The sequence below is a fragment of the Echinicola arenosa genome (assembly GCF_014841125.1).
Lineage (GTDB): Bacteria > Bacteroidota > Bacteroidia > Cytophagales > Cyclobacteriaceae > Echinicola > Echinicola arenosa.
Map to the genome: position 1 here is coordinate 692,058 of NZ_JACYTQ010000002.1, position 57,540 is coordinate 749,597.

Annotated in this window: 57 protein-coding genes and 1 tRNA gene (2 of these 58 running past the window's edge); 29 read left to right on the plus strand and 29 right to left on the minus strand. The window is 39.9% G+C overall.

Going from position 1 to position 57,540, the window contains the following annotated elements; translation table 11 throughout:
- The 3 genes in view from IFO69_RS07605 to IFO69_RS07615 are tightly spaced (at most 15 nt apart) and all read right to left on the minus strand, a layout consistent with a single transcriptional unit that may run on beyond the window.
- Nucleotides 1-857: the 5' end (the start) of an OmpA family protein gene (locus tag IFO69_RS07605; protein WP_192009464.1), read on the minus strand. It extends 1,840 nt beyond the left edge of the window; only the first 857 of its 2,697 coding nucleotides appear in the window; the start codon lies at nt 855-857; its stop codon lies beyond the left edge, outside the window.
- A gap of 2 nt (nt 858-859) precedes the next feature.
- Nucleotides 860-1,834 (minus strand): PorP/SprF family type IX secretion system membrane protein, encoded by a 975-nt coding sequence (locus IFO69_RS07610; protein ID WP_192009465.1) that lies wholly within the window; start codon nt 1,832-1,834, stop codon nt 860-862.
- 15 nt (nt 1,835-1,849) lie between these two features.
- On the minus strand, nt 1,850-4,987 hold the full coding sequence (locus IFO69_RS07615) for a DUF7507 domain-containing protein (protein ID WP_192009466.1): 3,138 nt from the start codon (nt 4,985-4,987) through the stop codon (nt 1,850-1,852).
- Nucleotides 4,988-5,521: 534 nt separating this feature from the next.
- On the opposite strand from IFO69_RS07615, the gene IFO69_RS07620 reads away from it, so the two are divergent.
- Entirely contained in the window at nt 5,522-6,961 is a 1,440-nt protein-coding gene (locus tag IFO69_RS07620; protein ID WP_192009467.1) for an aldehyde dehydrogenase family protein, read from the plus strand.
- Here the strand turns inward: IFO69_RS07620 and IFO69_RS07625 are convergent.
- Nucleotides 6,947-7,438 (minus strand): DUF6702 family protein, encoded by a 492-nt coding sequence (locus IFO69_RS07625; RefSeq protein WP_192009468.1) that lies wholly within the window; start codon nt 7,436-7,438, stop codon nt 6,947-6,949. The two genes, IFO69_RS07620 and IFO69_RS07625, sit on opposite strands and share 15 nt — an antisense overlap.
- Nucleotides 7,439-7,616: 178 nt before the next feature.
- On the opposite strand from IFO69_RS07625, the gene IFO69_RS07630 reads away from it, so the two are divergent.
- A complete protein-coding gene (locus IFO69_RS07630) occupies nt 7,617-8,198 on the plus strand; it encodes a HupE/UreJ family protein (protein WP_192009469.1) in 582 nt (193 codons plus the stop codon).
- A gap of 90 nt (nt 8,199-8,288) precedes the next feature.
- The gene (locus IFO69_RS07635; RefSeq protein ID WP_192009470.1) at nt 8,289-10,619 is read left to right on the plus strand and encodes a M1 family metallopeptidase; all 2,331 of its coding nucleotides are present in this window, start codon (nt 8,289-8,291) and stop codon (nt 10,617-10,619) included.
- A gap of 67 nt (nt 10,620-10,686) precedes the next feature.
- Here IFO69_RS07635 and IFO69_RS07640 read toward each other — a convergent pair whose 3' ends face one another.
- The 3 genes from IFO69_RS07640 to IFO69_RS07650 form a co-directional block, all read right to left on the minus strand.
- Nucleotides 10,687-11,589: an endonuclease/exonuclease/phosphatase family protein gene (locus IFO69_RS07640; RefSeq protein WP_192009471.1), complete on the minus strand. Its 903-nt coding sequence runs from the start codon at nt 11,587-11,589 to the stop codon at nt 10,687-10,689.
- A gap of 196 nt (nt 11,590-11,785) precedes the next feature.
- Nucleotides 11,786-13,018 carry an ammonium transporter gene (locus IFO69_RS07645; RefSeq protein WP_192009472.1) on the minus strand — a complete coding sequence of 411 codons (1,233 nt, stop codon included), beginning with the start codon at nt 13,016-13,018 and terminating at the stop codon, nt 11,786-11,788.
- Between the two features lie 53 nt (nt 13,019-13,071).
- Nucleotides 13,072-13,410: a P-II family nitrogen regulator gene (locus tag IFO69_RS07650; protein ID WP_192009473.1), complete on the minus strand. Its 339-nt coding sequence runs from the start codon at nt 13,408-13,410 to the stop codon at nt 13,072-13,074.
- 303 nt (nt 13,411-13,713) lie between these two features.
- On the opposite strand from IFO69_RS07650, the gene IFO69_RS07655 reads away from it, so the two are divergent.
- Nucleotides 13,714-14,616 carry a nucleotidyltransferase family protein gene (locus IFO69_RS07655; protein WP_192009474.1) on the plus strand — a complete coding sequence of 301 codons (903 nt, stop codon included), beginning with the start codon at nt 13,714-13,716 and terminating at the stop codon, nt 14,614-14,616.
- Nucleotides 14,617-14,753: 137 nt separating this feature from the next.
- A complete protein-coding gene (locus tag IFO69_RS07660) occupies nt 14,754-15,173 on the plus strand; it encodes a DoxX family protein (RefSeq protein WP_192009475.1) in 420 nt (139 codons plus the stop codon).
- Between the two features lie 32 nt (nt 15,174-15,205).
- Here IFO69_RS07660 and IFO69_RS07665 read toward each other — a convergent pair whose 3' ends face one another.
- The 3 genes from IFO69_RS07665 to IFO69_RS07675 form a co-directional block, all read right to left on the minus strand.
- The gene (locus IFO69_RS07665; protein ID WP_192009842.1) at nt 15,206-16,561 is read right to left on the minus strand and encodes an FAD-dependent oxidoreductase; all 1,356 of its coding nucleotides are present in this window, start codon (nt 16,559-16,561) and stop codon (nt 15,206-15,208) included.
- A 42-nt stretch (nt 16,562-16,603) separates the two neighbouring features.
- Nucleotides 16,604-17,884 carry a kynureninase gene (gene kynU / locus IFO69_RS07670; RefSeq protein ID WP_192009476.1) on the minus strand — a complete coding sequence of 427 codons (1,281 nt, stop codon included), beginning with the start codon at nt 17,882-17,884 and terminating at the stop codon, nt 16,604-16,606.
- A gap of 64 nt (nt 17,885-17,948) precedes the next feature.
- Nucleotides 17,949-18,461, minus strand: coding sequence for a 3-hydroxyanthranilate 3,4-dioxygenase (locus IFO69_RS07675; RefSeq protein WP_192009477.1), 513 nt, complete (start codon nt 18,459-18,461; stop codon nt 17,949-17,951).
- A gap of 235 nt (nt 18,462-18,696) precedes the next feature.
- On the opposite strand from IFO69_RS07675, the gene IFO69_RS07680 reads away from it, so the two are divergent.
- Nucleotides 18,697-19,305 carry a thiamine pyrophosphokinase gene (locus tag IFO69_RS07680; protein WP_192009478.1) on the plus strand — a complete coding sequence of 203 codons (609 nt, stop codon included), beginning with the start codon at nt 18,697-18,699 and terminating at the stop codon, nt 19,303-19,305.
- A gap of 9 nt (nt 19,306-19,314) precedes the next feature.
- Here the strand turns inward: IFO69_RS07680 and IFO69_RS07685 are convergent, their stop codons facing one another.
- The gene (locus IFO69_RS07685; RefSeq protein WP_192009479.1) at nt 19,315-19,968 is read right to left on the minus strand and encodes a Tll0287-like domain-containing protein; all 654 of its coding nucleotides are present in this window, start codon (nt 19,966-19,968) and stop codon (nt 19,315-19,317) included.
- A gap of 134 nt (nt 19,969-20,102) precedes the next feature.
- On the opposite strand from IFO69_RS07685, the gene prfA reads away from it, so the two are divergent.
- The 3 genes from prfA (at nt 20,103) to prmC (ending at nt 23,094) form a co-directional block, all read left to right on the plus strand.
- Complete coding sequence (prfA, locus tag IFO69_RS07690) at nt 20,103-21,179, plus strand: peptide chain release factor 1 (protein WP_192009480.1); 1,077 nt, start codon at nt 20,103-20,105, stop codon at nt 21,177-21,179.
- A gap of 110 nt (nt 21,180-21,289) precedes the next feature.
- On the plus strand, nt 21,290-21,826 hold the full coding sequence (locus IFO69_RS07695) for a GNAT family N-acetyltransferase (RefSeq protein WP_192009481.1): 537 nt from the start codon (nt 21,290-21,292) through the stop codon (nt 21,824-21,826).
- Between the two features lie 422 nt (nt 21,827-22,248).
- On the plus strand, nt 22,249-23,094 hold the full coding sequence (prmC, locus tag IFO69_RS07700; RefSeq protein WP_192009482.1) for a peptide chain release factor N(5)-glutamine methyltransferase: 846 nt from the start codon (nt 22,249-22,251) through the stop codon (nt 23,092-23,094).
- 4 nt (nt 23,095-23,098) lie between these two features.
- Here prmC and IFO69_RS07705 read toward each other — a convergent pair whose 3' ends face one another.
- The 10 genes from IFO69_RS07705 to IFO69_RS07750 all read right to left on the minus strand — a co-directional run bounded on the left by IFO69_RS07705 (nt 23,099) and on the right by IFO69_RS07750 (nt 33,029).
- Nucleotides 23,099-24,136 (minus strand): hypothetical protein, encoded by a 1,038-nt coding sequence (locus tag IFO69_RS07705; protein WP_192009483.1) that lies wholly within the window; start codon nt 24,134-24,136, stop codon nt 23,099-23,101.
- Nucleotides 24,137-24,667: 531 nt separating this feature from the next.
- The gene (locus IFO69_RS07710) at nt 24,668-25,591 is read right to left on the minus strand and encodes a hypothetical protein (protein ID WP_192009484.1); all 924 of its coding nucleotides are present in this window, start codon (nt 25,589-25,591) and stop codon (nt 24,668-24,670) included.
- A gap of 62 nt (nt 25,592-25,653) precedes the next feature.
- Complete coding sequence (locus IFO69_RS07715; protein ID WP_192009485.1) at nt 25,654-27,354, minus strand: GMC oxidoreductase; 1,701 nt, start codon at nt 27,352-27,354, stop codon at nt 25,654-25,656.
- A gap of 15 nt (nt 27,355-27,369) precedes the next feature.
- Complete coding sequence (locus IFO69_RS07720; protein WP_192009486.1) at nt 27,370-27,921, minus strand: gluconate 2-dehydrogenase subunit 3 family protein; 552 nt, start codon at nt 27,919-27,921, stop codon at nt 27,370-27,372.
- A 167-nt stretch (nt 27,922-28,088) separates the two neighbouring features.
- Complete coding sequence (gene creD, locus IFO69_RS07725; protein ID WP_192009487.1) at nt 28,089-29,432, minus strand: cell envelope integrity protein CreD; 1,344 nt, start codon at nt 29,430-29,432, stop codon at nt 28,089-28,091.
- Nucleotides 29,433-29,483: 51 nt separating this feature from the next.
- Nucleotides 29,484-29,774, minus strand: a complete 291-nt coding sequence (locus IFO69_RS07730) for a winged helix-turn-helix domain-containing protein (protein ID WP_192009488.1) — start codon at nt 29,772-29,774, stop codon at nt 29,484-29,486.
- The gene (locus IFO69_RS07735; protein WP_192009489.1) at nt 29,771-30,388 is read right to left on the minus strand and encodes a hypothetical protein; all 618 of its coding nucleotides are present in this window, start codon (nt 30,386-30,388) and stop codon (nt 29,771-29,773) included. The genes IFO69_RS07730 and IFO69_RS07735 overlap by 4 nt, the downstream gene beginning before the upstream one ends.
- Before the next feature lie 117 nt (nt 30,389-30,505).
- Nucleotides 30,506-31,633: a P1 family peptidase gene (locus IFO69_RS07740; RefSeq protein ID WP_192009490.1), complete on the minus strand. Its 1,128-nt coding sequence runs from the start codon at nt 31,631-31,633 to the stop codon at nt 30,506-30,508.
- A 43-nt stretch (nt 31,634-31,676) separates the two neighbouring features.
- Entirely contained in the window at nt 31,677-32,144 is a 468-nt protein-coding gene (locus tag IFO69_RS07745; RefSeq protein WP_192009491.1) for a pyrophosphohydrolase domain-containing protein, read from the minus strand.
- A gap of 111 nt (nt 32,145-32,255) precedes the next feature.
- Nucleotides 32,256-33,029: a superoxide dismutase gene (locus IFO69_RS07750; RefSeq protein ID WP_192009843.1), complete on the minus strand. Its 774-nt coding sequence runs from the start codon at nt 33,027-33,029 to the stop codon at nt 32,256-32,258.
- 220 nt (nt 33,030-33,249) lie between these two features.
- Between IFO69_RS07750 and dapF the strand changes: the two genes are divergently transcribed.
- The 5 genes from dapF to IFO69_RS07775 all read left to right on the plus strand — a co-directional run bounded on the left by dapF (nt 33,250) and on the right by IFO69_RS07775 (nt 40,093).
- Complete coding sequence (gene dapF / locus IFO69_RS07755) at nt 33,250-34,023, plus strand: diaminopimelate epimerase (RefSeq protein WP_192009492.1); 774 nt, start codon at nt 33,250-33,252, stop codon at nt 34,021-34,023.
- Between the two features lie 111 nt (nt 34,024-34,134).
- On the plus strand, nt 34,135-37,518 hold the full coding sequence (gene secA / locus IFO69_RS07760; RefSeq protein WP_192009493.1) for a preprotein translocase subunit SecA: 3,384 nt from the start codon (nt 34,135-34,137) through the stop codon (nt 37,516-37,518).
- 9 nt (nt 37,519-37,527) lie between these two features.
- Nucleotides 37,528-38,085 carry a hypothetical protein gene (locus tag IFO69_RS07765; RefSeq protein ID WP_225444043.1) on the plus strand — a complete coding sequence of 186 codons (558 nt, stop codon included), beginning with the start codon at nt 37,528-37,530 and terminating at the stop codon, nt 38,083-38,085.
- Between the two features lies 1 nt (nt 38,086).
- A complete protein-coding gene (locus tag IFO69_RS07770) occupies nt 38,087-39,277 on the plus strand; it encodes a M20 metallopeptidase family protein (protein WP_192009494.1) in 1,191 nt (396 codons plus the stop codon).
- 45 nt (nt 39,278-39,322) lie between these two features.
- Entirely contained in the window at nt 39,323-40,093 is a 771-nt protein-coding gene (locus tag IFO69_RS07775; protein ID WP_192009495.1) for a S1/P1 nuclease, read from the plus strand.
- 27 nt (nt 40,094-40,120) lie between these two features.
- Here IFO69_RS07775 and IFO69_RS07780 read toward each other — a convergent pair whose 3' ends face one another.
- On the minus strand, nt 40,121-41,122 hold the full coding sequence (locus tag IFO69_RS07780; RefSeq protein WP_192009496.1) for a GlxA family transcriptional regulator: 1,002 nt from the start codon (nt 41,120-41,122) through the stop codon (nt 40,121-40,123).
- Nucleotides 41,123-41,237: 115 nt separating this feature from the next.
- On the opposite strand from IFO69_RS07780, the gene IFO69_RS07785 reads away from it, so the two are divergent.
- The 7 genes from IFO69_RS07785 to IFO69_RS07815 all read left to right on the plus strand — a co-directional run bounded on the left by IFO69_RS07785 (nt 41,238) and on the right by IFO69_RS07815 (nt 44,738).
- Nucleotides 41,238-41,648 (plus strand): VOC family protein, encoded by a 411-nt coding sequence (locus tag IFO69_RS07785; protein WP_192009497.1) that lies wholly within the window; start codon nt 41,238-41,240, stop codon nt 41,646-41,648.
- 5 nt (nt 41,649-41,653) lie between these two features.
- Complete coding sequence (locus IFO69_RS07790) at nt 41,654-42,076, plus strand: VOC family protein (RefSeq protein WP_192009498.1); 423 nt, start codon at nt 41,654-41,656, stop codon at nt 42,074-42,076.
- The gene (locus tag IFO69_RS07795) at nt 42,073-42,468 is read left to right on the plus strand and encodes a DoxX family protein (RefSeq protein WP_192009499.1); all 396 of its coding nucleotides are present in this window, start codon (nt 42,073-42,075) and stop codon (nt 42,466-42,468) included. Before IFO69_RS07790 ends, IFO69_RS07795 begins: the two co-directional genes overlap by 4 nt.
- A 21-nt stretch (nt 42,469-42,489) precedes the next feature.
- Complete coding sequence (locus tag IFO69_RS07800; protein ID WP_192009500.1) at nt 42,490-43,014, plus strand: DinB family protein; 525 nt, start codon at nt 42,490-42,492, stop codon at nt 43,012-43,014.
- Nucleotides 43,015-43,074: 60 nt separating this feature from the next.
- The gene (locus IFO69_RS07805) at nt 43,075-43,431 is read left to right on the plus strand and encodes a nuclear transport factor 2 family protein (RefSeq protein WP_192009501.1); all 357 of its coding nucleotides are present in this window, start codon (nt 43,075-43,077) and stop codon (nt 43,429-43,431) included.
- 3 nt (nt 43,432-43,434) lie between these two features.
- Nucleotides 43,435-43,815, plus strand: coding sequence for a VOC family protein (locus tag IFO69_RS07810; protein ID WP_192009502.1), 381 nt, complete (start codon nt 43,435-43,437; stop codon nt 43,813-43,815).
- A 200-nt stretch (nt 43,816-44,015) separates the two neighbouring features.
- Nucleotides 44,016-44,738 carry a hypothetical protein gene (locus IFO69_RS07815; protein ID WP_192009503.1) on the plus strand — a complete coding sequence of 241 codons (723 nt, stop codon included), beginning with the start codon at nt 44,016-44,018 and terminating at the stop codon, nt 44,736-44,738.
- Nucleotides 44,739-44,809: 71 nt separating this feature from the next.
- Here the strand turns inward: IFO69_RS07815 and IFO69_RS07820 are convergent.
- A tRNA-Arg gene (locus IFO69_RS07820) sits at nt 44,810-44,881 on the minus strand.
- Nucleotides 44,882-45,097: 216 nt separating this feature from the next.
- Here IFO69_RS07820 and IFO69_RS07825 point away from each other — a divergent pair.
- The 4 genes from IFO69_RS07825 (at nt 45,098) to rplS (ending at nt 47,355) form a co-directional block, all read left to right on the plus strand.
- Complete coding sequence (locus IFO69_RS07825) at nt 45,098-45,655, plus strand: 30S ribosomal protein S16 (RefSeq protein WP_192009504.1); 558 nt, start codon at nt 45,098-45,100, stop codon at nt 45,653-45,655.
- Between the two features lie 14 nt (nt 45,656-45,669).
- Nucleotides 45,670-46,200 carry a ribosome maturation factor RimM gene (gene rimM / locus IFO69_RS07830; RefSeq protein ID WP_192009505.1) on the plus strand — a complete coding sequence of 177 codons (531 nt, stop codon included), beginning with the start codon at nt 45,670-45,672 and terminating at the stop codon, nt 46,198-46,200.
- Nucleotides 46,201-46,203: 3 nt separating this feature from the next.
- Nucleotides 46,204-46,890: a tRNA (guanosine(37)-N1)-methyltransferase TrmD gene (gene trmD, locus IFO69_RS07835; RefSeq protein WP_192009506.1), complete on the plus strand. Its 687-nt coding sequence runs from the start codon at nt 46,204-46,206 to the stop codon at nt 46,888-46,890.
- A gap of 99 nt (nt 46,891-46,989) precedes the next feature.
- Entirely contained in the window at nt 46,990-47,355 is a 366-nt protein-coding gene (rplS, locus tag IFO69_RS07840; RefSeq protein ID WP_192009507.1) for a 50S ribosomal protein L19, read from the plus strand.
- 43 nt (nt 47,356-47,398) lie between these two features.
- Here the strand turns inward: rplS and IFO69_RS07845 are convergent, their stop codons facing one another.
- Nucleotides 47,399-47,941 carry a 2'-5' RNA ligase family protein gene (locus tag IFO69_RS07845; protein ID WP_225444044.1) on the minus strand — a complete coding sequence of 181 codons (543 nt, stop codon included), beginning with the start codon at nt 47,939-47,941 and terminating at the stop codon, nt 47,399-47,401.
- Nucleotides 47,942-48,127: 186 nt separating this feature from the next.
- On the opposite strand from IFO69_RS07845, the gene IFO69_RS07850 reads away from it, so the two are divergent.
- Complete coding sequence (locus IFO69_RS07850; RefSeq protein WP_192009508.1) at nt 48,128-49,042, plus strand: universal stress protein; 915 nt, start codon at nt 48,128-48,130, stop codon at nt 49,040-49,042.
- On the opposite strand, the gene IFO69_RS07855 is transcribed toward IFO69_RS07850, so the two are convergent.
- Complete coding sequence (locus tag IFO69_RS07855) at nt 49,039-49,971, minus strand: class I SAM-dependent methyltransferase (protein ID WP_192009509.1); 933 nt, start codon at nt 49,969-49,971, stop codon at nt 49,039-49,041. The genes IFO69_RS07850 and IFO69_RS07855 overlap by 4 nt on opposite strands.
- Nucleotide 49,972: 1 nt before the next feature.
- Nucleotides 49,973-51,343 carry an exopolysaccharide biosynthesis polyprenyl glycosylphosphotransferase gene (locus IFO69_RS07860; RefSeq protein WP_192009510.1) on the minus strand — a complete coding sequence of 457 codons (1,371 nt, stop codon included), beginning with the start codon at nt 51,341-51,343 and terminating at the stop codon, nt 49,973-49,975.
- A 579-nt stretch (nt 51,344-51,922) separates the two neighbouring features.
- Between IFO69_RS07860 and IFO69_RS07865 the strand changes: the two genes are divergently transcribed.
- Genes IFO69_RS07865 through IFO69_RS21855 form a run of 3 tightly spaced genes read left to right on the plus strand, consistent with a single transcriptional unit; the run spans nt 51,923 to nt 54,446 of the window.
- A complete protein-coding gene (locus IFO69_RS07865) occupies nt 51,923-52,150 on the plus strand; it encodes a FeoA family protein (RefSeq protein WP_192009511.1) in 228 nt (75 codons plus the stop codon).
- Nucleotides 52,151-52,157: 7 nt separating this feature from the next.
- Entirely contained in the window at nt 52,158-54,290 is a 2,133-nt protein-coding gene (gene feoB / locus IFO69_RS07870) for a ferrous iron transport protein B (RefSeq protein WP_192009512.1), read from the plus strand.
- Nucleotides 54,291-54,305: 15 nt separating this feature from the next.
- Nucleotides 54,306-54,446, plus strand: a complete 141-nt coding sequence (locus IFO69_RS21855) for a FeoB-associated Cys-rich membrane protein (protein ID WP_225444045.1) — start codon at nt 54,306-54,308, stop codon at nt 54,444-54,446.
- Nucleotides 54,447-54,457: 11 nt separating this feature from the next.
- On the opposite strand, the gene IFO69_RS07875 is transcribed toward IFO69_RS21855, so the two are convergent.
- From IFO69_RS07875 to IFO69_RS07885, 3 genes are all read right to left on the minus strand, one after another.
- Nucleotides 54,458-55,591 (minus strand): glycosyltransferase, encoded by a 1,134-nt coding sequence (locus IFO69_RS07875; protein WP_192009513.1) that lies wholly within the window; start codon nt 55,589-55,591, stop codon nt 54,458-54,460.
- Nucleotides 55,584-56,768: a glycosyltransferase family 4 protein gene (locus tag IFO69_RS07880; RefSeq protein ID WP_192009514.1), complete on the minus strand. Its 1,185-nt coding sequence runs from the start codon at nt 56,766-56,768 to the stop codon at nt 55,584-55,586. The genes IFO69_RS07875 and IFO69_RS07880 overlap by 8 nt, the downstream gene beginning before the upstream one ends.
- Before the next feature lie 120 nt (nt 56,769-56,888).
- Nucleotides 56,889-57,540: the 3' portion of an acyltransferase gene (locus tag IFO69_RS07885; protein WP_192009515.1), read on the minus strand. Its footprint extends 41 nt past the window's final position; only the last 652 of its 693 coding nucleotides appear in the window; the start codon falls outside the window, past its right edge — the gene reads right to left on this strand; it ends in the stop codon at nt 56,889-56,891.

The following is a 57,540-nucleotide window of genomic DNA, read 5'->3' on the forward strand; positions in this document are numbered from 1 at the left end:
ATCTTGCTGTAATAAATCTCTGGGTGATAATCTATAAATTCATCTTGCGACTGTCCATAGTCCATTTCTGGATTGACCTTTCTGGTTTTTACTTTTTTGCCATCTACCCTCTTTACTTCTCTGGTAACCGTATAAAAAGCCACAGCCTGTTGTTCCAAAAAGAAGGGGTCAGCAAAATGATAACTATCAGGAACAGGTGAAGTCACTGTTGCTACTTCTCCCTCTTTGTTCATTTTGTATACCGTAAGAAAATCCCTGCCTGTCCATTCATAGGTATCTTCATTGATTTTGTTGCTTACATCAAAACGAATGGCTGCTTTCTTACTGTGCCCGGCATCTCCCCGATCAGAGGCAAAATACTTATTTCCCTGTCCATCCACTACCATTCCAAAATCCGCTGATGCCGAATTCAATGAATCCAGCCCCACTGCTTCGACAGAGGAGGGCTTATCATACCAGCTCATCAAAGAATCCAAGTTGATTTTGTCCAATTTCCCTTCACTGGTGATCGTATCCATAGCCAGAACTACCTCATCCATTTTGCCTAATTGATTGGCTGAAGCAATAAAATTTACAAAATCATTGGTGCTGGCCTCTTCAAATCCAACAGTGGTCTTCCACCACTCATAGGATTGATCATAATCATTTAGCTTTTGAAAGCTCATCGCCGCGCGCTGAGCTGCCTTGTACTTTCCCTTTTTCTCAAAAGCCTTGACATAAACTTCTGCAGCTTCTTCATAATTAAAAAGCTCATATTGTTTGTCAGCATACCGAAACAATGCATTTTGCGCCATGGCATTGTGGTGAATCATGGTCACCACTACCCCGGCAAATAGAAGTCTAAAAATTGTTTTCATAACTAAAACCATCTTGGGTTGTTCATTCTTACATTCTTAGGAGTAATATAGTACCCTACCGATATTTCGTGGGAGTTATTCCTTAAATTACTCAAAACATTTGTATTATGATCATAAGCATACCCAATTCTTAAGTTATTGGTGGCAAAAATCTCTACGATAGCTGCAATAGAGTTCCGCTTGCTTAAGTCCTCCTGTAAGGCTTCATTACCGTTCCCCATATTGGAGCGATACGATCCTCCTACCCATAATGTCTGCATAAAAAGGAACATTCCATTGATATCATAATTGGTGGCTGCTCCTTGTTCTTCTTTTATCAATATAGATGGTTTGAACTGAATATTCTCTGATATAGGCAACATGACCCCTGCGGTCAAATAATAATGGAAGTTATGGTATGCCAAAGCTATGTCCTCTCTCTCCAAAGCTTTTTGACCGACCAAGTTGTAAACACTTACTCCAGCATAAAAACGTTGAGTATTGAAGAAAATACCAGCATTTAAATTAGGTGTAAACATATTGGTCTTTCCTTCTGGGATATTGTTATCCCCAAAGTCATTTGGGTTCAGTAGGTCACCATCCATGACATACTCAGATACACCTGCACTTACACCCAAGCCTAAAAAAGACTCATATCCAGTTTGGATTCTATAGGCATAAGTCAACATTCCTGAGTTTGTTTGTGTAGGCCCGATCTTATCTGACATGATAGAAGCTCCAAAACCCATCAGCCCTTCATTGGCACTCAAATCTGCCGTAACGGTAAAGGTTGTAGGGGCTCCTGGAAAATTCACCCACTGACTTCTATAAGTCGATTGAATATAAGGCACTCCTTTGTATCCTGCATAACCAGGATTTACATGCAGCCCATTGAAAATATACTGGCTGAATTGTGGCAGCTGCTGGGCAAAAGTACCCTGAGTAGTATTAAAGAATACTGTCAGGGAAATTACGAGAATTTTAAAAATATTTTTCATCTCTATATCAGCTTATTAATTATCGAATTTACTTCCGTTCTTAATCACTTGGATCCACCCTTTGAAGGTATGTACTTCCCCTAGGCTATCTGTCACTGTCAACACATAGAAGTATGCTCCTGCATTTAGGCCTTTCGCCGCCCAATCTTGTTGGTATCCTTTGGTTTCAAATACATGGTCTCCCCATCTATTGAGAATTACTATTTCATTTTGCTCAAATTTACCAAGCCCTTTGATCACAAATTGATCGTTCTTGTTATCCATGTCACCCGGTGTGATTACATTAGGGATAAAGAAGGTTTCTATTCCATTCTGATCACTGGCAGTATTGTCTTCGGGGTTCTTGTCCTCCTCTGCTGATCCTACCACCGCTTGATTTATAATCACCCCTGGCTCCATAGCCTTAACCTTAAGGGTAATGGTTATCTGCCCACCAGCAGGAAAGAAAGGTACTGACCATGTAATTTGTTGACCCTTAGCAGTCATTTCAGCAACTATTTCACTACTATTGGCTGTATAGCTCGCGCCTACCATGGCAACGTTGGAAGGAAGATTGTCTGTAATTATTACATCAGTAGCATCGTTCCCTCCGATATTATTTACTACAATCTCATAGTTAAATTCATCTCCTTCGTATACTTCAACTCCAAATGAGGTCTTGGTAATGCTCAAGTCCACTTCTTCATTTTCAACAAGGACAGTGGAAGCCTCTTCTCTGAGTTCGTAATTTCCAGCCTGTAGTGTGACAATATTAGTTGCTTCGCCTTCTGTAGTGGCCATCACTTGAATTTCGAAGAATATGGTTTCTCCAGCTTCGATTCGATCAATTACCCATGTCAATTCTTCTGTGGCCTCCAAAGTAGTGGAGATAAAAATCATTTGGGCTGGTAATAGATCTTTCAAAATCACATTTTCCACTGCAAACTCACTGTTATTGGTTAAAGTGATGGTGTAAGTAGCCATTTCTCCAAGGTCTAAACTGGCCACGTCAACTGTTTTACTTAAGGACATCGAAATCGGTCTTACCATGATATTGACCTCTGCCGTTCCACAAATCACTTCTGGAAGGCTATTGTCACATACTTGGTAGGTAAATGTGTCTGTACCGCTAAAGTCAGTATCAGGAACATAAGTGACCGTTCCGTCAGCATTTATGGTCAGGCTGCCATGGGAAGTTTCACTAATGATGGTCAGGCTGTTTGGATCCAATGGATGGATGGTTGTCACATCGTTGGCAAGAATGTCAAAAGTGATCTCTTGGTTCATATTTGTAATCACCTGATCATCCATCGGCATTACTTCATTCGCCTGAATTCTAAATGTTACCAAGGCCTGATCTTTATTACTCGGATTGAGTTTTTCCCTTAGCTCATAGCGCAAAGTATATGCTCTTGACGCAATGTCTGGAGGTAAAGTCAATATACCTTCTTCATCAACTTGAAGCCCAATGATACCATCTAGGTCAATGAACTCAAAGTCCACATCCTCTGGGTTGATTTCACTGTTATTAAATAAATCATTTAATAGTATGTTTCCGAAAACCCTACCCGTGGAACTGTTAAAAACGCCAAAATCATCGTCATTTGCTTCAATCGGTGTAAAGGAAGCTATAGATTCTTCAGAAGCACTGTCACTTACATCTTCTCCATTTGGATCCTCAGCATTTACATGTGCTGTATTGACTACTTTTCCTTCCTCCAAGTCTGTTTGTGTCACCTTATGCACGGTAGTGAAAGCAGTGCTGCCTCCTGGCGCAAGACTGGCCAATACGCTTTCAAGCCCAGTCATTGGATCGGTAACTTTTATATTGCTCAAGGTCACATTTCCTGTATTGGTCACGGTCAAGGTATAAGTGATTTCTTCACCCAAAACACTATAGCTTTCTTTGTCCGCCACTTTTGTAAGCTCTACAGCTGAAACACCCTCCTCCAAGGAGATAGTCTCTTCATCAACTGACTTTAATTTGTGGTTTTTCGCGCAGGTAGCATGCCCTGTTGCTATGTTGGTAATTTCCCCACCGGCATCAATATCCTCTTGCACTATTTCATAGCTTGCTATAAAATCAATGCTTTTACCTGGCTCTAGACTTGGCACCATTGTCGGCATTATTTCACTTATTGCCCCTTTGCCGGGATGATCATCTGTCACATAGACATCCGTAACTGTTGTGTTTCCTGTATTAGTTATTCGATAGGTATAAGTAACAATTTCTCCTACTTTAAGAGCTTCAGTTTTGTCCGCGGATTTAACCATCTTTATGCCAATGACTTGCTCCACTTTTGTTACGGCATCATCACATTTTTTTTCTGCCTCATTACTGCTCACAACTGCTTTATTGACCAACTTCCCTCCTCTATCAATATCGGATTGGGTCAAATCATAAGAAGTTTTATAAACCCATGATTCATTAGTATCCAATTCTCCATCTTGATCTTCATCACCACTCACTAGGCTTAATGGTACATCTCCGTTGGTCATTTCATCCATCACATTTACACCTGTCAAGCTTATTTTTCCAGGATTAGTGACTGTAATAACATAATTCAATGTTGTAGGCAATGAAACGGAGGTTTGGTCAACCTCTTTTTTAATTTTAATATTTGCTGGATTGTCGGCTAAAATATAATCACCCAAAGATTCCACTTGAATAAAAGGATAATCATTGCAATCATAAGAAGAGGACAAATCAATATCACTAGAATTTGTCCATACCATTAATGGCTTGCTCAATTTGAGTTCATGACCACATACCCATGTAAAAGAATAGGGTAAGGTCATGATTTTAGAACCACTATCAGCAGCAGGGACTTTCCCCAAAAATAAATTCAAGAACTCGACATTGCCTCCATTCTTAAAATCCAAAAAGACTCTCGTATTTTCAGTAGGTAGATTGGATTTAGTCTTATACCGCACTGATATAAATACGTTGTGCTTTTCGCCTGACAAACAGTCTTTTTCCTCTTGGGTAAAAGGTACCCCTGATTCATTACTAAGGTAAATGTCTTTAATTATGTAATTATCTGATGTACCTTCCAGTCCACACGACCTGAGATCAAGAAGTGTATTTTGATTCTGGGCTTGTGAATCAATTCTTGTCAATAAACCAATTAGACAGAAAAAGATTAAACCGAAACATGTAGTATATGATTTCATAACTGTCTTTTTAATTCAGAGAGGATATATGATTATCGACCCCGTTATTGTTCTTTAGATCAAAAACCCTAATATGATTACACACCGGTTGACTCAAAAAAAATACTTTCTTAGTATTCCCGGCACCTGATGACTGCACCTGCCCACCCTTGTTCAGCTTTTCGTAGAAAAATTGACTGAAATCAATACTTATCGAATGGATAAAGATGTGTTGGCTTTGGTAAAAATTTCTTTCCATATTCGTGTTTGTTTCTATTCAAACCAGCACTCAGAAGCCATTAAAACAACTTTGAAGACTTATTTTTGCTGTTCAAATACATTATTTTGCTATAAAAATACTTTTTTAGTACTTTCCTACCAAGAAAAACGTGGTTTATTTTTTTATGAAATACATTTATTAATTTTCCAATTTCATTTTTTAGTATTTAAAATAACAATTAAACAATAACCCCTTTTAACACCTAACTAACTGATAATAAGCATACTTAACACGAAAGATTAATTTTTCCTATCTTGATAAAAATCAAAAAAATCATGAAATCTGAATTTTTAACTGATAATCAGCGCCTTACGGATATTTTCAATTCGCAAAAGCAAAAAGCTATCCAACTACGGCATTCTTCTTTTACAGAAAGAGCAGAAAGACTCAAGGTACTGAAAGAGTGGATCAAAGAGAATCATGAAGAAATCGAAAAGGCTTTATACGCCGACCTTAAAAAACCAAGTGCAGAAACAATGGTCACCGAAACAGGATATGCTCTGGTCGAAATTAACTTGGCCATTAAGAAGCTGAAAAAATGGATGTCACCTAAAAAGGTAAAAACACCCATTCACATGCTGGGAACCAATTCATATATTCGGACAGAACCACTCGGAACAGCCTTGATCATTTCCCCATGGAACTACCCATTTAATCTCTCTATTGGTCCGGTGGTGTCCGCCATTGCGGCTGGATGTACTATATCATTGAAACCATCTGAATTGACCCCACATACTTCTGCGCTTTTAAGAAGAATGATGACAGAACTGTTTGATGCTGATCTAGTAGCTGTTTTTGAAGGAGGAAAAGAAACTGCCCAGGCTTTATTGCAGCTTCCATTTGACCATATCTTCTTTACAGGAAGTACTTCCGTGGGAAAAACGGTTATGAATGCCGCTTCCCGAAATCTCTCAAGTGTCACCTTGGAACTTGGAGGTAAATCACCGGTAATCATAGAAAAGGACTATGATCTCAAAGATGCGGCTAAAAAGATCGCTATTGGTAAGTTCCTCAACTGTGGTCAAACATGCATTTCACCAGATTACTTATTGATACATGAATCCCAAAAAGAAACATTTCTTAAGGACCTACAAAGTCAAATCAATAAAATGTACAATCCTAAAAACAAAGGGTTTATAACTAATAAAGATTATGGAAGGATAATCGAACAAAAGCACCTCAACAGACTGCAAAATCTCCTTGCTGATGCTCAAACGAAGGGAGGTCATATTGAATTTGGTGGTGACATTGTGAAGGAAGAAAACTATATGGCACCTACCATTATCAGTAATATGTCCGAAAACATGCTCCTAATGCAGGAAGAAATATTCGGCCCCATTTTACCAATACTTACCTATCACAACATTGAAGAGGTAAGCCATTTATTACAATTAAAACCCAAACCCCTTGCGCTTTATCTTTTTACCAAAGATGAATTTGTAAAAGATCATTTCCTTAAAAACACCAGCTCAGGCACAGTGGTGATTAACGACTGTTCCATCCAATACATGCAAAATGAGTTGCCTTTTGGAGGTGTCAATCATAGTGGAATTGGAAAATCCCACGGATATGCTGGTTTTTTGGCTTTTAGCAATCAAAAATCAGTTGTAGAGCAAAGAAAGGGAAAAACACTTCCGCAACTGCTCTACCCCCCTTATGACCTCAAGACAACCGGTCTGATCAATACCTTCAAAAAGTGGTTACTCAAAGGCTAAGGTTCCACTCTCGTGATCCTTATACAGTATCAGCGTTTTAGGGGATTTATCTACGTAAAAATTAACCATATTCCTTTGATCCGGGAAATAATGGATCAGAATGTCATTTTTGACCATGACAGTATGCGGCCTAGAAACCTTTTTGGCCTCCATATAAAACCAAGCGGCATCTTCTTCTATTTCATAGCCGATATAGGAAAGCTGAGCGGTATCTCCATTGACCAAGATATGATTCTTATCAATCAGGTATTTCTCCACAAGTTTTTCTAACTTCTGAGGATTTTCTGGATTCAAAAAATCCACCCTATTGCCTTCTTGTTCACTGAGAACATCTTCAAAATCATCCCAGAAAATCTTCTGTGCGACCTCAAGACTCGCTGATTTTTCATTGTAGTTGATATCGGTCACGCTAATGTAAAAAGGGTGGAAAAAAACCATCCATCCTAGTATCGAGATAACTATATAATTATATAACATTTAGTTACTGTTTTCTACTTTTTGTCCAAATTTAGCATTAATATTACAACGCTGTTTTTCTAACCCAAATAAAACTAAGCCCAAGCCCTTCTTGATTGACCTATAGGGTGGTTAGTTTTCACACCGAAACCTGACTTCTCTGGGGATGTATCATGCTAAAGGACAAACGAATGTATTCATGAATCAGTTTCAAGCGTATTTTAATTTAGGGATAAAACATATTCTAGACCTAAATGGATTTGACCACATTTTATTCATCATTGCGCTTTGCGCTATTTATCTATTAAGGGATTGGAAAAAGATCCTTGTTTTGGTTACAGCCTTCACAATTGGGCATTCCATCACACTCGCGTTGGCAACCCTTAAGATCTTCAGTGTAAACTCCAACTTAATTGAATTTCTCATTCCGGTGACCATTGCGGTGACCGCTTTCTTCAATATACTTAAACCACGACCTTCAAGTGGTAATGGCATTCAGGCAAACTATGTATTTGCCCTTTTCTTCGGCCTGATCCACGGACTTGGTTTCTCCAATTATTTAAGGTCTCTTTTAGGTAGGGAAAACTCTATTTGGGAACCTTTGTTGGCTTTCAACCTTGGTATTGAAGTAGGACAGTTGGCCATAGTTGCCATATTTATCATTGTATCTTCTATCGCCATTGGCATCCTTGGTGCCAATAGGAAAGAGTGGGCATTGGTCATCTCCTCTGTTGTACTCGGTATGGCCATTATGATGATCTTGGACGCGATATACTGGTAAGAAAATAACCCAAATAGCCATTTCTAATTGCTGACCTGATCGGCTTAGAAAAAGTTCTTAAACATATTCATAAAAACTCTAGAGGGATATATGAAAAGGATAATCCATTTATTAGCTATTAATTTGCTCCTGTTAGGCAATGTATTTGCCCAGCACAGCGAACAAAACCATGCAGAGCGATTTGAACAATTAGGCAGCATGCTTCGCTCACCCAATGTCTACAGAGCAGCTTCTGGAGCACCAGGGCATTTATATTGGCAACAACAAGCCAATTATGAAATCTCAGTAGAACTAGATGACCAAAACCAAAGCATCAAAGGCACTGAAAAAGTCACCTACATTAACAATTCTCCAGATGACCTAAGCTACCTTTGGATCCAGTTAGATCAAAATCAAAGGGCAAAAGATGCTGATAGCCAAAAGGCTAGTACAAGCAAAATCTATGAAAGGATGTCCTTGAGGCAATTGGAATCTATCCTTTGGCATGACCAAGACTTGGGATATAAAATCCACAGCGTAAAGGACATGAACGGCACAGACATTCCTGTTGCGATTAATAAAACCATGATGCGAGTAGATCTTCCAGAACCTCTTAAGGCTGGTGAAGAAGTGGAATTCGTCGTTGACTGGAGCTTTAACATTCATGATAGAACCAGCTTTATAGGTGGAAGACCAGGGTATGAATATTTTGAGGAAGATGGCAACTACCTCTATACCATGGCCGAATGGTTCCCTAGAATGGCCGTTTACTCTGACTTCCAAGGCTGGCAAAACAAACAGTTCTATGGAAGTGGAGAATTTGCCCTTACCTTTGGAAACTACAAAGTAAGTATCACTGTCCCTGCAGATCATATGGTGGGCGCAACTGGTGTCCTAACCAATGCTGAAGAGGTTTTGAATGACACTGAACTGGACAGGTGGAACCAAGCTAAAGAAACTTTTGATGAGCCAGTGGTAATCCGTACCCAAAAGGAAGCTGAGAAACTTGAAAAAGGAAAAGCTTCTGATATGAAAACCTGGGTTTTTGAAGCAGAAAACGTAAGGGATTTTGCTTGGACTTCCTCTAGAAAGTTCATCTGGGACGCCATGGCTGTCAATGTGGGCAACAAAACGGCTATGGCCATGTCTTACTATGGTAAAGAAGCCAACCCACTTTGGGGGCAATACTCTACCAAGGTAGTGGCCCATACGCTGAAATCTTATTCTTCCAGAACTTTTGACTACCCATATCCTACAGCAATTTCTGTAGAGGCTGCCAATGGAATGGAATATCCAATGATCTGCTTCAACTACGGTAGACCTGATGCGGACGGCACCTATTCTGAAGCCATCAAAAACGGTATGATCTCCGTGATCATTCACGAAGTTGGGCATAACTTCTTCCCCATGATTGTCAATTCTGACGAGCGTCAGTGGACTTGGATGGATGAAGGTTTGAACACCTTTATGCAATTCCTTGCAGAACAAGAGTGGGACAGAAACTATCCTTCCAGAAGAGGACCTGCCCATAAAATTGTGGATTACATGAAAGGCGAAAAACAGTACTTGGAGCCCATCATGACCAATTCTGAGAACATTATTCAATTTGGATCAAATGCTTATGCCAAGCCAGCAACCGCATTGAACATTTTGAGAGAAACTGTAATGGGAAGAGAGTTATTCGACTTTGCATTCAAACAATATGCACAAAGATGGAAATTCAAACACCCTACCCCAGCAGATTTTTTCAGAACTATGGAAGACGCTTCTGCTGTTGATTTGGACTGGTTCTGGAGAGGCTGGTTCTTTGGAACTGAACCAGTAGATATCGCTCTTGAAGAAGTGAAGTGGTACCAATTGGACAACAGAACTCCAGCGGAAAAGAAAAAGGACGAAGCCTCAGCACATGAAAAGTATGAATCTTACGTTTCAAGAACCAAAAATGAAAAAGACATTACTGAGACAGTCATAGAGAAAGATCCGGGAACGAGAGACTTCTATAATAGCTATAACCAATTTTCAGTTACTCCAAGTGACGAAAAAGCGTATAAAAGCTTCGTATCCAATTTGAATGAAAAAGAAAAAGAGCTTTTTAACAGTGGATTGAACTACTATGAAATCACCTTCAAAAATGTTGGTGGATTGGTAATGCCTTTAATCGTTCAGTTCAACTATGTTGACGGAACTTCAGAAGTGGAAAGAATTCCAGCCTATATCTGGAGAAAGAATGAAACAGAGGTCACTAAAGTATTCCCTAAGGAGAAAGAAATTGAATCCATCATTCTTGACCCTTATCGGGAAACAGCGGACATTGACGAGGAAAACAATTATTTCCCAAGAAAAGCACTTCCTTCTAGATTTGAACTGTTCCAAAGAGGAAACTCCCCAAGAGGCGCCTCTAGTGGCAGCAACCCTATGAAAGAAGCCAAAAAGAAAAACTAACCTTTGAAAGGTTCACAATAAAATGGCCAGTCCTCCTAAGCACTGGCCATTTTTATACCCCAACTATTTAATATTCATTCATGTCAAAATCCGCAACAACTGGATAGTGATCAGATAAATACCAATTTTCTTCTCCGTTCGCTACATAGGCTTTGGTCAATTTACCCTGAAGATTCTCAGAGATCATGAGATAATCTATTCTTTCATTAGCAGGTATTTCAATGCCCTTTCTTTCCTTATCTGTCAGCACCATTGCAGGAAAGCTCTCCATCCCCTTCCCCGTTCGTTCTGACTGCCATACACTATCAAACAAGGGAAGACTCATAAAACCTGCCATCACTGCATAATCCAACTGCATCTTCACAGCCATATTCCCATCTAGTCCTTTGTCTTTATTATTGTCCCAATCCTTTTGAAGCCAATCAGATTTTTCTTCATATAATGAAGCATCCAAGGGACTGTGTGTATTAAAATCCCCTAAAACCATCAAATCTTCATCTCTATCAATATAGCCTTGGATGTAGGCTTTTAAGATGTCCACCTCTTCCCTACGCCTTTTGATGCTACCAGGATGAAGGTGCACAACCAAATAATTAATTTCATTTATCTTCACATGTAAAGCCCCATGATGTAGATTGCCAAACAGTCTTGAAATTACGGTAATAGGACTTGAAGAGGTAATCCCGACAGAATATCCTGTGGTTTTCAAAAGTTCTGAATAAGGATGTCCCCAAGACTCAGCATCCTCTTGCAGTTTTTCAGGAGTATAACCGCACAATTCCTGAAGTGCTACCACCTCTGGATTTTGTTCATCGACCCAATTACAAAGTTGCTTTCGTCTTAAAGTGTCCTTACCCCAGTCATAACCATTCCAAATATTATAACTGATCACTTTTAGTTTCTCATCGCTTTGACCAAAGGATTGAAAGCATGCAAAAACAATAAGTATTAGTAAGATTTTTCTTTTCATAATACTACTAATGTATTATTTTTTACTTTAAGACCAGTTTCTTGATATTATCTTTTTATGATGTTTAACCTGGTAAAGAGTATTTTGAGAAAATTATACCAAGATGGTTTTCTCCACAAAAAAAGCCTCACCCTTAGAAGGATGAGGCATGGTTTACTAGTGGTAAAAACTTTATTTAAAATTTTTGAATCATGTACTAGTCTTTAGTAGCGAAGTCGGGATAAGCCCTCATGCTGTGCTCATTGATATCCAAACCTTCCACTTCTTCTTGTTCATGGACACGAATACCCACCGTTTTTTTCATGGAATAGAATATGACAAAGCTAAACACCAAGCAGAAAGCACCAACAGCACCTATACCGATCAGCTGTGACATCAACTGAGAAAATCCAGCTAAATCTCCGAAGATCCCTACAGCCAAAGTCCCCCAAATACCACCTACTAGGTGAACTGAGATCGCACCTACCGGATCATCCACTTTCACTTTATCAAAGAATACTACAGCAAAAACAACCAAAGCACCTCCCACAAATCCAATAATGGCTGCTTCTCCCACTCCCATCAAATCTGCACCGGCAGTGATTCCCACTAAGCCTGCCAAAACACCATTTAATACCATGGTTATATCATACGACTTGAACTTCCAGTAAGAAAAGATGAGTGCACCAAAAGCACCAGCTGCTCCTGCAATGGAAGTGGTCACAAAGACCTTGGACACCAATCCAGGGTCTGCAGACAATACAGAACCTCCGTTGAAGCCAAACCAGCCAAACCATAACAAGAAAACGCCTATTACGGCCATTGGAATATTATGTCCCGGAATGGCATTCATTCCTTTATCCGTATATTTACCGATTCTTGGCCCTAACAAGTAAGCTCCGACCAATGCACCCCAGCCACCTACAGAGTGGACAATAGTTGAACCAGCAAAATCATAAAATGGAGTACTTAATGTATCCAAAAATCCTCCACCCCATTTCCACATCCCTACGATTGGATAACAAATGGCTACATATAATGTAGAGAAAATAATAAACGGACCTAGTTTGATTCTTTCAGCTACTGCACCAGAAACGATGGTTGCAGCAGTAGCGGCGAACATTGCCTGAAAAATAAAATCAGTAAAAAAAGTATAGCCTTCATTATAAGCAAAGCTATCCCAGCCTTCTGGTAAGCTTAGGCCAATCCCACTGATTCCAAAGAAACCTCCTGCAAAAGATTCTCCTGGGTACATTAAGTTAAAACCTACAAAAGCGTAAGTCAGTAATCCCATAGCTGGAATAATGGTATTTTTAAATAGAATGTTAACGGTATTTTTTGCTCTGGTAAGGCCAGCTTCCAAGGCTGCAAAGCCTAGGTGCATGATAAATACCAGAATTGTGGCTACCATCATCCACACATTATTGATGGTAAATAATTCTTGAGTCATTTGAATGGGTAATTTTATAATTAATTTAGATTATCCTGTTTGGGATGATAATATTAAAGGGCTGAAGCACCTGTATCTTCGTTTCTGACCCTATAAGCCTTCAAAACATCAGTGACAAAGATTTTTCCATCACCTATTTCACCAGTACGGCCTTCTTTAAGGATACAGTTAACTACATCATCTACGAGATCCTCGGTAACCACAATTTCCAATTTGGTTCTTGGAATATAGGCCGGCTCATAAGCTACGCCCCTGTATTTTTCCATCTTTGCATGCTCCAGCCCCATACCCTTCACTTCATAAAAAGTAAGGAATTTTACGCCTAAAGCAGCAATACATTTGTGAATCACCTCAAATCGAGAAGTTCTAATAATTGCTTCAACTTTTTTCATTTTATTTAATCGACAAACTGATTGGTTGTATTTTACACCGGTTTTTCCGGATTCGGATGCAAATCTAGCAAATCAGATTATTTTTCACACCATAGAATATTACTTTTTTAACAAAAACTCAGAATTTTGATCTTAAATCACACCAAACAATGCTCGAAAAGCTGCCTTTTTTTAGAATTCGGCATAAATACCACCCCTTTTTCCTGTTTTTCTATTTTTCCCCCACCTTTATGGCCTCTTAAAAAGATTATCTTAATTTTAGGCACCGAAACGAACTAGATTCAAAAGTCAACATTCAACTTCATGACAAAACCTACACTTTTAATACTGGCTGCCGGCATTGGCAGTAGATACGGAGGCAATAAACAAATAGACGGCTTTGGCCCCAAAGGAGAAACTATCATTGAATATTCCATCTTTGATGCTATCCGAGCTGGTTTTGGAAAAGTTATTTTTATCGTTCGCCAAGAAATCTTGGAACTCGTGAAAGAAATATTCCTGCCGAAACTTGAAGGAAAAATTGAAGTAGATTTTGTGGTTCAGTCATTGGACAGCATGGTGCCTGAAGAGTACCGTCATCCTGAACGCAAAAAACCGTACGGCACTGGGCACGCGGTTTTATGTGCCAAAGATGCCATCAAAGAGCCTTTTGCAGTCATTAATGCTGACGATTTCTATGGCAAAGAGGCTTTTCAGGAGCTTGGAAACTTTCTTATTGAGGATGTAAAATCGGACCTTCATTGCATGGTTGGCTATGCTCTGAAAAACGTACTTTCAGAGCACGGTACCGTGAGTCGCGGCGTTTGTGAAACAAACGAAAACTTTCAGCTAATCGGAATGACAGAGCGTACTTCCATTGCAAGAGAAGGAGAAAAGATATTCAGTAGAGGAGAAGAAGAACCTTTAGAAATTGCCCCTGACACGCCTGTTTCAATGAATTGTTGGGGATTCCACCCGTCTTTCTTTGAGGAAGCCGAAAGAATTTGGAATGCTTTCTTGCCCGAGCATAAAGACAACATTAAATCCGAATTCTATATTCCCTCGATAGCCAATACACTTATTGAAGAACACAAGGCCAATATTGTCATACTCGAAGGAGGTAAAACTTGGTTTGGAGTAACTTACCCAGAAGACAAACCAATAGTCGTAAAAGCGTTGCAGAAACTCCATGATAATGGAGATTATCCAGAAAACCTTTGGGAATAATGCCACAAAATAAGGTAACGAACTCCAAAGGCCTTTTTCAGATTTAAGGCGATTATAATTGGGGACTAGTTTTTGTTTAATCCAACAGATTCACAAAATCAGCGTTTAGATTATAGATTAAGACAATTCCTTATAAAATGAAGAAAATTCTTTTTTCCAATAACCCCATAGCCAGTAGCCTAGCACTCTTAATCCTTCGCGTCGGCACTGCAGCCATGATGATGACTCATGGATGGACCAAAATCATTAATTTCAGCGAATACCTCACCAAGTTTCCTGATCCATTGGGACTGGGAACTGCTGTTTCCCTTCAATTGGTCGTTTTCGCAGAATTCTTTTGTGCTATACTTTTGGGGCTGGGCTTTATGACAAGAATTGTATTGATCCCATTAATCATTACCATGCTGGTAGCTGCCTTTGTGATCCATGCGGGTGATCCATTTGGCAGTAAGGAATTATCCCTGCTTTATGTTACGGCTTTTGTTACCCTGTTTTTGGCAGGTCCAGGAAGCATCTCGATGGATGCACAGATTTTAAAGAAAAATAGATATAGATAGAAAAAAATCCCAGATCTCCCCGGGATTTTTTTCTATACCATTTTAGCCGTTTCTATCTGACTGATAATATCCTCATAATTCACTTCGTGCCAATTCTGCATAATAAGGGGATCAGACATTACCTTGTCCATCACTTCATTTTGAAGTTGACCTTGCGCATAAGCATCAGAATATTTCATATCAGAAAAAGTCACCATTGTATAAAGCGGAATCCATTCTTTAGGATGCAGTTCGTGAAGCTTAGCTTCTATCCTTTTACGAATGATAAATTTAGGATTGGAAACACTGTCCCTCATCTCTATAAAGTTGTCGCGAGCCATTTGACTGATGGCATCAGTATCAGGCTTTCTTACTTTTTGGAATTTTTCAAATACCAACTCCCAAGAGGTTGTTCCATATTTTTCGATTAAGCCATCCAAAATATAACAATCCTCAAAACCACAATTCATCCCCTGTCCAAAGAAAGGCACCATTGCATGGCAGGCATCCCCAATAAGCAGGGACTTGTTCATCAACCATGGAAAACACTCCACGTTGATCAAGGAGCTAGTAGGGTTATCAAAAAACTCCTGTACCAAATTTGGCATAAGTAAAAATGCATCATCGAAGAAAGTCCTGAATACACTCTCCACATCACTTTTGTCATTGATTTTATCAAAGCAGACCTTTGCTCCATCAAAAGGCAAGAAAAGCGTACAGGTAAATGACTTGTCCGGATTGGGCAGTGCAATCAACATAAACATTCCTCGAGGCCAAATATGAAGGGCATTTGGGTCCATCGCAAACTCTCCTTCAGCCGTAGGTGGAATCGTAAGCTCCTTATAACCATGAGAAATATACTCCTGCTTATAGTTAAGTCTGGTTTGCTTTTGCATTGCATCCCTCAAAGAGGAATACGCACCATCAGCTCCAATGATCACATCTGATTGCTTTTCCAACTTCTCCCCATTAGGAAGAGAAAAGTTCATAGTTGTTTTCGAGATATCTATTTCCTCACAGAAATATTCAAAGTTCAGTTTTACTCCTTCCTTTTCAGCCTCATCCACCAACAAATGGTTGAATTTACCTCTTGAAATGGAGTAGATCGCTTGGTTTTCCTTACCATAAGGCAAAAAAGAGGTCTCCCCATGTTCATCGTGAATTCTTCTACCATACATAGGAATGGCAAAAGGAGCGACTTTTTCCCTAAGTCCTATTTTGTCCAAAGCCTTCCAGCCTCGGTCACTTAGGGCCATATTGATGGACCTGCCCTCCGTAGCATTTTTCTTATCCCTCAGGTCAGGGCGTTTTTCGTATAGCGATACATTTAATCCTTTTTTCTGAAGATAAATACCTAGAAGAGAACCGATCAATCCGGCCCCGATAATGCTTACATCATTATTCTTCATCACTTATTGTGCTATTAATAGGTTTGATATAGGTTCTACTTTTTAAGCAAATTTCTTTAAAGATTGTTCCAATATTTTAGCAAAACGAAACACATCTTCAAAACTATTATAAAGAGGTGTAGGTGCTATTCTAACGACATTGGGATTTCTCCAATCACCAACAATTCCATTTTGATAAAATTCGTCAAACACCGCTTTGCCTCCCTTGTGTATCAACAAAGATAGTTGACATCCCCTTTCATTATGATTTTCAGGGGTAATTATCTCCAACACCCCGCTGTTTCCGCTTATCTTTTTAATCAAAAACTCAAGATAGCCTGTCAGTTTCAAACTTTTCTCTCTCAATTTATGCATACCCGCTTCTTGAAAAATATCCAAAGAAGCTTGATGGGCAGCCATCCCCAGCACATTACCATTGGAAGCCTGCCATCCATCTGCGCCATACATGGGCTTAAAACCCTTTTCCATTTTAAAACGCTCCTGCTCATTATGCCCCCACCAACCAGCAAACCTTACTAATTCCGGGCTATCTGCATGACGCTCGTGAACAAAGATTCCAGCCACATTTCCTGGCCCAGAGTTTAAATACTTGTAACTGCACCAAGCGGCAAAGTCCATCCCCCACTCATGCAACTGTAAAGGAAAGTTTCCAGCAGCATGTGCCAAATCAAACCCAACAAAAGCTCCTGCCTGATGCCCTGCACTTGTAATGGCTTTCATATCGAATACCTGACCAGTATAATACTGAAGTCCCGCCATCATCACCAAAGCCAACTCCTCCTTATTAGCCTCTATGGTTTCAATTATATCCTCTGTCCTCAATGTATGCTCCCCTGATCTTGGGGCTATTTCTATAATGGTCTTATCAGGGTCCAACCCATGTACTTTCACCTGACTCTCCAGCATGTACATATCGGAGGGAAATGCTCCAGCCTCTGTGATAATCTTCACCCTCTTCCCTGCAGGGCGGTAAAAGCTCACCATCAATGCATGCAAGTTGCTGGTAAGGCTGTTCATTACCACTACCTCATGCTCCTTGGCACCGACAATCTCACTTAATGCAGATTTGGACCTTTTATGTACTGAAAACCAAGGTGAATCTCCATCAAAATGCCCATCCACTGCCTTATCAGCCCAGCTTTCTAGGTCTTTCTCCAAATATTCCCGAACAGACTTAGGCTGAAGCCCCAATGAATTTCCACAAAAATAAATGGCCTCTTTTCCATTTACTTTTGGAAAAAAGAACATCTCACGAAAAACACTTAATTCATCTTCCTGGTCCATCTTCCTGGCAAAGTCCAGGCTATATTCATATTGGGTCATAAACAAATTGGCTAATCCCTAAATAAAAGAGTTTCATTTAAATGAAGTAGATCAACTTAAGTAACTACTTTTCCATTTTTGTCCCGCAGGTATCACAAGTGGTATGTGCGGGATTACTCCAGAATCTTTCCATTATAGGCGGCAATTGATTTACAATGTCCGTTACTTCGGCATATTCTTCATAAAGCTTATTTCCACAGTTTTCACAGTGCCAGATAAAACCATCCTGCTCCCCTTCTCTTCTGTATCTTTCCATCACCAAGCCTACTGTATTAGCGGGTCTTCTTGGACTATGGGGCACCTTTGGAGGTAAAAGGAAAATTTCACCTTCTTTAATTTCAATGTCCACAGGTTTGCCATCTTCTATCACTTTAAGAACGATATCTCCCTCTAGTTGGAAAAAAAACTCCTCACCTTCATTGTAGTGATAGTCCTTCCTTGAATTAGGGCCTCCTACGACCATGACAATAAAATCCTCATTTCCCTTGTAGACTTGTTGATTACCCACTGGTGGCTTCAACAAATGACGGTTTTCATCAATCCATTTTTTAAAACTGAATGGTTTTGCTAGTGACATTTTTAAGTGGTTTTCATTTACTGGTTTATGGACAAAAACAAATTGTCCAAAGCACCACTTTCCACAGAGCGAAAGTGGAATTTTCAAGTCCTAAAAGTAAAAAAAATCTATCAGTTTATTGGTTCCAAGTACAAGTAGCTTTCTTTAAGAAAGAGAAAAATTAGGTTAATCCTATCCCTCAAATCATCCTTTTTTAATTACTTTGGGTCAAAGCTACAAAAACAAACTGAAACTAATGTCTTCTCACCATTTTGTAAAAGAACAACAAGAGCCTGCCTTGCTTATCTTGAAAACAGAGCATACCAATTTTGAAAAAATTGCCCCTCTCTTGGAATGGGTCCCCACTGTATTGGTAGCTGAATCGGAAGTGGACACTGTTCTTTCATGGGGAATTAAAATCGATGTCATATTAGCCACCACTGGCTTTCAAAAAGCCAACATCCAGCTCTTGGAAGAACAATACCCACTTCGGTTTATGAGCGTTTCTGAAGATAACTTTCTTGATGAAGGATTGCAATACCTAATTGCCACCAAGCACCCCGCAGTAAATATTGTTGGTTATGACCATCAATTGGCTTTTGACTTAGAAAACAAGCTCGAATTGATCAACATAGTGATTTTTGATGGGCCTATCCGCTATTTTCCTGTTCAGGAGAAATCATTTAGGAAATGGTTTTCTGAAAGCTCCATTCAACTTCATGCACCTGAAGGAACACTGATAGAAGTAAAGCGACAAAATGAAAGCCAGTTGGTCAAGGTCCTGCATGCCACCTTTATAGAAGCAGAAGAAGGAACAATTTCCTTTCAGTCCACGCATCCTTTTTGGATTGGCGAAATGGTTTGAAGTGATGGTTTATAATTTCTTCACCACTTCTTTTTTGGGAATAGAAATACTCCACATACCTCTCAAATCTCCAATTTTGTGACCTTTTGCACGATCCTCTGGATATAAGCTATTAATGGCTTGTAAAGTTTCTTCCGAAATATCTGCCTTTGGTTCACCATGGCATTGCAGGCACAAAGCCCCAGGAATTTTTATGGCTTTGGTATACAAAAGTTGCTCACCATTCTGAACCTCTTGAACATTTGCCTTACTTTTAATATCATGCTCTTCATTATATTCGTAGGCCAATAATAACTGCTCCTCATCTGCTGTAGGTTGATCGGATGGATTTCTGAAATCATGAGACACCCTTCTGACATTCACCCCAAACGCTTCGCTGACCTTTTGTAAAGAAGGTAAAGCTTCCACATTACAAAACTCCACTGCTCCCGGAACACCTTTTTCCTCAATGGCTTGCTGAAGTTTACTCATCAGCTCCTGTTGGGCTTTTAGGCTAATTTCATCTCCCCACTCCATCGCTTTGTTAATGATATCCACCTCATTGACCCTTTTGATCTCCATGGACTTATTCACTTCATCCAAAATCTCTTTGTCAACTTTTTTACCCGAGCCACAGCTCATTAAAATAAATACCAGCGTAACGAACAATAGGGACTTTATCATAATTTAGATTTTTCACTTAAAGTTAGTAGTTTTTTTGTCTAGTGGAAACCAGTCTTTGGTTCTGCATCATTGTGTGCAAGCTATCAGAATGTCACTTATTTTCTTAATTTTGCTCTTCGAAAAGAAAAAACACTATGCTTGATAAGTTAGAGCACATAAAGGACCGATTTGAGGAAGTAGGGCAATTGATCATTCAGCCGGATGCCATGTCCGACATGAGTAAATACACTAAGCTCACCAAGGAGTACAAAGATCTTGAAAAGATCGTTGCAGTCTATGATGAGTATAAGTTGGTTTTGGAAAACATTGATAGTTCCAAGTCCATTTTAGAAAATGAAAAGGATCCTGACTTCAGGGAAATGGCCAAGGCAGAACTGGATGAGCTAAAAGACCGACAGTTGGTGTTGGAAAAAGACTTGAAGCAAATGCTGATCCCTAAAGACCCTAACGATTCCAAAGATTGTATCCTTGAAATTCGAAGTGGAACAGGTGGAGATGAGGCAGCTATTTTTGCAGGTGACCTCTTCAGAATGTACCAGCGCTTTGCTGAAAAGCAAAACTGGAATCTTACTATTCTGGATTTGACCTTTGGCTCTGCTGGTGGTTATAAAGAAATCATCAGCACTGTTTCTGGTGCCGATGTCTATGGAATGCTTAAATACGAATCTGGCGTACATAGGGTTCAGCGAGTACCTGCCACCGAAACACAAGGAAGGGTACATACTTCAGCAGCTACGGTTGCTGTTTTGCCAGAGATGGAAGATGTAGATGTGCAAATTGACATGAATGACGTCCGAAAAGACACTTACTGTTCATCCGGGCCAGGTGGCCAGTCAGTAAACACCACTTACTCAGCTGTAAGGCTTACTCACGAACCCACAGGCATCGTGGTTACCTGTCAGGATCAGAAATCACAGATCAAGAACTTTGAAAAAGCTTTGAAAGTACTAAGATCCAGGATTTATGAGATTGAATTGGCCAAACACAATGAAGCAGTGGGAGCTCAAAGAAGGTCAATGGTGGGCAGTGGTGACAGATCTGACAAAATCCGAACCTATAATTATCCACAAAGTAGGGTAACCGACCACAGGATCAACAAGACGGTTTATAACTTACCTGATGTGGTGGAAGGAAATATTGAAGAGTTTATCAGTGCTTTGCGATTTGCAGAAAATGCTGAGCGACTCAAAAACAGCGGCATGGAGGAATAGTTCTCCATGCTTTTTTATTTTTTTTATCTAAAGCTTACTTTTTGATATTTGGGTATGAATTATGTGATGAATGAAAAATTCAATCAGAAATTCTAAACCAAGCATTTTAAATGAAAATCCAAGGAGCAAATGATATTGCTTTAGTATCCTGGGGCGGACAACATTTCCACAGTTTGTACCCTCTCGCCAACAATCCGGCAATTGCCAAAAATTTGAAAGACAGTTTCCCTCAGCCTTACACTATTCACGACGCTAGGTTCTGGATTGAGCATAATATAAAATTCAATCCTCCTCAAAACTTTGCCATAGAGAAAAATGGGGTTTTAGTGGGATCCATTGGTGCTGAAAAAGGCAAGGACGAACTAAGAACCAATATGGAAATAGGTTTATGGGTCGGAGAGCGATTCTGGGGACAAGGAATTGCTACCGAAGCCACAAAACTATTTATTCGGCATCTTTTTGAGAAATTTTCCGTCCAAAGAATCTTTGCTACTGTCTATGACTTTAATATTTCCTGCATGAGGGTCATGCAAAAAGCCGGACTCCAGGAAGAAGCAATATTAAAAGGTGCTTACATAAAACATGAAAAGATAGGAGACATATATCAGTATGTGATGTTAAGAGAAGACTTTAATAGCAGTAAATGATTTTTGGCTCCATCTTTACTATAACTGCTTATGTGGTCCTTAAATTCCATCCCCCCCCTTTATCACAGGTAGGGTAAACATTATGGTATTCATCTCAAGCACCATAAAAAAGGAAACATTAAGGTATGATATATCTGCCTTAATGTTTCCGAAATATGTATTGAGTCAGATTAAAAAAAGGAACTGTGGTAGTTATCCTTGATTTCGTTTTATAATTTCCTTTTAACGATCTGAATATAAATAAAAAAGCACAAAAACCAACCTTAATTTAATCTTAATTTTTAATAGAAAATTTCTATATAGTTAAATATAGACTAATAAATCATGATTTTACCTGTCCATATTTCTCTATGATGTAGGATATGAAACTGCTGTAATTATCTAAAACTTCTCCTTAACTTTGTATTTAAGTCCTATTATTTATGCTTTCAGCCCGAGAACTTTATCAATCTACACAATCAAGGCTAAACGCCTTGTATCCTCCACAAGAGTCCCAATCATTGGTTTATTGGCTAATGGAGCACTTTTTAGCTATTAAAAGGCCAGATATTCTAAAGGATATAGAAATCAAAAATCCTACACCTGCCTTTGAGCTTGCAGTAAAAGAACTGGAGAAAGGGAGACCTGTTCAATATATTTTAGGCTTCGGTCCATTTTATGGGCGTGATTTTAAAGTCGATCATTCAGTACTCATTCCGCGCAACGAAACGGAAGAGTTGGTTCATTTAATTATAAACGAAAACCCGCATCAAGACCTTAAAATTCTTGATATAGGCACAGGGACCGGCTGCATCCCCATCACTCTTTTTCTTGAAATGAAAGCCGCTAAAGTTGCAGCTCTTGACATCAGCAAGGCTGCATTGGCCATCGCTAGGCAAAACGCAGCTGAATTGAAAGCTAAAGTTGAATTTTATGAGACAGATATTTTAAAAGAAGAAATTCCTATTCATGGCTTGGATATTATCGTCAGTAACCCACCTTATGTCCGTGAGCTTGAAAAAGCAGAAATGCATCAAAATGTACTAGAGTATGAACCTCAACTGGCATTATTCGTAACCGATGATGACCCTTTGATTTTTTATAGAACCATTGCCAAAAAGTCAATGGATGCATTGGTGCCTCATGGAAAGATTTACTTTGAAATCAATGAGGCCTTTGGTGATGAAATGTACCAAATGATGGCTTCATTGGGATATGAAGCCGTTAAAATCTATCAAGATATGCAGGGAAAAGACCGTATCCTATCTGCAGTCAAGCCTTTAAGCTAATATATCAATGAAGCCTTTCTATTGCCAATGACCTGACCTCCGCATTACTATCTCGCCTTGCAATCTCAACAAGTGCACTTTGACTAAATAGGCGACTAACGGCAATCTTCCTAACCTCCACATTATTGTCTTGACGAGCAATAGACGCCAAGGTACTTTGACTCGTTAGACGGCTGACAGCTATTTTCCTGATTTCTACATTAGATTCCTGACGGGCTACTGTCGCAAGCGTGCTTTGGCTGAAGAGCTTATTCACCGCCAGTTTTCTCACCTCAACATTGCTCTCCTGACTAGCTATGGTCGCTAAGGTGCTTTGACTCGTAAGGCGACTGACCGCTATTTTCCGGATCTCCACATTAGATTCCTGACGGGCCACTGTGGCAAGTGCGCTTTGGTTGAAGAGCTTATTCACCGCCAGTTTTCGCACCTCAACATTGCTCTCCTGACGAGCTATGGTCGCTAAGGTACTTTGACTCGTAAGGCGACTGACCGCTATTTTCCGGATCTCCACATTAGATTCCTGACGGGCCACTGTCGCAAGTGCGCTTTGGCTGGAGAGCTTATTCACTGCCAGTTTTCGCACCTCAACATTGCTCTCCTGACTAGCAATAGTAGCTAAAGTACTTTGACTCGTTAGGCGGCTGACCGCTATTTTCCGGATCTCTACATTAGATTCCTGCCGGGCTACAGTCGCAAGTGTACTTTGACTGGAGAGCTTATTCACTGCCAATTTTCTCACCTCAACATTGCTGTCCTGACGAGCTATTGCCGCTAAGGTGCTTTGACAGGAAATTCTGCCTACTATTTCCTTCCTTAATTCTAGATCTGATTCATTTAATAAAGCAGCATATAAGTCATTTTGAGAAGAACAATCATCAACAAAGATTTCCTCTGATGATGTTGATTTAATGGTAATGATAGGAGTGATGTCAAAAGGACTGGTTGTTTCTAAAACGAACGACTTCTCATGGTGATCATAATTAGCCGTGAAACAAGAGGTCATGGTCCACAAAAGACCTAAAACAATCAAAATATTTTTCATCAAAGAACCATTTAAAAGTTAACATATGAAAATAGTCCTAATTCAACAAATTACAAAAATAAGCTTATTATAATTACCTATTTTTAACACTGTTTACCTAAGCAAACAAGAACCGCCCTTGCAAATTCCTTGACTGCCTACTTGGGTGACTCTTGATCAATTTTTGCTAAAATCGCGGAAACAACCGGATAAAGCATATAATCCATTTTTTGCACTATATGTTATTTCATGAGTCAGTTCCATTAAAAAGCAAAAAAAAACCTCCACCTTCAAATCATTGATTCAGGTAGAGGTCAATCAAATCAACCGCTTAATTTGATTTTTTTACAATGTTTGGTATTAAAAAACAGAGATTGGTTCTTCATAAAAGTAGCTTTCACTTTTCATTGAAACACCCTCACCTACAAAAATCCATCGTACACACCAAAATTAGGAACAAGTCCATCAAGATAAAATACTCTTTTTCATGTAATTATCACATTAAGAAATCGCAGGACTTTCTTTTCATTTCCAAATGGCTCTTTCCAGCATTTACTCATTTAAGGGGGCAACATTCTTAACCCAAAATACATAATCCTGATAATCACCATTTGCTGCTTCTTCGAAACAAATCAAATATTGATCAGGTAAAATCCGACCATTACTTGTTCTTACAGGGTAAACTCTACAAGCGTGTTCGGCATGATTTGGATAGAATTTCTTGTTCCAAGCATCCTCTGAATAGGCAATATGTGAAGGACTAGTAGTGTAAAACCCAAATTTCTGTTCGCCCGGGTCAAAGGTCATTCCCCCTTCCTTTAAGCCTGGAAATAAAGTTTGGTGTTCCGGATACTTGAGATCCCCTTCCAATATCCCAACTTCTTGGAGTTGAGGCTCAATATTATCCAAAAAGTAATAGCCAAATGGAAGCGTAAAGGCAGGACTGTATCGGGCTACGGGAATCATTTCAACCACACCTGGCTTCGCCTTTTTAAACTTATTGACCTCCAGTTCTTCCCCCTCCAAGTCAGGTTCAATATGATTGGCCAAGCTCGACCAGCCAATATCAGTCCCCAGGCCAAGAGCTTTCACCACTTCTGCTAATGGAGGCTCATTTTCCCCCTCAAGAGCATTCGTACTCAAACCTCTCAATTGATAATACCTTGCATCTCCTCCTTTATAATCCACTTTAAACCTTGCGTGAGCGATACCTACAAACAAACTATCAGGCCGAAAAGAAACGATAAGTTTAGAAGGTAGTACTGAATCAACTTGAAAATACGAAGCATCTTTACCGCTAATTTCAAAATCCAATTCAGTTGAACTTGCATTCTCCTGATCAATGTATATTATTTTCTCCTTACTGGAATTTCCTTTAATCGCTGAAAAGATGATTTCTTTTTGGCCAACAAGTTCCTGCCCTAAAGCAAAAGTGGAAAAACATAATAAAAATAAGATGAAAACAGTGAATTTCATTGGTAGTCTGGTTAATGAGGGCATAAAGAAAGACCGAATTACTTCGGTCTTTCTAGGTCTATTTATAAATTCTGTTTTTTCAATTCTTTCACAGCATGGTCACAAGCTCTAGCTGTAAAGGCCATATAAGTCAATGAAGGATTTTGGCAGGCCGAGGATGTCATGAAAGATCCATCCGTAACAAACACATTAGAAACCTCATGCATTTGGTTAAAGCCATTAAGTACAGAAGTTTTTGGATTACGCCCCATCCTTACTGTCCCCATTTCGTGGATACAATGACCTGGAGGCGGAGCACTGTCGTAGGAATGAATATCCTTAGCTCCTGCTGCTTCCAAAATATCCATCGCACTTTGGCGCATGTCTTTTCTCATAGCCAGCTCATTCTCTTTAAATTCACAGTCTATATCCAAAGTAGGTAGTCCATATGCATCTAGTTTATCATGGTTAAGTGTGGCCTTGTTCTCATAATAAGGGAGATGCTCTCCCCATGATCCAATACCGAAACTCCAATCTTCGCTGGGCATTGTTTTGGACATTTTGAAATCAGCACCAATTCCCTCTGGCCCTCCTTGTCCACGACCTCTTCCCGCACCACCTTGATAACCAAAGCCCCGCACATAATCATCTCGCTTAGTTGCTTCACTGATATTTCTAAATCGAGGAACATAAATACCATTCGGCCTTCTACCATAGAAATACTTATCTCCAAAGCCCTCTATCTTTCCTGAAGCTCCCACACCATAATGATGATCCATCAGGTTATGACCTACTTGTTCGCTACCATTGCCCAATCCGTTTGGGAAAGCGTCCGAAACGGAGTTCAGTAAAATCCAAGCTGTACCCAATGTCGAGGCATTCAAGAAGACTATTTTAGCATAGTACTCTGTATATTCCCTGGTCTCAGAATCCATGATTCTTACCCCTGAAGCTTTGCCAGACTCTTTGTCATAAATCACTTCTGTCACGATAGAATATGGCCTTAAAGTCATATTTCCAGTTTGCATCGCTGCGGGTAATGTTGCGGAATTACTGCTGAAGTATCCTCCAAAAGGACATCCTCTGGAGCAGAGGTTTCTGTATTGGCAAGGTCCTCTGCCATTGATGGCAGTAGTAGCATGTGCCGCCCTACCAATAGTAATAATTCGGTCATCGAATTTTTCCTTAACCCTCGCTGCAACATGTTTCTCCACACAATTCATTTCCATCGCTGGCAAAAAGTGACTGTCTGGCAATTGAGGAAGTCCTTCAGCTTGGCCAGAAATCCCAGCAAATTTCTCCACATATTCATACCAGGGAGCCAAGTCCTTATATCGTACTGGCCAGTCTACTCCATATCCATCTTTGGCATTCGCCTCAAAATCAATGTCACTTAACCTATAACACTGACGCCCCCACATTAAGGAGCGACCTCCGACATGGTAACCTCTGAGCCAATTAAAAGGCTTGATCTCGTTATAGGGGTTCTCCTTATCATTTACCCAGAAATGCTGGGTATCCTCACCAAAAGCATAACACCTACTTTGTATTTGATGGTTTTCCTTGGTCTCATTGGTTGCCCACCCATGATGGTCAAGTTCCCAAGGGTTCAAATTGGTGGTAGGATAATCTTTGATGTGCTTTACATCTCGTCCTCTTTCCAGCACCAAAGTTTTCAGGCCTTTTTCACAAAGTTCCTTTGCGGCCCAACCACCACTGATACCAGATCCTACAACAATTGCGTCATAGGTATTTTCTTTATTAGCTTTAATATTTAAGTTCATGATTTTGGGTTTAATTTACGCCCAAGCCTTCTGGCCCGGTTCAAGATCTACACATCCCTCAAATCGGCCAGGCACTAACTCATATCGAAGTGCTTGTGTGGCCCCTGCTTCGGAAGAAAAGTAACCAAATAGGGTAAGCTCCTTAATGACTTTATACCCCCTTCCCAAGCCTTCATCCAAGCTTTCATCTTTACCGTAAACCTTACTGTCCAAATCACTCACTGCTGCTATTCTTTCCTCGGGTGATGCAGAAGAAAAACTTCCTTTTTCATTCAGGTAGATCAGAGCCGCAGAAACTTTTTCCCGGTCTTCCTGTGAATAACAGTCCTCCAACATTTTTACCATAAATGCCCCAATACCAATTGCTTTTGCTCCTGGTGAATCTGGAGTCTCGGGGATAATAATATCCCCTATTTCAGCCATCATTTGAGTCTTCTCATCCCCGAAAACTCCCACAACAGCATCCTTTGAGCGGGTACATCCTTGCTGAAATACAGCTAAGGTAGACACAGAAAGTGCACTACCAAAAAGGACCGCCATGCTCTTCATCGCATCGCGTCTATTCATAATTATCAATAGGGTTTACTAAATTTGAATCTTTGAAAATATCGATTCTAAAAGGGATAAAAAATTATTTTCTATAAAAAGCATTATTTGCTTATCATTTCATCCTTAGACTGATAAGCGGTAAATACAGAATCACCTCTTTTGAGGTGATTCTGTAAAGAAGTTCCCTATTCCTCTTTTCCCACACTCATCTTGTACCAATCTACATTTCTGGTAAAGTACATGGTCAAACCAAGGATGATTGTCAATCCTACACTTCCCATCAAAAGAGCATAATCTGTGAGCTGGAGGGTTACGAACAGGAAGCTGTATGCTCCTATCAAGATCAACACCAAAAGGGCTGTCAATTTGCTTGCCTTAAATATGGTCAAGGAATACAATGAAATCATCAAGATAATACAAATGGTAGCAACTCCATAGGCCAAATTAAAATCAATATGCTCTGAAAGGGATACCAACAACACATAGAATAAACTTAAAGCAAAACCTACCAGTGCATATTGAAAAGGGTGAATTTTTCTCTTGTTGAGGATTTCAACTAGGAAAAAGACCAAAAAAGTAATGATAATGGTCATCGCAGCATATTTGGCTGAGCGCATTGACTTTTGGTAATCATCCAAAGGCAAAATCAATTCTACACCAAAAGCAGCCATTTGCAGATTAGCACTTTGGTTCGTATCCACCCAGCTTTGTGGAAAATTACGATTTAGCTGTAGCACTTTCCAATCGGCCTGAAATCCTTCATCATTGATCTCTCTTTGATCCGGCAAAAAGTTGCCATCAAATTTTGGGGAAATCCATGGAGAGGATAGACTAACTTCAGTAGTGGCTCCAACAGGCACAAAAGATAAATGTTGGCTTCCCTGCAAGTTTAATGAAAACTCAAAAGGTACCTCTTGGCCTACTTCAGACATCAAATCAGGTAAATCAATGGTAATTCCAGAAGTCAAGATCTCGGGCACCTTCGAGCCTGGACTAACGGCCAATGACCTTTTACCCCACTGAAGCAACACCTCTTCTTTGATTCCCCTCAAGTCAGAAATCCCTACTGTTAAGAAAGCTTGGTCATATTGGACTTCCTTTAGATTGGCCATTTCAATTTTCTGGGAAAGATCAAAGCTTCCTGCTACCCTTAACTGGGACTGGTAGACCACCACCTCATAGATGCCTCTCCTCAGCTTATTTGGAATAATATCTCCATTCACTTTTAGCTCACGGGGCAATACATAATAGTACTTCACCACCGTCTCCACCTTATCCTGTTTCTCATATTCATACACGAGAGGAATGGTCAAAATTGGTCCATTTATTTGCTGACCATTTGCCCATTTGGAACTTACCTCTTTCACAGCCTGATCATTGAGCGCCTCCCGCTCACTAATGATATCTTGCACCATCGCTGATGGGATCAGCATCAATAAGGTCAAAATGGTAATCACAATTAGTTTTAAGGTTACTGAATGACTGATCCAGTAACCAATTTTCTCGATAGGGGAATTTTCTGTTTTCATAATGATTGATTTAAAAGTACTTTGAAACACAAAGTATATGGTTAAATTTTTTTATTTTAACAATTGTTCAATGGCCCTAATATGCTTTTCAAAGGCCTTGACTCCTTCGTTTGTTGCTGAGTATTTCGTATTCGGTTTACGGTCCAAAAACTCTTTTTTAAAAGAAACATATTTACTTTTTTCCAATGATTTCAAGTGACTGGCCAAGTTCCCATCGGTCACCCCAAGTAGGTCCTTAAGAGAATTAAAATCCAGGTAATCATTGACCACCAGGGCGGACATGATCCCCAACCGGATTTTATTCTCAAAAGCCTTATTTAAATCCTTTAATAACTCTTTCACGATTTATACTTTAGCTGCATGACCACTCCATACACAATGTGAAGTACTCCAAAACCTATGGCCCAAAATAGCAGACCAAAGCCTACAAAATAAGCAGCGAGCAAACCTAACACTATTTCGGCCAATCCCAAACTTCTCACTTCACCCAAAGTATATTTGCTGGCATTGACCAAAGAAAGTCCATAGAAGATCAAGGTCAAAGGGGCAATCAAGCCAATCAAACCATGAGAAAGCAGAGTCACACATAATATCCCTCCCGTTAGAATCGGAATAGCCAGGTTTATCAGGATGCGTTTAGTCTGATAATCCCAAAGTTTCTGCTTTTTCTTTTGGGCGGTTCGTTTGGTAAACAACACGCCAGCCGCAATGGAACACAACAAGGTAACTGCTCCAATAACCATCAATTTCATGATACTATCTGATGATATCAAAATCGTGTTATAATCCAAATCAACCTGTTCTACATAGACTGTTTTGTAAGCGACAAAGGCCGCAATCAATGCAAATACACCAGCCGATATACCAGACATTCCACTCAATGAAATAAACTTGGAAGACCGGTTCATGATATCCCTGATATCCTTTAAATCCTCAATGTATTTTTGCTGTTCCATAGAAAGTACTTTGAATTACAAAGTAAATATAGAACAGATATCTTTTAAAACAAACAAGTGATTTGTTAAAAAATTTAAATGGCTAAATTAAGGTGAATCAACCTTAAGAAATAAAACCTAGTCCTTCGACATGTGCTTTAGCACCTCCTCTATTGGCAAAGCTTTAACTTGATGCCCTTGGTGGCCAGTCATATCCTGCGCTGCAAAAAGTGAATTGATAATAGCCTCTTCTGTGGCCTCAATGGTTGCTAAGAACAAACCACTCATATAATCATTATTGATCATGCTTTGCTCCAACAGCTCTTTACCATCTGAATCATAAGGGATGCGCAGCCCCTCAGCCGTAGAAAAAGCCACTACATAATCTCCCGAACCATTGGAAGCAATTCCACCCGTCTTGGCCAATCCCATAATGGCTCTCTTGGCCATTCGCTTAAGGTTCCTTTCGAGAACTGGGGCATCAGTAGCCACGACGATCATGCAGGAACCATCTGCCGACTCCAACTGATTTTTGAAAGCATATTGCCCATAGAGCTTGCCAAAGGGCATCCCATCTATTTGCAAAACACCACCAAAATTAGTCTGCACCAGCACTCCCACTGTATAACCTCCCAGTTCTTCAGGTAATTTTCTGGAAGATGTCCCAATACCTCCTTTAAACCCAAAACAAATCGTGCCCGTCCCAGCGCCCACATTACCTTCTTTCACCATTCCAGTTTTAGCAGACTGGATAGCTGCTACCACATCTGTTGGCTTGACATGGCGTCCCCTAATATCATTGAGATAACCATCATTGGTTTCTCCCACTACTACATTGACCGATCGCACCTCGTCATTTTCTGGAAAAGAAAAAGTGTAATCAATTCCCCCTTCAATTCCCGCAGCCACGCTTAAGGTATTGGTCAGGATAATTGGCGTTTCAATATTTCCAAGTTCTTCTACCTGGGTAGTTCCTGCCAGTTTCCCAAAACCATTCCCCACATGTACTGCTCCAGGGACTTTTTCTTGAAAAATATTCCCGGCATGTGGCAAAATAGCTGTAACCCCAGTCCTTACACTATCACCTTTGATTACAGTTTGATGTCCAACCTTAACGCCTTGCACATCAGTAATGGCATTCCATTGTCCAGGGTGTAGGACACCAAAATCAAAGCCATAGTCCCTCGCTCTTTTTTGACCAAACGCAGGGCTAACCAACAGGCTTCCAATTGCCATCAAGGCCAATATCCTTTTCGAAGAAATCATTTTGTTATGGGGTTAGTGGTTATTGGATACGATCTATCATACCTTATTTTCCCAATATTCCTTTTAAATCTGCTGGAGAGTAATTAACAGATTTCAGGGTCTTGCGGTCCTCTTTTCTAAAAACCAAAAACAGATCCCCTTCTTGTTCATAGAAACATTCAACTCCTTGAGCCTGGTAATGGGACATGGTCGCTTCGGCTTCCTCAACGGATTTACAAGCCTTACTCATATTTGACCGCTGCACTTCATCAAAAAGCTCCTTGAACTTATCCGCCAGCCCAAACTCCAAAACGGCACCTGCCAATACATACTGTATGTCACATAAAGCATCAGCTACCTCCACAATGTCCTCATTTTTGATTCCTTCTTCCAGTTCCCTTAGTTCCTCAGCAATCAGGGAAACCCTTAGTTTGGACCGATTTTCACCCGGAATGGTCGGAGAAGCTAAAATGGGATGCTTAAAGGTTTCATGAAATGCAGCTACTGCGCTTAATGTTTTTGGATCTTTCATAATTTTTTGCTGTCAGTATTAATGAGACGAAAAAAGGTGAAATAACACCTAAATACAAAAAAAGGCCAGAAAATTTCTGGCCTTGACTAAAATCATATTTTGAAAATCTTCCTACACGATGGATTGGTATCGATCTGAGATTGCTGACCAGTTGACCACATTCCACCAATTGGAAACATACTTTCCTCTTTCATTTTGATAGTGCAGGTAATAGGCATGCTCCCATACATCTATCCCCATCAAAGGGATTCCCTGAAAATCAGAAATGTCCATCAAGGGATTATCTTGATTTGGAGTAGATCCTACTTGCAACTTTTTGTTCTCATCAACTACCAACCATGCCCAGCCAGAACCAAATCTACCTTTAGCAGCTCCTTCAAATTTCTCCACAAAAGCATCAAAACTCCCAAACGCTTCATCAATAGCTGATGCCAATTCACCCTCAGGCTTGCCACCACCTTCAGGAGACATGATGCTCCAGAAGAGTTCATGGTTATAGTGTCCTCCACCATTGTTTCTCGTGGCAGTACTGTAGTTTGACACCTTCATCAGTACCTCTTCCAACGGTTTTTCCATATCTACCCCTTCTGCTTCACAGGCCGCCTTAAGTTTTTTGGCATAACCCGCAGCATGCTTGGTATAATGAATTTCCATGGTCATGGCATCTATATTAGGCTCTAAAGCAGCATAGTCATAAGCTAAGCCCGCCTGGGAAAAGCCTGTACTCAATTGCACTACTTCTTCTTCCTCTTTTTCACTTGTACCACCACAAGCGGTTAGAAAAGCAGAGCCTACAGCGCTACTTCCAATACCGACTGCCAAAGTGGCCTTGGTACTTTGTGTTATAAAAGTTCTTCTAGAAGGGTTAAATGAAACTTTTTTCATCATATTTAGAATTTTATTTCGAAAATCATTTGCTAACTATAATTATTTCAATCAATAATTTTATGGTTGATTATAAGCAAGGTAATTAAATCATTACTAAAATAAAACCAATAATCAGACATTGCGTCCGAATTAATGACAAGTTGGTTATGTTTGTAGGATAATCGGAAAATGGATTAGTTTTTGAATCCCCGATTTTACTCATTATTAATAGAATTAAATGGATTTATCTTTTTATAAATATCAAGGAACAGGCAATGACTTTGTGATGATCGATGACCGCAACGAGCAATTTGATCATAAAAACCTGGAACTCGTCAGCCAACTTTGCGACCGAAAATTTGGAATAGGTTCTGATGGCCTTATCCTTATCCGCAACAAAGAGGGCTTTGATTTTGAAATGGTTTATTTCAATGCCGACGGCTCACAAAGCATGTGTGGTAACGGTGCAAGGTGCGCAGTTGCTTTTTCCAAGTTCTTGGGTATTATAGATGAACATACCAAATTTCTTGCCATAGATGGCCCCCACGAAGCAAGTATCCGAAATGGCCTTGTAGAATTGGGCATGGGTGATGTACACAGTATCTCCAATGCCGACCAAGATTATTTCGTCAACACAGGCTCACCTCACCATGTTCGTTTTGTGGATGATGTGGAGCAATATCCCGTAGTAAAAGAAGGGGCTTCCATTCGCTATAGTGATACCTACCAACCTTCTGGCACCAACGTAAACTTTGTTTCTACTTTAGCTGAAGATGAGATTTATGTGAGAACCTATGAGAGAGGTGTGGAATATGAAACACTCTCTTGTGGTACTGGAGTTACGGCATGTGCATTGGTTTACGGGTATCAAAACAAACTCAATCACGTAAAAATTAAAGCATTGGGAGGAAACTTATCAGTGAAATTTGCCGCAACATCTGACGGTAGCTTTAAGGATATTTTGCTGATAGGCCCGGCGGAGCAGGTTTATAAAGGAACCATCAAAATTTAAGCAAAAACGCAAAACAATAAATTGGTAGAAACCAGCCAATCAAGCTGCCAAAAACTACCGATTGTTATAAAAAGAAAGTAATTTTAAGCCCTATTACAATACACAATTCATATGTTAGACATGATTGCTAAAGGTCTGGCCAAAGTCTTCGGGACCAAGTCAGATCGAGATATAAAAGAATTGCTTCCCTATGTGGATAAAATCAATGCTGAATTCAAGCAGCTGTCCTCCATTTCCGATGAGGAGCTGAGAGCAAAAACCATTGAAATCAAAGGTACCATTAACACTGAACTAAAAACCTTTGATGACAACATTGCCTCATTAAAAGCTGAAATTGATGCGTTGGCGGCCGATAAGGTACATGAAAAGGATGCCCTTTTTACCCAAATTGACAATGTAGAAAAAGACCGTAATGAAGCCTTGGAAGTGGTATTGGAAAAAGTACTGCCCAAGGCTTTTGCTGTTGTGAAAGAAACCGCCAGAAGATTCAAAGAAAACGGTCAGTTGAAAGTCAAGGCCAATGATTATGACCGTGAGCTTTCAGCCAGAAAGGACAATGTAGAGCTCAGTGGTGAAGAGGCCATTTGGCACAATTCCTGGAACGCGGCCGGCAACGAGATCACATGGGACATGCTCCACTATGATGTGCAGCTGATCGGTGGTATTGCTCTTCACAAAGGAAAAATTTCAGAAATGGCCACCGGTGAAGGTAAGACTTTGGTTTCCACCCTGCCAGCCTACCTCAACGCCTTGGCAGGAAGAGGTGTACATATTGTTACCGTCAATGACTACTTAGCCAAAAGGGATAGTGAGTGGAATGCTCCTCTGTTCGAGTTCCACGGCCTCAGAGTGGACTGTATCGATAAATACCAGCCTAATTCTGCCGGAAGAAGAAAAGCCTATAACTCTGATATTGTCTATGGTACCAACAATGAATTTGGCTTTGACTACCTGAGGGATAACATGTCCAGAAATGCCGATGACCTGGTTCAGGGCAAGCACCATTTTGCAATGATTGATGAGGTCGATTCTGTATTGATTGATGATGCCAGAACACCATTGATCATTTCAGGACCTATCCCTAGAGGTGATGAGCATGAGTTTTACGAAATGAAGCCAAGGGTTTCTACCTTGGTGGACGAACAGAGAAAACTGATTCAAGGCTACCTTACCGAAGGTAAAAAGCTTATTGCTGCCGGAAACCAAAAAGAAGGTGGATTGGCACTTTTCCGAGCTTATCGCGGAATGCCTAAATACAAGCCTTTGATCAAGTACCTGTCTGAGCCTGGTATCCGGGTAATTCTCCAAAAAACGGAAAACTACTATTTGCAGGACAATAAAAGAATGATGCCAGAAGCGGATGAACCGCTTTTGTTTACCATTGACGAGAAAACCAACACGGTTGACCTTACTGACAATGGTATTGAAGTTATCACCAAGAAAAACGAAGATTCCAGTTTCTTCATTCTTCCTGATATCGGCACAGAAATCGCCGAAATGGAAAAAGATGAATCCATTGATGATAAAGAGAAGCTGATTCGCAAAGAAGAGATCATCAAGGATTATGGTGTAAAAGCCCAAAGGATTCATACCGTAAACCAATTGCTGAAGGCTTATTGTATGTTCGAAAAGGACACCGAATATATCTTGGTAGATGGCAAAGTGAAAATTGTCGATGAACAAACAGGCCGTGTCATGGAAGGCAGAAGGTACTCTGATGGACTTCACCAAGCCATTGAAGCCAAAGAAAATGTGAAGGTAGAGGATGCTACCCAAACTTATGCTACCATCACCTTACAGAACTACTTCAGGATGTACCACAAGCTATCTGGTATGACAGGTACTGCTGAAACGGAAGCAGGTGAGTTCTGGGAAATCTACAAACTGGATGTGGTTGTTATCCCTACCAACAAACCAATCCAAAGGGATGACCGGGAAGATAAAGTATACAAAACCGTTCGCGAAAAATTCAATGCAGTAGTAGACGAAATCAATGAACTTACAGATGCGGGAAGACCAGTATTGGTGGGTACTACCTCTGTGGAAATCTCCGAGGTGCTCAGCAGAATGCTGACTTTGAAGAAAATCAAACACCAAGTATTGAATGCCAAGCAGCACGCCAAAGAAGCGGAAGTAGTTGCCGAAGCAGGAAAGCCAGGAACAGTGACCATTGCCACCAACATGGCCGGCCGTGGTACTGATATTAAATTGACTCCAGAATCTAAAAAAGCCGGTGGTCTGGCCATTATTGGTACAGAAAGACACGAATCCAGAAGGGTAGATAGACAGCTTAGAGGTCGTGCAGGACGTCAAGGAGATGTGGGATCTTCCCAATTCTTTGTGTCTTTGGAAGATAACCTCATGCGTCTTTTTGGTTCTGACAGAATTGCCAAATTGATGGATAGAATGGGACTGGAAGAAGGTGAAGTGATCCAGCATAGCATGATCACCAAATCCATCGAACGTGCCCAAAGAAAAGTTGAGGAAAACAACTTTGGCGTTCGTAAGCGCCTATTGGAATATGATGATGTCATGAACTCCCAAAGAGAGGTTGTTTATAAGCGTAGAAAAAATGCGCTTATGGGCGAACGTCTTGAGCTAGATATTCTGAACGTAATGTTTGATGTTTGTGAAGGCATCATTGAAATGGCCAAGAGCACAGAAGACATTGAGAACCTTAGAATGAATATCTATAGTTCTCTAGGCATTGACCATAAGTTCAGCGAGGAAGATATCAAATCCAAGGATGTTGCAGTGCTTACACAAGAGCTGTTTGATGCATCTTACCAAAACTATGTCACCAAAAACTTGCGCGTAATCGAGCGTGCCATGCCTGTTTTGAAGGACGTTTATGAAAATAGGGGAGCCACTGTCAAAGAGATCATGGTACCGATTACTGATGGCATCAAGCAAATTGGTGTGGTGATCAATCTGGAATCCACTATTTCCAATGAAGGAAGAGATTTGATTCGTGCCATTGAGAAAAATGTGACCTTGGCAATCATTGACCAGAACTGGAAAGAGCACCTAAGAGACATGGATGATCTGAAGCAGTCGGTGCAAAATGCCGTTTATGAACAGAAAGATCCATTATTGATCTACAAATTTGAAGCATTCGAAATGTTCAAAAGATTTGTAGGCAAACTAAATGAGGATGTCATTTCTTTCTTGGCCAAGGCTGAATTGCCACAGCAAAATCCAGATCAGGTAAGAGCTGCCCAAGCGCAAAGGCAACCTGAGCCTAAAGTTCAAGCTTCCAAAGAAGATGCCAACAGCACTTTAAATCCTCATGCCAACAGGGCTGCAGCTGCCGCCGCAGCTGCAAACAGAGGAGCTGAAAAACAAGTAGTTGCTCCAAGAAAATCTGAAAAAGCATATGGTAGAAATGACCGTGTTTCTGTGCAGTACCCTAATGGAAACGTGAAAAAGGATGTAAAATATAAAAGTGTTGAGCAGGACATCGTTTCTGGCAAGTGTATTGTTATAGAAGACTAAAAACAATAAATGATGAAGCAGACTTTTTTCCTATTGCTATTGGTTTTAATCCTTGCGAGTTGTGCCGGCAGTGGCAAAATGAGCAAATCGGCAGCCGCGTATAACAACTACAGTGAAGATCTCTCTTACACAAGAGTGACTTTTCCTGATTTGCCTGAAGCAAATCAATTGGAGCCCGTAAAAAATAGTGGGCCTGTAAGTAGCGATGCTGGTGATCCAGTAGATGCTGATCTGGCAATAGCACTTGACAATTTTGCCCAGAAAAATGCGGACAGGGAAGTTTACAATGGATTCACCATTTTAGTTTATAGCGGTATCGATAGGGACGAAGCTTTCAAAACAAGAAACCAGCTTTACAATACCCTGCCTACACAAATCAAGGCAGAAATGGAATATGAACAACCTCGATATTTGGTCAAAGTAGGCCAATATATCAACCGCATAGAGGCACAATCATTGTTCCATACCATCAAAAAAGACTTCCCAGGAGCCAGAATAATTCAAGAACGCTTTGGAAAAGAAACCGAAGAGGATGAAGAAATTGAGGCAGAAGTAGGAACCAACTAGTATGTTAAAAGATAAAGTAAAAGATTTGGCTGGGCAGCTGCTCAGTCAAATCACTGAAAATAGAAGACACATTCATGCCAATCCAGAACTTTCATTTGAAGAGCACCAAACCAGTGCCTTTGTAGAAGAAAATTTAAGGAACATTGGCATCACCAAGATTGAGCGCAAAGCTGACACAGGGCTTGTAGCATTGGTAGAAGGCAAAAATCCTGAGAAAAAAATCATTGCCTTAAGAGCAGACATGGATGCCCTGCCCATCATCGAACAAAATGATGTACCCTACAAATCCAAGAATGAAGGGGTAATGCATGCCTGTGGACATGATGTGCACACTGCTTCCCTTCTTGGCGCAGCCAAAATCCTTCATGAAGTCAAAGATGAATTTGAAGGAACCATCAAGTTGATTTTCCAGCCTGGAGAAGAAAAGATCCCCGGAGGAGCATCACTGATGATCAAAGATAAGGCTTTGGAAAACCCAAGACCAAGTGCCATCGTTGGGCAACACGTTATGCCGCTAATCGATGCTGGAAAAGTAGGCTTTCGAAAAGGAATGTACATGGCAAGTGCCGATGAACTTTACTTGACTGTCAAAGGTAAAGGAGGGCATGGTGCCATGCCTGAGACGCTAATAGATCCTATTTTAATTGCTTCACATATTATTGTGGCCCTGCAACAAGTGATCAGCCGTAATGCTAGCCCTAAAATCCCTTCTGTATTGTCTTTTGGGCGCATAGAAGCTTTAGGAGCTACCAATGTAATCCCAGATGAAGTGAAAATCCAGGGAACCTTCAGAACACTCAATGAAGAGTGGAGAGCGGAAGCCCATAAAAAAATGGTTAAAATCGCTGAAGGGCTGGCCGAAGGTATGGGAGGTGAAGTGGATTTTGAAGTAAGAAAAGGCTATCCTTTTCTACAAAATGCCCCTGAGTTGACAGATCGGGCCTATAAAGCTGCTCAGGAATATTTAGGTGAAGAAAATGTAGAAGATTTGGATATTTGGATGGCAGCAGAAGATTTTTCCTACTATACCCAGGAAATGGATGGTTGCTTTTATCGATTAGGAATTAGAAACGAGGCAAAAGGCATCACCAGTGGGGTGCACACGCCTACTTTTGATATTGATGAAAGTGCACTCGAAGTGGGAGCAGGCCTAATGGCCTGGATTGCCATTAATGAGCTTTCTGAAGGCTAATCTTCTTCGGTAAGTGCACAATTGTTTACGGACAAATCATTTAACATGAAGAAACTATTTATTGCGCTTTTTATGTGCACTTCAATGATTTTTCAATCTTATGGTTGGGGTCAAAATGGTCACCGGGTAATTGGACAGATTGCTGCTTGGCACCTCAATTCAAAAGCCCAAAGAAGCATTGCCAAGATATTAGGACATGAATCCATCCCCATGGTCGCCAACTGGATGGACCAAATTAGATCAGACCATGACTACGATTACGCCTACACATGGCACTTCCTTACTGTTCATGAAGGCGAAGGCTATAACCCTGCTATTCAGGAAGAGGGTGGAGATGCTTATGAAACTTTACAGCGACTCATTGATGAGCTTAAAAACAAACCTTTATCGCTGAAGAAAAAACAGGAAAACCTGAAAATGCTGATCCATATTGTGGGAGACTTGCACCAACCTTTACACGTGGGTACAGGAGAAGACATGGGAGGCAATAAGGTGGATGTTTATTATTTCAATCAAAAAACCAACCTTCATACCGTTTGGGACACCAAGATGATTGAAAGGCAGCACCTCAGTTTTACTGAATTGGCTACTCACCTAAACAATAGAGCCGATAAACAAACGATTAAGGAGCTACAAGGTGCTCCATTGTCAGCATGGTTGGAGGAAGCTGTTTCCCTCAGACCCTTTGTTTATGATTTGCCTGAAAACAAGCGACTTTCCTATGAATATGACTATAAATACTTTCCCATTATTGAAGCCCGTCTTTTGGCGGGGGGAATAAGGTTGGCAGGAATCCTTAATGACATCTATGGCTAAGTAAGCAAAGACCAACTTTCCTATGCGTTAACTGTCTTGCATTAGCGTCCTTTTGATCCTACTTAAAGCATATTTGTCTCTATATTGAATAGGTGAAAGTCCTGTGATTTTCTTAAAAACTCCTCTAAAAGCCTTGCTGTCGGAATAACCAACGTCATACATTACTTCATTGACGGTCTTTCGACCTTTTTCCAATTCCTGTTTGGCGGCCTCCATCTTGACCCTTTGGATGTACTCAACCACTGTATTTGAAGTAGCATTTTTAAACCTTCTTTCCAAGCTTCTTCTACCTACTCCAAACATTTGAGCCAATTCATCTACAGTGATTCTTTCCATGAAGTTCTTTTCAATGTACTTCTGGGCTTTCAATATTTCTTCATCGTGATGTTCTTTTTGACCGGTAAAAAGAATGAAATGAGACTGGCTTTCCCGGTCAATATCGATCATAAATGACTTTGCCGCCATCACTGCCACTTCCCTTCCCAAATATTTTTCAATCAGGTAAATCAATAAATTGGTAAATGAAAAAGCCCCACCACTCGTATATAAGCCGTCAGAATCCGTAATGATCTTATCATCTACCATAAGAGATTGAGGAAAGCGTTTTCTAAATTCATTGGCAAACTGCCAATGGGTGGCACATTGTTTTCCATCCAAAAGTCCTGTTGCGGCCAAGAAAAAACAGCCAATACATAAGCTGGCCACTTCACTACCTCTTTTATAGTTTTTTATAATCCAAGGCATAAAGTCAGCATTGGCCTCAATCACCTCATCAAAATCTCCATGAATCGCCGGAATCACAATCAAGTCTGTACTGTTCACTTCCTCAATAAGTTTTTCGGGATGAATCTCATATAGGCCTGTAGATTGCTGAGCAGGTTTGGATAGTCCTACCAATTGAAGCTTAAAGTAAGGAGGTTTGCCCTGACTGACCAGCCAGCCATTGACCCAAGAAAAGATTTGATAGGTGCCTTCAATATTGACCAAGCTAAAATGGCCTCTCGGAATAACAATAGATACATTTTTCATAACACTAAGATATTCAGAAGCTTTGTCGCAATCAACCCTTCACATTGACGTATTTGCACTCCTTTATTCTTTCTACTATCTTATAAATTTGTAATGAACCTAAAATTAAAAAATTATGCCATCTAAAATTTTTGTTAACCTGCCTGTAAAGGATTTGAAAAAATCCATGGAGTTCTTTAAGCACCTCGGATTTACTTTCAATGAGCAATTTACTGATGAAAAAGCGGCCTGCTTGGTCATTAATGATGGAAACATTTATGCCATGCTTTTGACGGAGCCATTTTTCCAAGGATTTACCAAGAAAGCCATTGCTGATGCGACCACAACGACCGAAGTATTGATTGCATTGGATATAGAAAGCAAACAAGCAGTCGATGACATGGTCTCCAAGGCCATAGAGGCAGGAGGGAACACTTATATGGATCCAGCAGATCATGGCTGGATGTACCAACACAGCTTTGCTGACCTCGATGGACACCAATGGGAGCTCTGCTATATGGATGAAAGTGCCTTACCAAACCAGTGAATGTTATGATCAATATTAGCCCATACCTTAGTTTTGACGGGAATTGTGAGGAAGCCTTAAATTTCTACCAAAGTTGCTTTGGTGGTGACACCTTTCTGATGAGGTTTCAAGACGGTCCCATGAAGGACCAATTTCCCGAAAGTCAACAAAGCCTGATCATGCATGGTGAGATGAAAAATGAAAATTTCACGATCATGGCCACTGACATGCAAGGCCCTGCTGGTCACCAACCAGGCAATGATATGTCGAATATCCTGACTTTTGATGATGAATCACTACTGCGCAAGTGTTTTGCATTGCTCTCAGCAGGAGGAACAGTATTGGAACCTGTAGGCCAACAATTCTGGGGAGATATATTTGGAGAACTTCGGGACAAGTACGGAAAAAAATGGAAAATGCTTTTGCCCTTAAACCAACCTAACTCATGAAAAAGAATAAAATCATTTATTGGGTAGCCACATGGATCATTTTCCTCTGGGACGGGCTTATGCCTGCCCTGACTTCCCATACGGAATTGGCCGTAGAAGGTATTCGGCACTTGGGTTACCCAGATTACTTCAGGGTAGAACTGGTTGTGTTCAAGGTTTTGGGAGCATTGGTACTTATCATTCCCCAAGTACCTGACCGTGTAAAAGAATGGGCCTATGCAGGCTTTGCCATTACTTTCATTTCGGCATTTGTGAGTCATTGGGCCATCGATGGCTTTGGTTTACAAACTATTTTCCCACTATTTGTATTCGCCATTTTATTGGTTTCTTACAGGTACTTCCATAAACTTCAAACCAAAAGCAATTTGGAAGCAGGTGTTTTGACAAACTAAACTTTCTTAATCTCTAAGATTATGAACATCCAAAACAAAGATGTGTTTTCTGAACTTGAGGAGATCAGTGGTAGACTGATTTCCCTCTTGGAAAACACCAATGAATCAGACCTCAACCGAATTCCTTTCGAAGGAAGTTGGACCGCAGCACAAGTGGGTGACCATTTACTGAAATCGTATGGGGTGGTGGAAACATTGAATGGTCAAACTAAAAATTGTAACCGACCTCCTGACCAAAAAGTGTGGAACATCAAAAAAACCTTTTTGGACTTTTCTCTTAAAATGAAATCTCCAGCAGCCATTCTTCCAGCTTCTGGGGTGATTTCAAAATCACATTTAATAACCAACTTAAACAATAAGTTCTCATCATTCAAACTTTTCGAAAATCAAGACCTGACCCTGGAATGCAAAGATTTTACCATTCCAGAGTATGGGGCCTTTACCCGCTTGGAATGGCTGTGGTTTACCATCTTCCATACCTGCCGTCACACTTACCAGCTTGAAAGGATTCTAGCCAGCTTAAAAGCCAAATATGCGTGGTACTGAATTCCTTGTATATTGATAGCATTAAATCTCAGTAACGAAGAAAAACAAATTGAAATCCTTATGACCGAGAAAGGAAAGTTCCTAAAAAGCTTTAATGAAGCGTTTGCCAATGGTGATATCAAAACGGTTCTTGACGCGATGACCGATGATGTTGAGTGGGTTATTGTGGGAGATAAAACAATCCTGGGAAAAGCTGCTGTACAAAGCGAACTTCAGCAAATGATGCCAAAAGCTCCCCTTAAAATAAGCTTGGCCCAAATTATTACCCACGGAAAGGAGGCTGCAGTAAGTGGCAAAATAAAGATGAAGGATGAAAGTCTCTACGCCTTTTGCGACACTTATGAATTTAGCGGCTTCAAAAATCCGAAGATCAAAAAGATGGTTTCCTTCGTTATTAAAGTAGACCAAACAGCATAAGCCATGTTAGAAAAAAGCAAAGCCTTCGGAAGTTTCGCCGTAAATGATCTAGACCACGCCAAGCACTTTTATGGCCATATATTGGGTTTAAATGTCACCGATAATCCTATGGGGATATTGGAACTTCATATTACAGGAAACCAGCCTACCATCATCTATCCAAAACCAGATCATCAACCCGCAACATTTACCATCTTAAACTTTCCTGTAAAAAATCTAGAGAAGACGGTGGATGCACTTATCATAAAGGGAGTAACCTTTGAACAATATACCGGACAAATTCAAACCAACGAAAAGGGAATTTCAAAAAGCAAGCACAGCCCCCATATTGCCTGGTTCAAGGATCCTGCAGGGAATATCCTTTCATTGATAGAGGAAGGTTAGTGAAAACTAACCTTCCAGTTTCTAACCTTTTCATTTAAATATCACCTATATATATAGTTTTATTTTTACTGAAGTTAATTTATATTTAGGTTCAGTAAAAAAATATGAAGAGAGTCTATTTTATTTGGTCCGTATGCTTGCTCTACTTGCTTTCCTGTAACCATAAAACAACGAGAGATATCGATAAATCAACTTCAAATTTGAATAGTGTTTTACTTCAACCGTTCCCGGTCACGTTAGATACTATTTCTGGAGGTTTGAAAACATATTTCAATGAAGATGTTAAAAAAGAAACTTGGTTGAGTACAGGAAATTACTATGTTTTGTACATAGGCAAAGAAAAAGACACTCTTTATGTAGATCACTTCTTGTATTCTCCACCAGCCCCACCTGATTCAAATGATTCAGTTATAACTGTTTTTGAAAAAAGGAACAACATAAATACTCTTAAACCTTTTCTGAAAGAGTTGTCATACAATGATGAATACACGTATCCTTACGCTCAGGATACTAATATTGTAAAAATCCATGTAGATACCACCCAAAAAATCGGAGCAGGATATCCAGTGCTAATCAGGAATTCAGAAAATGACACAATCATATTGGGTACTGAAAATAGAATTATGGCCCAACTTGAAGCTTGTGACAGCACAGGGAATTGGTCTAAAATTGAAGAAGAGTACCTTTATATATGTGGCTTTGGATTACGCTCTCTCATGCTCGGTCCCAATCAAGTGGTATTAACAAAGGTACCCATATTCACTGGAGACTATTTAACTGATTTGAGACTTAAGCTTGGAGATAATTATTCGAATGTTTTTAGTGGCTATATTTACTACCGACAATTTGAAGATCGATTCAACCAATATGGCGAATACAAACAAGCCTACTTAAAAGAAGAGAGAACAAAAATTGATGAATGATTTCCAATAACCAGTTACAATTTCATCAAAAATAAAGTCCTCCCCAAAACTCAATTTGAGGAGGACTTTTGTAGTCCCGACAGGAATCGAACCTGTATCTAAAGTTTAGGAAACTTCTATTCTATCCATTGAACTACGGGACCAGGATATTATGTTTGTCTTCGAAACAGGAAGGTACTGAATACCTCTCAGGATGTAGAAGGAACAACCCTCTATTTTCGAGCCGCAATTTAAAACATATTTTTTTTAAACTACAAATATTCCTTGCCTAACTTGTTCTTTTCAAGATAAATCCGCTATCTTTGCATTCCAAATTTACGATGGACGGGATCCATCAATTAACTTAATATCAATATACTATGGCAGTAAAAATCAGATTAGCACGTAGAGGTAGAAAAAGAATGGCCATCTATGATGTAGTTGTAGCTGATGCAAGAGCTCCACGTGATGGACGCTTTATCGAAAAAATCGGATCTTATAACCCGAACACTGACCCTGCTTCTATCAACATCAACAATGAGCGCGCTCTACAGTGGTTGTTGAATGGTGCACAACCTACAGACACGGTAAAAGCAATGCTTTCTTACCGAGGTGTATTATTGAAAAAACACCTTCAAATCGGTGTATTAAAAGGTGCTATCTCTCAAGAAGAGGCTGACAAGAAATTTGACGCTTGGAAAGAGGAAAAAGAGGCAGCTATCACTGGCAAGGTGGACAAATTGGCTAAAGCTAAAGCGGACGCTCGTCAGAAAGCCCTTGATGCCGAGACAGCTAAAAACACAGCTCGTCTAGAGGCTATCCAAAAAAGAGAAGAAGAAGCTAAGGCTGCTGCCGCTGCTGAAGAAGCTGCTGCATCTGAGGAGGCTCCTGCAGAAGGAGAAGCTTCTGAATCTAGCGAAGAAGAAACTCAAGGTTAATTACGCGCTTTTCCATGAACAAGGAGAATTGTTTCCAGATAGGTTACATTGCTAAGGTTCATGGACTCCAAGGAGAAGTAACGGCCGTCCTTGATGTAGATTATCCAGAGGAATATGAAGACATCGAACATGTCTTTCTGGACAAAAACAACAGACTGGCACCTTATTTTCTTGAGCATTTTGTCTCACAGCCCAATGGTCGGGTATTGGCCAAGTTTGAAGGTTATGATGACAAGAGCGCTGCAGAAACCTTAGTGGGTTCTGTACTTTACCTTCCACTAAAAGACCTTCCAAATCTTGATGATGACCAATATTATTATCATGAGCTTGTGGGTTTTGAAGTAGAAGATGAGTCCCGAGGAGTAATAGGAAGTGTGCAAGTAATATATGACCTTCAAACCCAGTATTTGATCGGGTTAGACTACCAAGGAAAAGAAGTCTTGATTCCCATTCAGGATGACATTATTCTCAAGGTAGACAAGGCAGCAAAAAAAGTTTTCTGCCGATTGCCGGAAGGCTTGCTTGAAATTTATTTAGAGGAATAGACCATGCGGATCGATATAATCACTGTGGTACCTGGTCTTTTGGAAGGTCCTTTCTCTCACTCTATTTTAAAAAGAGCGGAAGATAAAGGCTTGGCCAAAGTAAAGGTACATGACTTGAGGGATTATGGCATCGGTAAACAAAGGCAAGTCGATGATTATGCTTTTGGTGGCGGTGCAGGAATGGTGATGATGGTAGAACCTTTGGCCAAGTGTATCGAAACACTCAAAAGCCAAAGGGAATACGATGAAATCATCTACATGACCCCAGACGGTAAGACACTTGATCAGCAAATGGCCAATTCCCTATCCTTGAAAGGCAACTTGATGATCCTTTGTGGTCATTACAAAGGTGTGGATGAGCGGATCAGACAAAAGTACATTACGCAAGAAATCAGCATTGGTGACTTTGTCCTTTCCGGAGGAGAGCTTGCTGCAGCGGTTTTGGCCGACGCAGTAATTCGATTGATCCCAGGAGTGCTCAACGATGAGACTTCTGCCTTGACCGATTCCTTTCAGGATGGCTTGCTAGCTCCTCCGATCTATACCCGGCCTGCTGAATACGATGGCATGAAAGTCCCAGAAATATTGCTTTCTGGACACAATGAAAAGATTGCCAACTGGAGGTTTGAAGAATCGGTTCGCCGCACTAAAGAAAGAAGGCCTGATCTATTGGAAGGGAGAGATTTCTAAAAAGGCGATTAACGTAAATAATTGATAATTAATTGAATAAAAAAGATAATTGCATACCTTTGCAATTCGAATTTGCGATAAGCACATAAATATAAAGATATGAGCGAACTACTTAAAATTGTAGAAGAGGAATACAAAGACGTAAGAGCTAAGTTCCCTTCTTTCAAGGCAGGAGATACGATCAACGTTCACGTTAGAATTACAGAGGGTAACAAAGAGCGTATCCAGCAGTTCCAAGGTACCGTGATCCAGAGAAAGAACGTTAACTCAAACGGAGAAACTTTCACTGTAAGAAAAATCTCAAGCGGTATCGGTGTTGAAAGAATTTTCCCTATCCTAGGTCCAAGCATCGAGAAGATCGAGCTTTTGAGATCTGGTAAAGTAAGAAGAGCTAGACTTTACTACCTAAGAGGTCGTCAAGGTAAAGCGGCTAGAGTAAAAGAAAAAATCCACGTGAAGAAGTAATTCTTCACCATAATAAAAAAGGGAATCAGCTTGATTCCCTTTTTTATTTACCCTCCAAATCAAACTCCTTGATCACATACCAGCGGTAATCTATTTTTTTCAAAAGGGCCACTTTCTTCACCTCCATTTTCCCATAGAAACCTTTGGCCTTTACCATCGCCCAACATTCATCAAAATAGCGATCCTTAAGATCACTGTACACAAGTGTCATGTGCGGTGTGAAAGCCTTATCACTCAGTTCCTGTACTTGCTTTAACTCCAATCTACAAAACTGACCAAGTGATTGCTGTAAAGTCGGCAATTCTTCGCCATGTCTAACCCTTGCATACATGATCCTTTTACCAAACCGACCAATCCCTTTAAATTCAATCGGAAAAGACCTGAATCCCGCAAAAAATGTCTCTAAGTACGCTGCTAGTTTCGCTTCCTTTTTCTCACTATAAACAAAAGGCATTTTCAGTGTTACATGGGCGGGAGACTTAAGGGCATGCTTGGCATGGTACTTCTCCAGCACTTCCTGCTTTATTGCTAAAGCATCAGCTTGAATGCTTTCATCAGGAACAATTGCCAGAAAGTATTTCATCATGTTTTTCGCCATTGGAGTAATTTGGTTCATAGTATAACTTTGGCTGGATGTGACCTATTAATACGGCCATACCCATACAAATCTAGGATTTATTCCACTCAAAATTTAAATGAATACAATTATTGCCATTTACTTTTGAAGCTCCCATCTATCTATTAAATTGTTCCAAATCCGTGAATTACAACTATGGAAAAAAGAAACATCGCTTTAATAGGTTTGGACCTGACCAAAATGGACCAAGTCATCCTCGACAATACTAAGAAGGTCATCCAACTTTTAAATCTTGAGAAAATTTACTTTATGCATATCTCCGAGAATCTAGCTCTCCCGGAGGACATCACCAGTACCTATCCAAACCTTTTGGCTCCAGTAGACGAAAGCATAGAGCTGGGAATCAAAAAGAAAGTGGATGAATTGCGCATTTCTGATGAGGTGGCAGTTGAAGTAACTGCAGAGGAAGGAAACCCTATGGACAGTCTATTGAGATGGTCAAAAATAAAAAATGTTGACTTTATAATCATGGGCCGTAAAACCGAACTGGAAGGTAGTGGTACTTTACCAAAAAGAATTGCTCAAAAAGCCCCCAACTCAGTACTTTTCTTAACTGAAGGAATGACTGATAGGCAGTTCAAAAAAATTCTGGTCCCTATTGATTTCTCCAGCCATACTGAATTGATTCTGGAAAAAGTGGAGAGATTTATCAAGAACCACCAAAATGCGGAGATCAAATATATCCACGTGTATGATGTACCGATAGGTTACCATAAAACGGGTAAATCCTATGAGGAATTTGCGGAGATCATGCGTCAGAATGCCCAAAAGGAATTTGATAAAATGGTCAAACAACATAAGATTGAATATCATCCCTGTGACTTTGTACTTAAAGACAAAGCCAGTAATGCTGATCATATATTGACTACAGCCGAAGAAAACGATACTGATTTGATCATCATTGGTAGCCGCGGAAGAAGTAATTCCGCAGCGTTGCTCTTGGGAAGCGTGGCTGAAAGATTGGTCCAAATCAACTATAAAATTCCTATGTTGGTCATTAAAAGAAAAGGTGAGAATATGGGTTTCTTACAAGCCCTTTTGAATATTTAACTTTTCACAAAGTAAAAGCAGGCCTGATCCCCTTGTCCCTCCAAATTCAGCTGGAGGGACTTCTTTTTGTATATTTCCATCTGTTCTTTAGAAAACAGTTCTGATATTAGCACCTCTTTGTGTGTGATGCCCATCTTATTGACCTCACTTCCCCAAAATTGAAAGGAAGTACTATCATATACAACTTTTTTTAGCAAAAGACCGCATTGCTTCGCAATATCCTTAATTGACTTTTCACTATGGAGAAATATATGCCTTGGAGCATCCAGCTGGACCCAGTCGGCTCCATAATGTCTCCAAGCTTCTTTGTCTGCCAAAGGTATCCTAATGAGCAACTGACCACCTTCATTAAGAAGTTCAACAGCTTTCTTCATCACTTGTCTTGGGTTATCCATATGCTCAAAAGAATGATGCATCATGATACAATCAAAACTCTCCTGAACATCGAAAATGGATTTCTTCAACAGCTTAAGCCCAGGTTTAATCTCTCTACTCCTGGAAATAAATGGATCAATTCCAACTAATGAAGTATAACCACTAACCGACCATTCGTAAAGAAGCTGTCCATTTCCGCAACCCACATCAGCTATTTTGCTTGAAAAAGGCAGGTTTAACTCCTGAAGCCAATCACCATAATGGTAATGCTTAAAGTATTTTAATTTGGTGGCTTTAAATATCCTAAAATGAGAAGTTTTTAGAAACCTGCTAACCCATGAGGAAGTATTGATTTCACCTAGAGAATAATAATCTTTGGGATAATATTCACCTAAATTCTTTGGAACATCCACTATTTGAATTGCCTTGCAATTATTACATTCCAAATAATCAAAACTCTCCTGAAAACCAAACATCATTTCCCTTACAGGAAAAACTGTATTTCCTTCTATGTTGCCACAAAGCTTACACGCTAGGGGCCTTAATTCTTGCATATCAATAAACGTTGTCCCTGTTGAATCCCAGTTCACGTATTGTTTTGGCCACTATGGTCATATCCATCCACATTGACCAATTCTGAATATAAAAATAATCCAAACGCACCCTTGACCTAATTTGGTAGGGACGGATAATTTCCCCCCTGTAACCTTTAACCTGTGCTAGTCCAGTAATACCGGGCTTGATTTTATGGCGGGCATTGTATTTCTCTATCTGCGTACGAAATGTCTCATTCATCGGTACCGTGTGAGGCCTAGGTCCTACGATGGACATATCTCCGATCAGTACATTTAAGAACTGGGGCATTTCATCCAATGAGGTGCTTCGCAAAAAGGTTCCTATTTGGGTGACGCGTGGATCATTTTTGGTGGCCTGCAAAGTGTCAGCATAATCATTGGGAGTCATTGATCTGAACTTTAAACACTTAAAAACCTTATTATTTTCTCCATTCCTTAATTGGATAAAGAATATCGGCCCTTTTGACTCCAGTTTGATCAATAGTCCCACCAAAGGAATCATCCAACTCAGAACAAATACAGTAATGAACAAAGAAAATAAGATATCAAAAGCCCTTTTACTCACTCTGTTAATGGCATTATCCAAAGGTATCGCATTGACATTGATGACAAAAAAGTCACCATATTTGGAAAAGGATAGTTTCTTCTCAAGCTGAAGGTTACCTCCAGGAATCACCTTTACCTTAATGTAATTTTCATCAGCATAATGGATGATCTTTTTCATGGTGGGCAGGTCTAACCTTTCATTGATATAAATCAAATCCAAATCCATACCCCTTACTTCCCTAAAAAAGTCAGTCAAGCCCCCCCGTGTCTCTACACAAGTACTCGTATCATCATAGTAACCCAAAAAGTTGATTCCAAAATCCTTTCTGCTTTGGAAAACCTTAGCCAGTTTATAACTGGTTCCTCCTTTTCCAATGATCACCGCATTTCTATAGTTTCCACCTTTAGAACGATATTGCTTAAGGGCAATATGAACGGAAACCCTGTAAACACTGAGCAAAAACATCATGCTTCCTGCATTGACCAACAAAAATAACCTGCTCAAATGGTAAGCCTGAAAGGCAATCCACAAAACCGAAATAATGGAAAAAAACCAGAGTATTGAACCGAATAACTTCTGAATGGTAAATAGGTAATCTGTTGTTCTTCCAACTTTGTAGTCCTTTCTGAACGTAACTAAGACCAACCAGATCACAAGATACAACCCATAAAGAGAAGAGTTCATGTCACTGATGGTAACATATCTTGACACAACCCCATGTGTCATCAGCAATGATATCCCAATTACTAAAATATCGCCCAGAAGAAATAACCAAGGAAAGTATTTGTAAAACCGTCTCGCCATAAAAATGATACTATATACTATGTCACTTAACGCTACAGCAATTTAAATACCATGTTCTTTTCGTTGTAAAAAATTGCTTAGGCTCTTGATGAAATAATTTTCCTTAAATTTTAATTAAGGTACAGTAAAATTATAAAATTTTATCTTTTATTCATCATTAAATATCTGTTAATATATAGTTGTAAGCCTTGCGCTATCAAAATTTATTGCACATACAGTCAGATTTGTCAAAAATGACAGAAGCACATCCGAGCTCACACACTTTTCACTTTCTCATATTATTTTCGCAAGTAGGTTAATGAATGCAAGGCGGAGACGATTACACAAATTGTCCATCTATGACAGCATCTTTCTTGTTCCAGTAAAAAAACAAGTATTCTCCTTTTTCAAACCAAATGACTTAAAGCACAGTAAAACAACATAAACAAACCTACATTTCATCAACACAACAGCCTGTTAACCTGAGTCATTTCATCTACGCCTCTCATCAAAAAAGCCCAAGATTTCATCTCTAACAGAACGAATTCTAATCTTTTTCCGTTAGTTTTGCAACAATTTAGATTTAATCTAACTTCAACTATGAGTACGGCTGATCAATTAGAGCAAGGAAAGATGGCAGTAATCCAGCAAATTATGCCAAGCGAGCTTACCCTTCACTTAATGGAGATGGGTTTCCTGCCGGGAAAACGCATTTCTCTTTTGCAAAGAGCTCCGCTAAAAGACCCTTTGGCTTTTAAGCTGGAAAATACAGTGATAGCCTTAAGAAAAGCTGAAGCCCAGCTGATCCAAGTGACATTAGAAAATTGATCCTTTTATGCCAGAAGTACTTACACCTGCCCAACAGTCCACATTTACCGTTGCATTGATCGGAAATCCCAATGTAGGTAAAACAACCATCTTTAATAGGTTGACGGGATTGCGTCAGAAAGTAGGAAATTACCCTGGAGTAACGGTCGACAAGAGGTTTGCCAATGTTAAAATCGGAGAACAGGAAGCTACTATTCTTGATCTACCGGGAACTTATAGTATTTACCCTAATTCGGAGGATGAAGTAATCGTCCATAGGGTGCTCAACGGCCTTGATCAAGGTAATAGGCCAGATTTTGTACTGGCAGTTGTGGATATGTCCAGCATGGAAAGGGGGCTCTTTCTGATCACTCAAATTATGGATTTGGGACTGCCTATGGCCATCGTATTGAACATGGAAGATACTGCTGAAGAACAAGGCATAAAAGTAAAGACACATGCTCTTTACAGGTCTTTAGGCGTACCGATCATCCAATCCAATGCCCGCAGTAATAAGGGAATAGATGGGATACTTGACCTGATTGGACAAAAGATGTTTGAGAAACCTCAGTCTTTTTTAAACATTGAAGACCTTTTACCTCATGAACTTTCTTCTGCCGTTCAAGAAAAATTTGGATTGGAAAACAGTTATCAAGCTTATCAATTGATACGGTTCCATCAAAGTGAGCCATTAATTGATCATAACGACAAACTTTGGTTGGAGCATCAGTTATCTAAGGTTGAATACGACATCAAAAAGACTCAATTGGAAGAAACACAGCAAAGATATGCTGGCATTCAACAAGTCCTGTCTTCGGCAATTGAAAAAACCGATATTCAAAGAAAGAGATTAACTGACAAGCTAGATAGCGTATTCCTTCATAAAATAGGAGGCTATGGGATCTTCATAGGTATATTATTGGTGATCTTTCAGGCTGTTTTTGCTTGGTCAGCCATGCCTATGGACCTTATAGATGGTTTCTTTGCTACACTCAGTGCCGCAGTAGCTAACCTCTTGCCTGCAGGAGTTTTGACTGACCTGATTACTGAAGGGATAATTCCTGGGATTGGTGGTGTGGTTATCTTTATCCCTCAAATTGCCCTACTATTTGCCTTTTTGGGAATTCTTGAAGATACTGGCTATATGTCACGGGTAGTGTTCTTAATGGATAGGATCATGAGACCTTTTGGGCTCAATGGTAAAAGCGTAGTTCCTTTGATATCGGGTATTGCCTGCGCAATCCCTGGGATAATGGCTACACGTAATATCGGCAACTGGAAGGACAGGTTAATCACCATCATGGTTACTCCATTGATGAGCTGTTCTGCAAGATTGCCTGTTTATGTGATTTTGATAGGCATTGCTGTTCCAGAATCTTATGTGGGTCCATTTAACCTCCAAGCGATAGCGCTATTGGGGATGTACTTATTGGGAATAATAGCGGTGCTTTTCACCTCTTGGATTTTGAAACTGGCCTTAAAATTCAAAGAAAAGAGCTATCTAATGGTGGAAATGCCATTATATAGACTTCCAAGGTGGAAAGATGTATTGATCACCATGTACTCCAAGTCCAAGACTTTCGTATTTGCCGCTGGAAAGGTGATTTTGACCATTTCAGTAATTCTATGGGTATTGGCTTCCTATGGACCATCCAGTGTCCGTGAAGAATCCATCGCCAAGGTTGAAGTTCCCGCTGAGAATGCTGCTCAAGAAGATTTGGACCTTTATGAGAGCCAACTTGCATCTGCGGAGTTAGAATCATCGTACATAGGAATAATGGGTAAGTTCATTGAACCGACCATCAGACCTTTAGGGTATGACTGGAAAATCGGGATTGCACTGATCACTTCCTTTGCAGCTCGTGAAGTGTTTGTCTCTACCATTGCTACACTTTATAGTGTGGGTAGTGATGTGGAAGATGAATTGACCATTCAGCAAAAGTTGGAAAGTGAGGTCAATCCAGAGACCGGGGAAAAAGTATTTAATCTGGCCACTGCCTTTTCGCTGATAGTTTTCTATGCATTTGCCATGCAATGTATGAGTACGTTGGCAGTGGTCTATAGAGAGACTAAAGGCTGGAAATGGCCAGTTATCCAAACCGTTTATATGACCGCCTTAGCATATGTATCTGCTTGGGTAGTCTATCAAATATTGTCTTAAGAAAAGAAATTGATTATGTGGCAGGAAATTATTGTGTGGACTTTATTTGCAGGTATCATTGGCTGGAAAATCTACCAATATGCCAAACCAAAAAAATCTAATGCCTTGGACTGTGGCTGTGGGAAATGTGATGCCGTAAAAACTTCAAAAAATTAAAAATAGGTCTTTCAGGATTTATTAGCCAATTCCTGAAAGACCTCAATATATTGATCGGTAACATGGTCCCAATCATATTTTTGGGTCAACCCTTTTTGTGAATTTTCCCTTAAACTTTTCATTTTTTCTGGTGCGCTTTCTGCTTTGGCCACCACTTCACTCACCTCTTCCCCTGTCTTTCCAAAATACCAACCATATTCTCCCCTTTGAAGCATCTCTTGATTGAAAGGTGTATCCAAAGCCAAAATAGCACAACCATAACCCAAAGCCTTCAGCATGGCCGGATTGGTACCACCATATTCATGACCATGAAAGTAAGCATAACAGTTTTGGTACAATGCAGCCAGTTCATAAGGATCCTTCACATAGCCTGTAAAGAGCAACCGTTCATCAGGTAAATCCTTTAGTCTTTCAGCAAAGGTATCTTTATACGGAACATCTCCCACTATCACCAACCTTCTCTTGGAAGTGGACTTTATGAACCCTTCAATGATCAAATCCGCGTTGTTATCTGGCACCAACCTCCCCACAATCAGGTAATAATCCTCTTTGACCAAATCCCATTTCTTTATCAATGTAGGATCAGCTTTTAAGCCTGGATTGGAGCCATAGGCGATTACTCTTGAGGAAGCACCAAAAAGCTCCTCATAGACTTTTTGCATTTCATCAGAATCATTGATGATCTGGTCATAGAATTTGGTCGCCATTTTAGAAGCCCAAAAGAAATATTTCGCACCAATTCCTTTCCATTTAGGACGCAGCCATTCCAAACCATCCACATTAATGGCTGTAGGTTTTCGAAAAATTTTGGATATCAAACCAAAGGGCCCATTACCGCTATTAACTACAAATATCACGTCTGCTTTGGAAAAACAGGCATGGATCATAGAGAAAAAAGAATGAGTCAATTGGGTAAAGGACTTGGACTCGATGGCCGGCATATAGACCAAATCTATTCCATTGACCTGTTTCGGCCTGTCCTTAAACAAGGATCGGTGACAGTAAACAGTTACCTTGACGCCTTTTTTTACCAGCCGCTCCCCGAGCTCCTTGACCATGGTATCATAGCCACCATAGACATAGGGATAACCTTTTGCACCAAAAATAGCGACTCTAAGGGACTTTTCCTTACTCACTTTATGCATTTACTTTACTGTTGGGCAAAATTGATTGAAATATCTCACCCATATTTTTAATATAAGCTTCTATAGAAAAATCCTTGATCACCCTTTGCTGACCAGCATTTCCTAAAGTGATTCTTAAGTTTTCATCTTCGATTAATTGCTCAAAGGCTGATGCAGCTTGAGGAACATTGTCCCAAGGCACCAAATAACCGGTTTCCCTTTCCAATACCATTTCCTTTGCCCCACCATGATTCGTGGCAATCACTGGCTTTCCAGCAGCCATGGCTTCCAATACAGTAGTAGGTAAAGGATCAGGAAGTATGGAAGGAAGCATAAAGATATCAAAGCCACTCATGATCTCCGGAACATCGGTTCGATAGCCCAAGTCGGTCACTTTCCCCTCAAGGCCATTCGACTTGATTTTGTTTTTGATTTCATCATATAGGTATTCATAGCCCTCAAAGGCATCTCCCACCATGACAAAATGAATTTGATCATACTTCTCAGCCAACTCCTTTGCCACATCCAAAAAGTAGGTCTGTCCTTTCCAAAAATGCACCCGGGCAATCATACCAATTAAGACCGTATTCTGATCAATCCCAATTTCTAACTTTAAATCATATTTGGCCCGCTTAAATGGGAGATAATCGATGCCATTGTAGACTACTTTTAACTTATTCTTCTCTACGCCTGAAGAATAATTATTCGCAGTAGCTTGAGAAACACAAATTACAAGGTCACCTGTTTTTTGAAGTAAGACCTCAATAAACTTTTTAAACCAACTTGGCTGCTCAATAATTTCCCTTACATGCCAAATATGTTTCAATCTCATACTCTTAGCTACCCAAGCTCCTACCCAAACGGCCGTAGTATTGGTATAAATTAGTCCTATATTGTACTTTTTAACTAATTTTTTCAATTCTCTTGAAGCATTTTTCATATGCTTCATTCTATTGACTAAGCCTAGTAAGTTGAAGTATTTTCGTCTGACTACTCCTAATCTAATAATTAAAACCTCAATACCTTCCTCCCTTATAGCATCGGCTAAAGATCCTTCTGAGGAAAGTATAACTATAGGTTTGAATCCCTGTCTTTTTAGTCCAATGACTGACCTTATCAAACTTCTACTGGCTCCATAAAGATCCGTAGAGCTATGCAATACCAGTACAGTGTTTTCTTCTTTATTAAAATTTAGCAATTACTTTTATTTTATCTAACCAAAAACTAGACTACTATTCAATGGACCTTGTAAATCAGCTAGTTTTATTAAAATACTTCATTTAAAGAATTATTTTAATAGGTAAAATGAATTGATTCACTATCTCCTATTTTTAATTACCTTAGCTGGATTTCCTCCAACAATTGAATAAGGGGGAACATCTTTAGTGACAACACTCCCAGCAGCAATAACAGACCCTTTTCCAATAGTTACGCCAGCCAAAATAATGGAATTGGATGCAATCCAACAATCGTCCTCAATCTTTACAAAACTTCTCGTCACCCCCTGATCTTTCATAGGAATATCAGCATTTTCAAAATTATGATTTTCCGAATAGATACTTACTCTTGGAGACATCATCACATTATTCCCGATTTCTATATATCCAGAACAGCCAATATAACTGAGATGGCCAATATTGGAATTATCTCCTATTTTAAGTCCTTCCCCTAACGGCCCCCCATAATTATTGGTGGGACGTATCATTGCATATCTACCTATCGTTACATTATTTCCAAGTTCTATTCCTTGTTTGGATAACCCATTAATCTCGCATTCATCTTCAAAAATGCAATTCCTTCCAGAACTTATATAGGACTTGTTAAATATTTTCGTTCCTTTACCTACCAAAAGCATTCCATTTGAAGATTTCAAAAATAGCTTTAACCAAAGTCCTCTAAGCCATTTTGGTAAAACCATCCACAGAGATAGCATAATGTCCTTTTGAGCCCACTCTTCCCCAAATCGGTTT

What these genes read in the sequence shown, in the direction of transcription:
- IFO69_RS07800 (WP_192009500.1), top strand. Translation starts at nt 42,490, where the DNA reads ATGAACATCCAAAACAAAGATGTGTTTTCTGAACTTGAGGAGATCAGT.
- IFO69_RS07680 (WP_192009478.1), top strand. Translation starts at nt 18,697, where the DNA reads ATGTCTTCTCACCATTTTGTAAAAGAACAACAAGAGCCTGCCTTGCTT.
- IFO69_RS07745 (WP_192009491.1), bottom strand. Translation starts at nt 32,144, where the DNA reads ATGAAAGATCCAAAAACATTAAGCGCAGTAGCTGCATTTCATGAAACC.
- IFO69_RS07750 (WP_192009843.1), bottom strand. Translation starts at nt 33,029, where the DNA reads ATGAAAAAAGTTTCATTTAACCCTTCTAGAAGAACTTTTATAACACAA.
- IFO69_RS07695 (WP_192009481.1), top strand. Translation starts at nt 21,290, where the DNA reads ATGAAAATCCAAGGAGCAAATGATATTGCTTTAGTATCCTGGGGCGGA.
- IFO69_RS07865 (WP_192009511.1), top strand. Translation starts at nt 51,923, where the DNA reads ATGAGTACGGCTGATCAATTAGAGCAAGGAAAGATGGCAGTAATCCAG.
- IFO69_RS07765 (WP_225444043.1), top strand. Translation starts at nt 37,528, where the DNA reads ATGATGAAGCAGACTTTTTTCCTATTGCTATTGGTTTTAATCCTTGCG.
- IFO69_RS07630 (WP_192009469.1), top strand. Translation starts at nt 7,617, where the DNA reads ATGAATCAGTTTCAAGCGTATTTTAATTTAGGGATAAAACATATTCTA.
- prmC (WP_192009482.1), top strand. Translation starts at nt 22,249, where the DNA reads ATGCTTTCAGCCCGAGAACTTTATCAATCTACACAATCAAGGCTAAAC.
- rimM (WP_192009505.1), top strand. Translation starts at nt 45,670, where the DNA reads ATGAACAAGGAGAATTGTTTCCAGATAGGTTACATTGCTAAGGTTCAT.
- IFO69_RS07685 (WP_192009479.1), bottom strand. Translation starts at nt 19,968, where the DNA reads ATGATAAAGTCCCTATTGTTCGTTACGCTGGTATTTATTTTAATGAGC.
- IFO69_RS07855 (WP_192009509.1), bottom strand. Translation starts at nt 49,971, where the DNA reads ATGCAAGAATTAAGGCCCCTAGCGTGTAAGCTTTGTGGCAACATAGAA.
- IFO69_RS07675 (WP_192009477.1), bottom strand. Translation starts at nt 18,461, where the DNA reads ATGTCACTAGCAAAACCATTCAGTTTTAAAAAATGGATTGATGAAAAC.
- IFO69_RS07875 (WP_192009513.1), bottom strand. Translation starts at nt 55,591, where the DNA reads ATGCATAAAGTGAGTAAGGAAAAGTCCCTTAGAGTCGCTATTTTTGGT.
- rplS (WP_192009507.1), top strand. Translation starts at nt 46,990, where the DNA reads ATGAGCGAACTACTTAAAATTGTAGAAGAGGAATACAAAGACGTAAGA.
- IFO69_RS07710 (WP_192009484.1), bottom strand. Translation starts at nt 25,591, where the DNA reads ATGAAATTCACTGTTTTCATCTTATTTTTATTATGTTTTTCCACTTTT.
- IFO69_RS07735 (WP_192009489.1), bottom strand. Translation starts at nt 30,388, where the DNA reads ATGGAACAGCAAAAATACATTGAGGATTTAAAGGATATCAGGGATATC.
- IFO69_RS07640 (WP_192009471.1), bottom strand. Translation starts at nt 11,589, where the DNA reads ATGAAAAGAAAAATCTTACTAATACTTATTGTTTTTGCATGCTTTCAA.
- IFO69_RS07805 (WP_192009501.1), top strand. Translation starts at nt 43,075, where the DNA reads ATGACCGAGAAAGGAAAGTTCCTAAAAAGCTTTAATGAAGCGTTTGCC.
- IFO69_RS07620 (WP_192009467.1), top strand. Translation starts at nt 5,522, where the DNA reads ATGAAATCTGAATTTTTAACTGATAATCAGCGCCTTACGGATATTTTC.
- dapF (WP_192009492.1), top strand. Translation starts at nt 33,250, where the DNA reads ATGGATTTATCTTTTTATAAATATCAAGGAACAGGCAATGACTTTGTG.
- IFO69_RS07650 (WP_192009473.1), bottom strand. Translation starts at nt 13,410, where the DNA reads ATGAAAAAAGTTGAAGCAATTATTAGAACTTCTCGATTTGAGGTGATT.
- IFO69_RS07635 (WP_192009470.1), top strand. Translation starts at nt 8,289, where the DNA reads ATGAAAAGGATAATCCATTTATTAGCTATTAATTTGCTCCTGTTAGGC.
- IFO69_RS07625 (WP_192009468.1), bottom strand. Translation starts at nt 7,438, where the DNA reads ATGTTATATAATTATATAGTTATCTCGATACTAGGATGGATGGTTTTT.
- IFO69_RS07810 (WP_192009502.1), top strand. Translation starts at nt 43,435, where the DNA reads ATGTTAGAAAAAAGCAAAGCCTTCGGAAGTTTCGCCGTAAATGATCTA.
- IFO69_RS07740 (WP_192009490.1), bottom strand. Translation starts at nt 31,633, where the DNA reads ATGATTTCTTCGAAAAGGATATTGGCCTTGATGGCAATTGGAAGCCTG.
- IFO69_RS07795 (WP_192009499.1), top strand. Translation starts at nt 42,073, where the DNA reads ATGAAAAAGAATAAAATCATTTATTGGGTAGCCACATGGATCATTTTC.
- IFO69_RS07645 (WP_192009472.1), bottom strand. Translation starts at nt 13,018, where the DNA reads ATGACTCAAGAATTATTTACCATCAATAATGTGTGGATGATGGTAGCC.
- IFO69_RS07720 (WP_192009486.1), bottom strand. Translation starts at nt 27,921, where the DNA reads ATGAATAGACGCGATGCGATGAAGAGCATGGCGGTCCTTTTTGGTAGT.
- kynU (WP_192009476.1), bottom strand. Translation starts at nt 17,884, where the DNA reads ATGACCCAATATGAATATAGCCTGGACTTTGCCAGGAAGATGGACCAG.
- IFO69_RS07705 (WP_192009483.1), bottom strand. Translation starts at nt 24,136, where the DNA reads ATGAAAAATATTTTGATTGTTTTAGGTCTTTTGTGGACCATGACCTCT.
- feoB (WP_192009512.1), top strand. Translation starts at nt 52,158, where the DNA reads ATGCCAGAAGTACTTACACCTGCCCAACAGTCCACATTTACCGTTGCA.
- IFO69_RS21855 (WP_225444045.1), top strand. Translation starts at nt 54,306, where the DNA reads ATGTGGCAGGAAATTATTGTGTGGACTTTATTTGCAGGTATCATTGGC.
- IFO69_RS07825 (WP_192009504.1), top strand. Translation starts at nt 45,098, where the DNA reads ATGGCAGTAAAAATCAGATTAGCACGTAGAGGTAGAAAAAGAATGGCC.
- IFO69_RS07775 (WP_192009495.1), top strand. Translation starts at nt 39,323, where the DNA reads ATGAAGAAACTATTTATTGCGCTTTTTATGTGCACTTCAATGATTTTT.
- IFO69_RS07785 (WP_192009497.1), top strand. Translation starts at nt 41,238, where the DNA reads ATGCCATCTAAAATTTTTGTTAACCTGCCTGTAAAGGATTTGAAAAAA.
- IFO69_RS07610 (WP_192009465.1), bottom strand. Translation starts at nt 1,834, where the DNA reads ATGAAAAATATTTTTAAAATTCTCGTAATTTCCCTGACAGTATTCTTT.
- IFO69_RS07770 (WP_192009494.1), top strand. Translation starts at nt 38,087, where the DNA reads ATGTTAAAAGATAAAGTAAAAGATTTGGCTGGGCAGCTGCTCAGTCAA.
- IFO69_RS07780 (WP_192009496.1), bottom strand. Translation starts at nt 41,122, where the DNA reads ATGAAAAATGTATCTATTGTTATTCCGAGAGGCCATTTTAGCTTGGTC.
- IFO69_RS07665 (WP_192009842.1), bottom strand. Translation starts at nt 16,561, where the DNA reads ATGAAGAATAATGATGTAAGCATTATCGGGGCCGGATTGATCGGTTCT.
- IFO69_RS07655 (WP_192009474.1), top strand. Translation starts at nt 13,714, where the DNA reads ATGACAAAACCTACACTTTTAATACTGGCTGCCGGCATTGGCAGTAGA.
- IFO69_RS07850 (WP_192009508.1), top strand. Translation starts at nt 48,128, where the DNA reads ATGGAAAAAAGAAACATCGCTTTAATAGGTTTGGACCTGACCAAAATG.
- IFO69_RS07845 (WP_225444044.1), bottom strand. Translation starts at nt 47,941, where the DNA reads ATGATGAAATACTTTCTGGCAATTGTTCCTGATGAAAGCATTCAAGCT.
- prfA (WP_192009480.1), top strand. Translation starts at nt 20,103, where the DNA reads ATGCTTGATAAGTTAGAGCACATAAAGGACCGATTTGAGGAAGTAGGG.
- IFO69_RS07860 (WP_192009510.1), bottom strand. Translation starts at nt 51,343, where the DNA reads ATGGCGAGACGGTTTTACAAATACTTTCCTTGGTTATTTCTTCTGGGC.
- creD (WP_192009487.1), bottom strand. Translation starts at nt 29,432, where the DNA reads ATGAAAACAGAAAATTCCCCTATCGAGAAAATTGGTTACTGGATCAGT.
- IFO69_RS07660 (WP_192009475.1), top strand. Translation starts at nt 14,754, where the DNA reads ATGAAGAAAATTCTTTTTTCCAATAACCCCATAGCCAGTAGCCTAGCA.
- IFO69_RS07715 (WP_192009485.1), bottom strand. Translation starts at nt 27,354, where the DNA reads ATGAACTTAAATATTAAAGCTAATAAAGAAAATACCTATGACGCAATT.
- trmD (WP_192009506.1), top strand. Translation starts at nt 46,204, where the DNA reads ATGCGGATCGATATAATCACTGTGGTACCTGGTCTTTTGGAAGGTCCT.
- IFO69_RS07615 (WP_192009466.1), bottom strand. Translation starts at nt 4,987, where the DNA reads ATGAAATCATATACTACATGTTTCGGTTTAATCTTTTTCTGTCTAATT.
- IFO69_RS07790 (WP_192009498.1), top strand. Translation starts at nt 41,654, where the DNA reads ATGATCAATATTAGCCCATACCTTAGTTTTGACGGGAATTGTGAGGAA.
- secA (WP_192009493.1), top strand. Translation starts at nt 34,135, where the DNA reads ATGTTAGACATGATTGCTAAAGGTCTGGCCAAAGTCTTCGGGACCAAG.